The organism is Citrobacter sp. RHBSTW-00887 (assembly GCF_013728095.1).
In the GTDB taxonomy this organism is placed as follows: Bacteria; Pseudomonadota; Gammaproteobacteria; order Enterobacterales; family Enterobacteriaceae; genus Citrobacter; species Citrobacter braakii.
In genome coordinates, this window is record NZ_CP056267.1 from 4,427,944 (window position 1) to 4,485,614 (window position 57,671).

At 50.4% G+C, this 57,671-nt stretch carries 50 protein-coding genes, 2 pseudogenes and 1 other annotated feature (2 of these 53 only partly in view); of the genes and pseudogenes, 15 read left to right on the forward strand and 37 right to left on the reverse strand.

Annotated elements, in window-relative coordinates:
• On the forward strand, positions 1-39 hold the end of the coding sequence (gene caiD / locus HV314_RS21150) for a crotonobetainyl-CoA hydratase (protein ID WP_046276037.1). The gene continues 747 nt to the left of window position 1, outside the view; 39 of the gene's 786 nt are visible here — the last part of the coding sequence; its start codon lies beyond the left edge, outside the window; it ends in the stop codon at positions 37-39.
• 60 nt (positions 40-99) lie between these two features.
• Positions 100-696: a carnitine operon protein CaiE gene (caiE, locus tag HV314_RS21155; RefSeq protein ID WP_104651544.1), complete on the forward strand. Its 597-nt coding sequence runs from the start codon at positions 100-102 to the stop codon at positions 694-696.
• Positions 697-738: 42 nt separating this feature from the next.
• Here caiE and caiF read toward each other — a convergent pair whose 3' ends face one another.
• From caiF to HV314_RS21180, 5 genes are all read right to left on the reverse strand, one after another.
• Positions 739-1,134: a carnitine metabolism transcriptional regulator CaiF gene (gene caiF, locus HV314_RS21160; RefSeq protein WP_016151651.1), complete on the reverse strand. Its 396-nt coding sequence runs from the start codon at positions 1,132-1,134 to the stop codon at positions 739-741.
• A gap of 273 nt (positions 1,135-1,407) precedes the next feature.
• Positions 1,408-4,635, reverse strand: a complete 3,228-nt coding sequence (carB, locus tag HV314_RS21165) for a carbamoyl-phosphate synthase large subunit (protein WP_047498316.1) — start codon at positions 4,633-4,635, stop codon at positions 1,408-1,410.
• 17 nt (positions 4,636-4,652) lie between these two features.
• Entirely contained in the window at positions 4,653-5,801 is a 1,149-nt protein-coding gene (gene carA, locus HV314_RS21170; protein ID WP_003018918.1) for a glutamine-hydrolyzing carbamoyl-phosphate synthase small subunit, read from the reverse strand.
• Between the two features lie 455 nt (positions 5,802-6,256).
• A complete protein-coding gene (gene dapB / locus HV314_RS21175) occupies positions 6,257-7,078 on the reverse strand; it encodes a 4-hydroxy-tetrahydrodipicolinate reductase (protein WP_016151648.1) in 822 nt (273 codons plus the stop codon).
• 133 nt (positions 7,079-7,211) lie between these two features.
• Positions 7,212-8,219 (reverse strand): LacI family DNA-binding transcriptional regulator, encoded by a 1,008-nt coding sequence (locus HV314_RS21180; RefSeq protein ID WP_016151647.1) that lies wholly within the window; start codon positions 8,217-8,219, stop codon positions 7,212-7,214.
• 187 nt (positions 8,220-8,406) lie between these two features.
• Here HV314_RS21180 and HV314_RS21185 point away from each other — a divergent pair, with 187 nt between their 5' ends.
• From HV314_RS21185 to HV314_RS21205, 5 genes are read left to right on the forward strand one after another with little or no spacing between them, the layout of a single operon-like run.
• Positions 8,407-10,152 carry a class I mannose-6-phosphate isomerase gene (locus tag HV314_RS21185; RefSeq protein ID WP_181546635.1) on the forward strand — a complete coding sequence of 582 codons (1,746 nt, stop codon included), beginning with the start codon at positions 8,407-8,409 and terminating at the stop codon, positions 10,150-10,152.
• 4 nt (positions 10,153-10,156) lie between these two features.
• Complete coding sequence (locus HV314_RS21190; RefSeq protein ID WP_016155663.1) at positions 10,157-10,585, forward strand: PTS sugar transporter subunit IIA; 429 nt, start codon at positions 10,157-10,159, stop codon at positions 10,583-10,585.
• Between the two features lie 11 nt (positions 10,586-10,596).
• Complete coding sequence (locus HV314_RS21195) at positions 10,597-11,091, forward strand: PTS system mannose/fructose/N-acetylgalactosamine-transporter subunit IIB (protein ID WP_049268603.1); 495 nt, start codon at positions 10,597-10,599, stop codon at positions 11,089-11,091.
• Positions 11,092-11,101: 10 nt separating this feature from the next.
• Positions 11,102-11,902: a PTS mannose/fructose/sorbose/N-acetylgalactosamine transporter subunit IIC gene (locus HV314_RS21200; protein ID WP_016151644.1), complete on the forward strand. Its 801-nt coding sequence runs from the start codon at positions 11,102-11,104 to the stop codon at positions 11,900-11,902.
• The gene (locus tag HV314_RS21205; protein WP_016151643.1) at positions 11,902-12,720 is read left to right on the forward strand and encodes a PTS system mannose/fructose/sorbose family transporter subunit IID; all 819 of its coding nucleotides are present in this window, start codon (positions 11,902-11,904) and stop codon (positions 12,718-12,720) included. Before HV314_RS21200 ends, HV314_RS21205 begins: the two co-directional genes overlap by 1 nt.
• Positions 12,721-12,761: 41 nt before the next feature.
• Here the strand turns inward: HV314_RS21205 and HV314_RS21210 are convergent, their stop codons facing one another.
• The 9 genes and pseudogenes from HV314_RS21210 to HV314_RS27440 form a co-directional block, all read right to left on the reverse strand.
• On the reverse strand, positions 12,762-13,544 hold the full coding sequence (locus tag HV314_RS21210; protein WP_047414458.1) for a glucose-6-phosphate isomerase family protein: 783 nt from the start codon (positions 13,542-13,544) through the stop codon (positions 12,762-12,764).
• A complete protein-coding gene (locus HV314_RS21215; protein WP_181546637.1) occupies positions 13,537-14,100 on the reverse strand; it encodes a glucose-6-phosphate isomerase family protein in 564 nt (187 codons plus the stop codon). Before HV314_RS21215 ends, HV314_RS21210 begins: the two co-directional genes overlap by 8 nt.
• 97 nt (positions 14,101-14,197) lie before the next feature.
• Positions 14,198-15,112 carry a ribonucleoside hydrolase RihC gene (gene rihC, locus HV314_RS21220; protein WP_181546639.1) on the reverse strand — a complete coding sequence of 305 codons (915 nt, stop codon included), beginning with the start codon at positions 15,110-15,112 and terminating at the stop codon, positions 14,198-14,200.
• A gap of 66 nt (positions 15,113-15,178) precedes the next feature.
• Complete coding sequence (gene ispH / locus HV314_RS21225; RefSeq protein WP_016155658.1) at positions 15,179-16,129, reverse strand: 4-hydroxy-3-methylbut-2-enyl diphosphate reductase; 951 nt, start codon at positions 16,127-16,129, stop codon at positions 15,179-15,181.
• 1 nt (position 16,130) lies between these two features.
• Positions 16,131-16,580 (reverse strand): FKBP-type peptidyl-prolyl cis-trans isomerase, encoded by a 450-nt coding sequence (gene fkpB, locus HV314_RS21230; protein ID WP_003018929.1) that lies wholly within the window; start codon positions 16,578-16,580, stop codon positions 16,131-16,133.
• Between the two features lie 117 nt (positions 16,581-16,697).
• Complete coding sequence (gene lspA, locus HV314_RS21235) at positions 16,698-17,195, reverse strand: signal peptidase II (RefSeq protein WP_003018932.1); 498 nt, start codon at positions 17,193-17,195, stop codon at positions 16,698-16,700.
• Positions 17,195-20,011 carry an isoleucine--tRNA ligase gene (gene ileS, locus HV314_RS21240; protein ID WP_181546641.1) on the reverse strand — a complete coding sequence of 939 codons (2,817 nt, stop codon included), beginning with the start codon at positions 20,009-20,011 and terminating at the stop codon, positions 17,195-17,197. Before ileS ends, lspA begins: the two co-directional genes overlap by 1 nt.
• A gap of 37 nt (positions 20,012-20,048) precedes the next feature.
• The gene (gene ribF, locus HV314_RS21245; protein WP_016155656.1) at positions 20,049-20,987 is read right to left on the reverse strand and encodes a bifunctional riboflavin kinase/FAD synthetase; all 939 of its coding nucleotides are present in this window, start codon (positions 20,985-20,987) and stop codon (positions 20,049-20,051) included.
• 7 nt (positions 20,988-20,994) lie between these two features.
• A pseudogene (locus tag HV314_RS27440) lies at positions 20,995-21,210 on the reverse strand (DUF2575 domain-containing protein).
• 105 nt (positions 21,211-21,315) lie between these two features.
• Here HV314_RS27440 and rpsT point away from each other — a divergent pair.
• Positions 21,316-21,579 carry a 30S ribosomal protein S20 gene (gene rpsT, locus HV314_RS21250; RefSeq protein ID WP_003018940.1) on the forward strand — a complete coding sequence of 88 codons (264 nt, stop codon included), beginning with the start codon at positions 21,316-21,318 and terminating at the stop codon, positions 21,577-21,579.
• A 91-nt stretch (positions 21,580-21,670) separates the two neighbouring features.
• Positions 21,671-21,757 (forward strand): annotated as a pseudogene (locus tag HV314_RS27675) (hypothetical protein); the annotation flags it as partial.
• Between the two features lie 114 nt (positions 21,758-21,871).
• On the opposite strand, the gene nhaR reads toward HV314_RS27675, so the two are convergent.
• From nhaR to HV314_RS21280, 6 genes are all read right to left on the reverse strand, one after another.
• Entirely contained in the window at positions 21,872-22,771 is a 900-nt protein-coding gene (nhaR, locus tag HV314_RS21255; RefSeq protein ID WP_016151636.1) for a transcriptional activator NhaR, read from the reverse strand.
• A 38-nt stretch (positions 22,772-22,809) separates the two neighbouring features.
• Entirely contained in the window at positions 22,810-23,976 is a 1,167-nt protein-coding gene (gene nhaA / locus HV314_RS21260; protein WP_181546644.1) for a Na+/H+ antiporter NhaA, read from the reverse strand.
• Between the two features lie 156 nt (positions 23,977-24,132).
• Positions 24,133-25,848, reverse strand: a complete 1,716-nt coding sequence (locus tag HV314_RS21265) for an aryl-sulfate sulfotransferase (protein ID WP_046274470.1) — start codon at positions 25,846-25,848, stop codon at positions 24,133-24,135.
• A 118-nt stretch (positions 25,849-25,966) separates the two neighbouring features.
• Complete coding sequence (locus HV314_RS21270; RefSeq protein WP_181546646.1) at positions 25,967-27,217, reverse strand: IS1 family transposase; 1,251 nt, start codon at positions 27,215-27,217, stop codon at positions 25,967-25,969.
• A 24-nt stretch (positions 27,218-27,241) separates the two neighbouring features.
• Entirely contained in the window at positions 27,242-28,441 is a 1,200-nt protein-coding gene (locus HV314_RS21275) for an anaerobic sulfatase maturase (RefSeq protein WP_100250040.1), read from the reverse strand.
• A 98-nt stretch (positions 28,442-28,539) separates the two neighbouring features.
• Positions 28,540-30,033 carry a sulfatase family protein gene (locus HV314_RS21280; protein WP_080859392.1) on the reverse strand — a complete coding sequence of 498 codons (1,494 nt, stop codon included), beginning with the start codon at positions 30,031-30,033 and terminating at the stop codon, positions 28,540-28,542.
• A gap of 573 nt (positions 30,034-30,606) precedes the next feature.
• Between HV314_RS21280 and HV314_RS21285 the strand changes: the two genes are divergently transcribed.
• Positions 30,607-31,365: an outer membrane protein OmpK gene (locus HV314_RS21285; RefSeq protein WP_181546648.1), complete on the forward strand. Its 759-nt coding sequence runs from the start codon at positions 30,607-30,609 to the stop codon at positions 31,363-31,365.
• Between the two features lie 115 nt (positions 31,366-31,480).
• A complete protein-coding gene (locus HV314_RS21290) occupies positions 31,481-33,052 on the forward strand; it encodes a bifunctional metallophosphatase/5'-nucleotidase (protein ID WP_181548118.1) in 1,572 nt (523 codons plus the stop codon).
• 64 nt (positions 33,053-33,116) lie between these two features.
• On the opposite strand, the gene HV314_RS21295 is transcribed toward HV314_RS21290, so the two are convergent.
• The 5 genes from HV314_RS21295 to dnaK all read right to left on the reverse strand — a co-directional run bounded on the left by HV314_RS21295 (position 33,117) and on the right by dnaK (position 40,332).
• The gene (locus tag HV314_RS21295; RefSeq protein ID WP_181546650.1) at positions 33,117-34,829 is read right to left on the reverse strand and encodes an aryl-sulfate sulfotransferase; all 1,713 of its coding nucleotides are present in this window, start codon (positions 34,827-34,829) and stop codon (positions 33,117-33,119) included.
• A 901-nt stretch (positions 34,830-35,730) separates the two neighbouring features.
• Positions 35,731-36,054, reverse strand: coding sequence for a phage holin family protein (locus HV314_RS21300; RefSeq protein ID WP_046275510.1), 324 nt, complete (start codon positions 36,052-36,054; stop codon positions 35,731-35,733).
• On the reverse strand, positions 36,045-36,998 hold the full coding sequence (locus HV314_RS21305) for a LysR family transcriptional regulator (RefSeq protein WP_181546652.1): 954 nt from the start codon (positions 36,996-36,998) through the stop codon (positions 36,045-36,047). The genes HV314_RS21300 and HV314_RS21305 overlap by 10 nt, the downstream gene beginning before the upstream one ends.
• Positions 36,999-37,190: 192 nt before the next feature.
• Positions 37,191-38,324: a molecular chaperone DnaJ gene (gene dnaJ / locus HV314_RS21310; protein ID WP_008786151.1), complete on the reverse strand. Its 1,134-nt coding sequence runs from the start codon at positions 38,322-38,324 to the stop codon at positions 37,191-37,193.
• Between the two features lie 85 nt (positions 38,325-38,409).
• Positions 38,410-40,332, reverse strand: coding sequence for a molecular chaperone DnaK (gene dnaK, locus HV314_RS21315; RefSeq protein WP_016151634.1), 1,923 nt, complete (start codon positions 40,330-40,332; stop codon positions 38,410-38,412).
• Positions 40,333-40,943: 611 nt separating this feature from the next.
• Between dnaK and satP the strand changes: the two genes are divergently transcribed.
• Positions 40,944-41,510, forward strand: coding sequence for an acetate uptake transporter (gene satP, locus HV314_RS21320; RefSeq protein ID WP_047358362.1), 567 nt, complete (start codon positions 40,944-40,946; stop codon positions 41,508-41,510).
• 34 nt (positions 41,511-41,544) lie between these two features.
• Here the strand turns inward: satP and HV314_RS21325 are convergent, their stop codons facing one another.
• From HV314_RS21325 to tal, 3 genes are all read right to left on the reverse strand, one after another.
• A complete protein-coding gene (locus HV314_RS21325) occupies positions 41,545-42,852 on the reverse strand; it encodes an MFS transporter (RefSeq protein WP_047500141.1) in 1,308 nt (435 codons plus the stop codon).
• A 124-nt stretch (positions 42,853-42,976) separates the two neighbouring features.
• Positions 42,977-43,564, reverse strand: coding sequence for a molybdopterin adenylyltransferase (gene mog, locus HV314_RS21330; protein ID WP_095715615.1), 588 nt, complete (start codon positions 43,562-43,564; stop codon positions 42,977-42,979).
• Positions 43,565-43,674: 110 nt separating this feature from the next.
• Positions 43,675-44,628: a transaldolase gene (tal, locus tag HV314_RS21335; RefSeq protein ID WP_016151631.1), complete on the reverse strand. Its 954-nt coding sequence runs from the start codon at positions 44,626-44,628 to the stop codon at positions 43,675-43,677.
• A 274-nt stretch (positions 44,629-44,902) separates the two neighbouring features.
• Here tal and HV314_RS21340 point away from each other — a divergent pair, with 274 nt between their 5' ends.
• Both HV314_RS21340 and yaaA read left to right on the forward strand, forming a co-directional pair.
• Positions 44,903-46,333 (forward strand): alanine/glycine:cation symporter family protein, encoded by a 1,431-nt coding sequence (locus HV314_RS21340; RefSeq protein ID WP_047358364.1) that lies wholly within the window; start codon positions 44,903-44,905, stop codon positions 46,331-46,333.
• Positions 46,334-46,410: 77 nt separating this feature from the next.
• On the forward strand, positions 46,411-47,184 hold the full coding sequence (gene yaaA, locus HV314_RS21345) for a peroxide stress protein YaaA (protein WP_016155647.1): 774 nt from the start codon (positions 46,411-46,413) through the stop codon (positions 47,182-47,184).
• An 84-nt stretch (positions 47,185-47,268) separates the two neighbouring features.
• Here the strand turns inward: yaaA and thrC are convergent, their stop codons facing one another.
• The 6 genes from thrC to yjjY all read right to left on the reverse strand — a co-directional run bounded on the left by thrC (position 47,269) and on the right by yjjY (position 53,535).
• A complete protein-coding gene (gene thrC / locus HV314_RS21350; protein ID WP_075847928.1) occupies positions 47,269-48,555 on the reverse strand; it encodes a threonine synthase in 1,287 nt (428 codons plus the stop codon).
• A 3-nt stretch (positions 48,556-48,558) separates the two neighbouring features.
• On the reverse strand, positions 48,559-49,488 hold the full coding sequence (gene thrB, locus HV314_RS21355; protein ID WP_181546654.1) for a homoserine kinase: 930 nt from the start codon (positions 49,486-49,488) through the stop codon (positions 48,559-48,561).
• A 1-nt stretch (position 49,489) separates the two neighbouring features.
• Complete coding sequence (thrA, locus tag HV314_RS21360) at positions 49,490-51,952, reverse strand: bifunctional aspartate kinase/homoserine dehydrogenase I (RefSeq protein ID WP_016155644.1); 2,463 nt, start codon at positions 51,950-51,952, stop codon at positions 49,490-49,492.
• A gap of 23 nt (positions 51,953-51,975) precedes the next feature.
• Positions 51,976-52,102, reverse strand: a sequence feature (Thr leader region).
• A complete protein-coding gene (thrL, locus tag HV314_RS21365) occupies positions 52,032-52,097 on the reverse strand; it encodes a thr operon leader peptide (RefSeq protein ID WP_032337689.1) in 66 nt (21 codons plus the stop codon). Its footprint overlaps the feature before it by 66 nt.
• Before the next feature lie 206 nt (positions 52,103-52,308).
• A complete protein-coding gene (locus tag HV314_RS21370) occupies positions 52,309-52,995 on the reverse strand; it encodes a tRNA/rRNA methyltransferase (protein WP_049268610.1) in 687 nt (228 codons plus the stop codon).
• Positions 52,996-53,394: 399 nt separating this feature from the next.
• Positions 53,395-53,535, reverse strand: a complete 141-nt coding sequence (gene yjjY, locus HV314_RS21375) for a protein YjjY (RefSeq protein WP_042998021.1) — start codon at positions 53,533-53,535, stop codon at positions 53,395-53,397.
• 95 nt (positions 53,536-53,630) lie between these two features.
• Here yjjY and arcA point away from each other — a divergent pair, with 95 nt between their 5' ends.
• Positions 53,631-54,347, forward strand: a complete 717-nt coding sequence (arcA, locus tag HV314_RS21380; protein ID WP_001194359.1) for a two-component system response regulator ArcA — start codon at positions 53,631-53,633, stop codon at positions 54,345-54,347.
• Positions 54,348-54,408: 61 nt separating this feature from the next.
• On the opposite strand, the gene creD is transcribed toward arcA, so the two are convergent.
• The 3 genes in view from creD to creB are tightly spaced (at most 57 nt apart) and all read right to left on the reverse strand, a layout consistent with a single transcriptional unit that may run on beyond the window.
• The gene (creD, locus tag HV314_RS21385) at positions 54,409-55,776 is read right to left on the reverse strand and encodes a cell envelope integrity protein CreD (protein WP_181546656.1); all 1,368 of its coding nucleotides are present in this window, start codon (positions 55,774-55,776) and stop codon (positions 54,409-54,411) included.
• A 57-nt stretch (positions 55,777-55,833) separates the two neighbouring features.
• Complete coding sequence (gene creC, locus HV314_RS21390) at positions 55,834-57,258, reverse strand: two-component system sensor histidine kinase CreC (protein ID WP_181546658.1); 1,425 nt, start codon at positions 57,256-57,258, stop codon at positions 55,834-55,836.
• On the reverse strand, positions 57,258-57,671 hold the 3' portion of the coding sequence (gene creB, locus HV314_RS21395; protein ID WP_016151622.1) for a two-component system response regulator CreB. 276 nt of this gene lie beyond the right edge of the window; the window shows 414 of its 690 coding nt (coding positions 277-690); the start codon falls outside the window, past its right edge; the stop codon is at positions 57,258-57,260. The genes creC and creB overlap by 1 nt, the downstream gene beginning before the upstream one ends.

Consider the following 57,671-nt stretch of genomic DNA (forward strand, 5'->3'; position numbering starts at 1 on the left):
TTTGCGGAAAAACGCGATCCGGTATGGAAAGGTCGTTAATGTGCCTATGCCGGATAAGGTATTTACGCCGCAATCCGGCAATAAAACCGAGATAAGACAATGAGCTATTACGCCTTTGAGGGCCTGATTCCGGTGGTACATCCGGATGCCTATGTCCATCCCAGCGCTGTGCTGATTGGCGATGTCATTGTGGGGGCCGGGGTTTATATTGGTCCACACGCCTCATTGCGCGGTGACTATGGTCGCCTGATTCTGGAAGCCGGTTCTAACCTGCAGGATAGCTGCATCATGCACGGCTACTGCGACACCGACACTATCGTGCATGAGAATGGACACATCGGCCATGGCGCAATCCTGCACGGCTGCGTGGTGGGCAGAGATGCGCTGATTGGCATGAACAGCGTGATTATGGACGGTGCGGTGATTGGCGAAGAGAGCATTGTCGCCGCCATGAGCTTTGTCAAAGCCGGATTTCAGGGTGAGGCAAGGCAGATGCTGGTTGGTTCACCGGTTCGCGTACTGCGTGAAGTCACGGACCAGGAGCTGTACTGGAAACGGCTGAACACCAAAGAATATCAGGACCTTGCAATCCGCTGCCAAACAGGACTACACGAAACCTTGCCATTAACGCAGGTCGAAAAAAACCGACCGCGCCTGAAAGGCACGACGGACGTAAAGCCAAAATCAGCACGGTAATTTATGCCGGAGAAGCGCTCACGCCGATCCGGCAAATCACCATTATCGACGCATGCTCTTGGAGAGCATCATCTGCCATTTCTGCTCACGGTTAAGCTCTGTTGGGGGAACCGCTGGCAGTCGCGGCGTTTTCGCCACACTCACCTTTTTTTCCTGCAAATTGTGATTCAAGCGTCTGTAGAGATGAGAATCAATACTGATGACTTTCACCAAACGCTGGCACTGGCAGCCGCGGCCTGCAATTTGATTAGGGATCATCTTAACTTCACAAACAATTTCTCCCACTTCCGACAGAATATAAGAGAGCGTATTAATTGCTTTGCAGTGTTCAATATCAAAATGGCGGGAAATTTCCTTTGCTGTGATCCAACGATCTTCAGCCATCATCCAGTCAGCAATTAACAAATAAAGCGGTCTTTCAACATATTTTTCACACATAAGCACACCATTTCACAAATTAAAAATCTGGCTACGGCCTGTCCAAATTAATAAAAACTAAGCCATATTAAAATTGTGGATATAATGGATAGTATGCGACTTGAATGTTGATTAGTGTGAGCAACATCGTGCTTATTACATTGAAAATGTGGTTATGAAAGCACGGTTGGCCAGGAATGACCTTATGAGAGATAAAAAAAGGGTTTCTTTACAGAAACCCTTTCCCAATTATATTGCAGACCCGGTTAGCGCAATTATCACCGGACCCTTTTTTTATGACTTTTTGATCTGCGCGTGCATTTCCTGAACCGAGGTCACCTTCTCGGTAGCATCGGCATTCAGCGCCATCGCCGTTGCGAAACCGCCGTTCAGGGTGGTGTCATAATGCACTTTGTACTGTAGTGCGCTGCGGCGAATCAGCTTGGAGTCTTCAATCGCCTGACGGCCTTCGGTAGTGTTGATGATGTAAGTGTACTCGCCATTCTTGATACGGTCCTGAATGTGCGGACGGCCTTCATGCACCTTGTTCACCAGACGTGGATTGATACCGGCTTCGCCCAGCACAATCGCGGTGCCGTGCGTCGCATCCAACTCGAAACCAAACTTCAGCAGCTTCGCCGCCAGGTCAACCACGCGCTCTTTATCGCCTTCGCGAACGGAGAGCAGCGCACGACCCTGTTTTTTCATGGTGGAGCTGCTGCCGAGCTGTGCCTTGGCGAACGCTTCCGCGAAGGTACGGCCCACGCCCATCACCTCACCAGTAGAGCGCATTTCTGGCCCTAACAGCGGATCAACGCCCGGGAACTTGTTGAACGGCAGCACCACTTCTTTTACCGAGTAGTACGGCGGGATAACTTCTTTGGTGACGCCCTGCTGTGCCAGCGTTTTCCCGGCCATCACGCGCGCCGCGACTTTCGCCAGCGGTACGCCCGTTGCCTTGGAGACGAACGGAACGGTACGCGCCGCACGCGGGTTCACTTCAATCAGGTAAACTTCGTTATTCTTCACCGCAAACTGGACGTTCATCAGACCGCGAACCTGCAGTTCGAAGGCCAGTTTCTGCACCTGCTGGCGCATCACATCCTGAATTTCCTGGCTCAGGGTATACGCAGGCAGAGAACATGCGGAGTCACCGGAGTGCACGCCCGCCTGTTCGATGTGCTCCATAATACCGCCAATCAGCACCATCTCGCCGTCGCAGATGGCGTCCACGTCCACTTCCACCGCGTCATCAAGGAAACGGTCCAGCAGTACCGGCGCATCGTTAGAAACGCTGACCGCGGTCTGGAAGTAGCGACGCAGGTCGGCTTCGTCGTAGACGATTTCCATCGCGCGGCCGCCGAGAACGTAGGACGGACGCACCACCAGCGGGTAACCAATCTCTTTCGCCTTCTCAACCGCCATTTCAATGGCGGTCACGGTGGCGTTAGCCGGTTGTTTCAGCTTCAGACGGTCAACCGCCTGCTGGAAGCGTTCACGATCTTCCGCACGGTCGATAGCATCCGGGCTGGTGCCGATAACCGGCACGCCTGCCGCTTCCAGCGCGCGCGCCAGCTTCAGCGGAGTCTGGCCGCCGTACTGCACGATAACGCCTTTCGGCTTCTCGATGCGCACGATTTCCAGCACGTCTTCCAGCGTTACCGGCTCGAAGTACAGACGGTCGGAGGTATCGTAGTCGGTAGAAACGGTTTCTGGGTTACAGTTGACCATGATGGTCTCGTAACCGTCTTCGCGCAGCGCCAGCGAGGCGTGTACGCAGCAGTAGTCGAATTCAATGCCCTGACCGATACGGTTTGGACCACCGCCCAGCACCATAATCTTGTCGCGATCCTGAGTTGGATTCGCTTCGCACTCGTCTTCATAAGTGGAGTACATGTAAGCGGTGTCGGTGGCAAATTCTGCCGCGCAGGTATCCACGCGCTTGTAGACCGGGTGCAGGTTATATTGGTCACGCAGCTTGCGGATTTCCGCTTCGCGTACGCCGGCCAGTTTCGCCAGACGCGCATCGGCGAAACCTTTGCGCTTCAGTACGCGCAAGAAGTCAGCGTCGAGGCCGTTGATGCCAAGGTCTGTGACTTTTTCTTCCAGGCGCACCAGTTCTTCAATCTGCACCAGGAACCAGCGGTCGATGTTGGTCAGGTTGAACACGCCATCGACGGACAGGCCAGCACGGAAAGCATCGGCGATGTACCAGATACGCTCGGCGCCCGCGTCTTTCAGCTCGCGGCGGATTTTGGTCAGCGCTTCCGGGTCATCCAGACTTACTTTCGGGTCGAAGCCGGTCGCGCCCACTTCCAGACCGCGCAGCGCTTTTTGCAGAGACTCCTGCTGGGTGCGGCCAATCGCCATCACTTCACCGACAGATTTCATCTGGGTGGTCAGACGGTCGTTAGCGCCAACAAATTTCTCGAAGTTGAAGCGTGGAATTTTCGTCACAACGTAGTCGATGGACGGCTCAAACGAAGCCGGAGTCCGCCCGCCGGTGATGTCGTTCATCAGTTCGTCGAGGGTGTAACCTACCGCCAGCTTGGCTGCGACTTTAGCAATCGGGAAGCCGGTTGCTTTGGACGCCAGCGCCGAGGAGCGGGAGACGCGCGGGTTCATCTCGATAACAATCAGACGGCCGTTTTTCGGGTTTACCGCAAACTGGACGTTAGAACCACCGGTTTCAACGCCGATTTCACGCAGTACCGCCATCGAGGCGTTTCGCATGATTTGATATTCTTTGTCGGTCAGCGTCTGGGCTGGCGCAACGGTGATGGAGTCACCGGTATGGATGCCCATCGCGTCGAAGTTTTCGATGGAGCAGACGATGATGCAGTTGTCGTTTTTATCACGTACCACTTCCATCTCGTACTCTTTCCAGCCAATCAGCGATTCATCAATCAGCAGTTCGTTAGTTGGGGAAAGATCCAGACCGCGTTCGCAAATTTCTTCAAACTCTTCGCGGTTGTAGGCGATACCGCCGCCGGTGCCACCCATGGTGAAGGACGGACGGATAATGCACGGGAAGCCGACGTCAGCGGCAACCGCCAGCGCTTCCTCCATGGTGTGAGCGATGCCTGAACGTGCGGTATCGAGACCGATTTTTTTCATCGCGATGTCGAAGCGACGACGGTCTTCCGCTTTATCAATGGCATCCGCCGTCGCGCCAATCATGGTCACGCCGAACTCAGCCAGTACGCCCTGACGTTCCAGCTCCAGCGCACAGTTCAGCGCCGTCTGACCGCCCATGGTTGGCAGCACCGCATCCGGGCGCTCTTTCTCAATGATTTTGCGTACCACTTCCCAGTGAATCGGCTCGATGTAGGTGGCATCGGCCATTTCCGGGTCGGTCATGATGGTCGCCGGGTTGGAGTTCACCAGAATAACGCGGTAACCCTCTTCACGCAGGGCTTTACACGCCTGCGCGCCGGAATAGTCAAACTCACACGCCTGACCGATAACGATCGGACCCGCGCCCAGAATCAGGATACTTTTTATGTCTGTACGTTTTGGCATGGCTCTTTTACTCCTGATTATTTCGCGGACTGACGGTATTGCTCAATTAACTCGATAAAGTGGTCGAACAGCGGCGCAGCGTCGTGTGGACCCGGGCTTGCTTCAGGGTGCCCCTGGAAGCTGAACGCCGGTTTGTCGGTACGATGAATCCCCTGCAGGGTGCCGTCGAACAGCGACTTGTGGGTCACGCGCAGGTTGGCAGGCATGGAGGCCTCATCGACCGCAAAACCGTGGTTCTGAGCGGTGATCATCACGGTGTTGTTATCAATATCTTTTACCGGATGGTTGCCGCCGTGGTGGCCAAACTTCATCTTAATAGTCTTCGCACCGCTTGCCAGCGCCAGTAGTTGATGGCCGAGGCAGATGCCAAATACCGGAATATCGGTTTCGAGGAATTTCTGAATCGCGGTAATCGCGTAGTCGCACGGCGCCGGGTCGCCAGGGCCGTTGGACAGGAAGATACCGTCCGGATTCATCTTCAGCACATCTTCAGCAGAGGTTTTCGCCGGCACAACCGTCAGGCGGCAGCCGCGATCCGCTAACATACGCAGAATGTTACGTTTAGCGCCGAAATCGTAGGCCACTACGTGGAACGGCAGTTCATCGGCGGATTTAGCTTCCGGCAGGTCACCGGCCAGAGTCCAGCTACCTTGCGTCCAGCTATAAGGCTCCGCGGTGGTCACTTCTTTCGCCAGATCCATGCCGTTCAGACCCGGGAAGGCTTTGGCTTTTTCCAGCGCCAGCGCCGCATCCGGGTTATCACCCGCGATAATGCAGCCGTTCTGTGCGCCCTTTTCACGCAGCAAACGCGTCAGCTTACGGGTATCGATATCGGCAATTGCCACAATATTATGGCGTTTGAGGTAAGAAGAGAGGTCTTCGGTATCGCGGAAGTTGCTGGCAATCAGCGGCAGGTCGCGGATGACCAGGCCTTGCGCATGTACTTGAGAAGATTCTGCATCGGCTTCATTGGTGCCGACATTACCGATATGAGGATAAGTAAGAGTGACGATTTGGCGGGAATAGGAAGGATCAGTGAGGATTTCTTGATAACCGGTCATTGAAGTATTGAAAACGACTTCCCCAACCGCCGAACCTGTTGCCCCTATGGCCCGACCGTGAAACTGGGTTCCGTCTTCCAGAACCAATAGCGCTGACTTAATCAAAACACCCTCCAGAGAATATTCACTCACTTTATTTGCATATTAATTCATTAACACCTCATGAATCAATGCAAATTTGCTTACCTATGGATTTCTGGCAAACGGCGGCATTCTAGAGATAGCCCACGTAAAAGTCTACCCAAAAGGGCATTTTTTATTATTATTTTACGCCACTGGGATAAAACACACGATTTAACAGGCAAAAAGATCAGCTAACTTGGGGTGGAAAACGCTTGCGGAAGATAAAGAGTGTAAAAACAGGAAGCGCGATAGATAAAAGTGGACCATTTGGTCAAAATTTACATTGAAATAACAAAATAACCCTGCAAAACATCAACAAATAGGTCATTAAATAAAAAATCAAATTAAAAAGCGAAAAATAAAAGGGCAATAAAATATTGCCCTATGTAATCAAATAGTTATGATTACAATAACCACATCACGAAGGGTAATAAAAGTTATAAACTGCGTAAATCAAGCACATCTTTCATATCAAAAAGACCGTTTGACTTTGATTTCAGCCAAATTGCCGATCGTACTGCGCCATTGGCAAAGGTCATCCGGCTGGAGGCTTTATGCGTGATCTCAATGCGCTCGCCAATATCGGCAAACATCGCGGTATGCTCACCAACGATATCTCCCGCCCGCACCGTGGCAAAACCGATCGTACCGGGTACGCGCTCACCGGTGTAACCTTCACGCGAATAGACGGCACACTCTTTTAAATCTTTATCCAGCGCCCCGGCAATCGCCTCCCCCATCGCCAGCGCAGTGCCTGACGGCGCATCCACTTTATGACGGTGATGGGCTTCAATAATCTCAATATCGGTGTAATCACCCATCACTTTCGCCGCCTTCTCCAGCAGCTTAAGCATGACGTTAACGCCAACGCTAAAGTTCGCGGCGAAAACGATAGCAATGTCCTGCGCAGCATCACGAATAGCCTGTTTGCCCGCGTCATCAAAGCCAGTGGTGCCAATCACCATCCCTTTACCGTGCTGGCGGCAAAACGCCAGATGCGCCAGCGTGCCTTCCGGGCGAGTAAAATCGATGAAAACATCAAAATCATCTTTCACCGCCTCAAGACTACTTTGCACGGTAACGCCCGTTTTACCGGCTCCCGCTAATTCTCCGGCATCGCTTCCCAGCAAAGAAGAACCTTCGCGCTCCAGCGCCGCGCCGAGCTGTACGCCATCCATGCCAAGAGTGGCCTGAATCAACTGACGCCCCATGCGCCCTCCGGCTCCCGCGATGGCAACGCGGATTTGTGCATCATGCATAGCTATTCTCTTTTGTTAATTTTACGTAAATCGTTTTCAGATTAACCAGCACATCGCTGCGCCGCCAGCCGAAAACGTCGATAATTAGAATTTAATGATAAACAGGCAGAGATATCAGTAAAAGGCATGACGATCAGCGAAAACCACATGATTCTCTGACCACCAGCGCAGGTGGCAGAATAATGCGTTTCGGAGGTTCGTCATTTCCCTGAATGCGACTATAAAGTAGCTCCCCAGCCTTGCGACCTATCTCTTTTGCGGCCACCGACACGGTGGTGAGCGCAGGTTGTACCAGCGCCGCTTCGGTGATGTCATCGAACCCCACCAGCGCAAAATCGCGCCCTGGTTCACGCCCCATTTTGCGTAATGCCTGCATAACCCCAAGCGCCACAATATCCTGATAACAAACGGCGGCGGTAATTTCCGGGAATCGCATAAGAAGCGACTCTGCCACTTTTGCGCCGTCAATCTGGCTGGCCTGCGTCGCCACTATCCATTGCGGATTCGGCGATATTCCCTGCTCCAGCAACGTGCTGGTGAATCCACCGATACGCTGTGCCCGGCTCCCGGAACTTGGGCTACCACCGATAAACGCAATATTCTTATGCCCCATTTTGACTAAATGGGTGGTGGCCATTTGCGTACCGAGAAAGTTATCGGTTCCCACAAAATCAAAATCAGGGTCGCTAAGAGGGCGAACCACCATGATGGCGGGAATATTGCGCCTTTTCAGCGCCTCGAAGAAGGAGGTCGGTGTTTCGCGCGCCGCGCAGAGCACCATGCCGCAGGCATTATTGCGCATCAACGAGTCGACAAATTTTTGCTGCCGCTCCCCTGACTCTTCACTGTTTGCCAGAAACAGAAGCAGGTCATGCCGCTCCATCTCATGGCTTAGCCCTGCAGTCATCTCACCGTAAAAAGGGTTAGTGATATCGTGTAACAACAATCCGACCTGATTACTGCTCCGGTTACGCAGGTTGGCGGCGGTTTGATTATAAACATAGCCGGCATCGTCCAGCGCTTTGAGCACCCTGTCACGTGTGGCCTGAGAAATGCGCCCCCGGTTACGCAACACCATTGAAACGGTTGCCGTGGAGACTCCCGCGCGTTCAGCAACCTGCGCCAGCGTGACTGTAGTCATGACCTCTCCTGTTTATTTCGAAGGTTAATCGAATAACCGAAATATTGCCTTTTTACGTGTGATTCACATCACGCTAACGTGCATTTCACCGCACTGGATTCTGATTATGGCGGGTTAATCGCGTTAACCACACTATGAAAATAAGGTTAATCGATTAATCTTAAATAAGCCAACACGGAGACAGAATATGCGTACAACCTATAATAAATTCCCTGAGGTTAACGTTCAGGGCTATGACAACCACGCCTGGCAGGGTTGGTCGTCAATTCATTCAGTGCTTAACACCAGGGTTTCTACCGCCGCCAAAACCGTATTGATCGTGGATTGCTATCCGGGCGTGCGGCTTGACGAGCTGGAGCAACAGCTTGTTACGACATTAGATACCGCACTGGTGCTGAATATTGAATCCGCCCGCCGCGATGAGCAGGCCCTGCATGATTTACTGGCGCGTAACCTTACCGACGATCGCGTATTCGGCGTTCTCTCCTGTCATCACCTGGATGAATTTTTTGATAGCGACAAACTCAGCCAACTCCGCCAACAGATTGATGCCGTTACCTCAGGGCTGGTTGTCGTGTACGGCTCAGGCGCTGCGCTGGCACACCCTGGTGACGTACTGGTTTATGCCGATCTTCCGCGCTGGGAAATTCAACAGCGTATGCGTCATAACGGGCTGGGTAACTGGGGTGCAGAAAACCAGGATGAAGATATTCTTCGTCGTTACAAACGTGCTTTTTTCATTGAATGGCGGGTATTCGACAAACATAAAACGCCGTTACTCAAACGCGCCGATTATTTGCTCGATACCACGGTAGAAAATAGTCCCGCGATGGTCAGCGGCGACGCGTTACGCGCCGGTCTGCAACAAACCACCGAACAACCGTTTCGCGTTGCCCCTTTCTTTGACCCAGGCGTCTGGGGCGGGCAATGGATGAAACAACGCTTCGATCTCGATCCCTCAGCCCCCAATTACGCGTGGTGTTTTGATTGCGTGCCCGAGGAAAACAGCCTGTTACTGCGTTTTGGCAACGTGCGGATCGAGATCCCCTCTCAGGATCTGGTGCTGACCTGTCCCCGCCCCCTGCTGGGTGAAAAAGTTCACGCGCGCTTTGGCGCGGAATTCCCGATCCGTTTTGACTTCCTCGACACTATTGGCGGCCAGAATTTGAGTTTTCAGGTTCATCCGCTCACAGAGTACATTCAACAGCAGTTTGGTATGCACTATACCCAGGATGAGAGCTATTACATTCTCGAAGCCGAGCCGGACGCCGTGGTGTATCTCGGGACCAAAACCGGGATCGCACCGCAGGATATGCTCGACGACCTCCGGGCTGCGGGTCGTGGCGAAAAAACCTTTGATGATGAACGATTCGTTAACCAGATCCCCGCACATAAACACGATCACTTCCTGATCCCCGCCGGAACCGTACACTGCTCGGGTGCAGGAACCATGGTGCTGGAGATCAGTGCAACGCCCTATATCTTCACCTTCAAGCTGTGGGATTGGGGCCGCTTAGGGTTAGACGGCTTACCGCGTCCGGTGCATCTGGATCACGGTCAGCAGGTTATTGACTGGCAGCGCGACACGCAATGGGTGCACGACAACCTCGTCAACCGTATTGACCCCCTGGCTGAAGGAGAGGGTTGGCGGGAAGAAAGAACCGGAATGCACGAACGCGAATTTATCGAAACGCGTCGCCATTGGTTTACGGCACCGGTCACTCACCATACCCATGGCGGCGTCAACGTCCTGAACCTGGTCGAAGGTGCGCAGGCCGTTGTTGAAAGCCCGAGCGGCGCGTTTCCCCCGTTTGTCGTCAACTATGCAGAGACCTTTATCATCCCTGCCGCCGTCGGAGAATATCGTATTTCGCCGTTTGGCAAAGGCGTCGGTCAACAGCTCGCCACGATTAAAGCCTGGGTTAGAGGATAAGCGCATGATTAACGTAATTGTTGCCACCCATGGTCCCCTGGCGGACGCGCTTCTCGCCAGCGGTCGTATGGTTTATGGAGAATTACCGCATGTTTACCCCGTCACGCTGAGTGAACAGGCAGGTATCGAAGGGTTTAAAGCGACGTTCTCACAGGTTCTCACCAGTGCCGGAAAAGACGCTGACGGCGTACTGGTGCTGTGTGACATGCAAAGCGGTACGCCGTGGAATGTCGCCTGCCATCATGCTTTTTCTTCACAAACGGTTCCTCCCGTTGCCGTCGTAGCGGGGGTCAATTTCCCGATGCTGTTACAAAGCGAGGAGATTTGCCATTTAACGGATGTTCACGCCGCAGCCGTCGAGCTGTTGGCGCTGACGATACCCACGCTGATTAAAGCCGCCCCGGTTTTATCCGTTCAGTCCGACGATTTTTAAAGGAAACCACTATGAGTATTTCTTTTGTACGTATCGATGACCGCGTAATCCATGGGCAGCTCGTGACACGTTGGGCCAAAGAGCTGCCCTGTGATGGGATCGTCGCTATAGACGACGCCGTCGCGGCCGACCCTTTGCTCTCTTCGGTGATGAAAGGCGCCGTACAGGACACCAAAGTTTGGTTGTTTGATACGGCCACCGCGATTGAAAAATTGCCAAAAGTCATTGCCAGCGAGAAACGTTATTTCGTCATTGGCAAATCCCCCGTCACGCTCAAACGCATTGAAGAAGCAGGTATCAGCCTGAAAAATGACAACGGCAAGATTAATGTGGGTCCGATGAGCGCGCGTGCTGATACCACCACCATCGGCCCGAATCAGTCGGTCAACGGGGATGAAATTGCCGCCTTTGACTGGCTGACGCAACATGGGCACCTGGTTGAGTTTCGCCTGGTTCCTGATGCCAGTTGCTACAGCTGGCAGGACGCACGTCAGAAGCTGAAATAAGGAGCGCACGATGATTATCGAAGCTACGTTGATTGGCATACTTTGCTATCTCGGCGCCCTCAGCAGTCCCTGGCTTCTGGGGCTGACCGGCGGCTGGTATCTGATCACCCGCCCGCTGATTTCCGGAATGCTGGTCGGGATAATTCTTGGCGACATTAAAACCGGGATCATGATTGGCGTCGCGGTTCAGGCGGTGTATATCGCGATGGTAACGCCTGGCGGTTCGATGCCGGCCGATCTCAACTTTGTTGCTTACCCCGCAATCGCCCTAGGGATCCTTTCAGGAAAAGGCCCCGAGGTCGCGGTCGCGCTGGCTGCGACCATCGGTATCGCCGGAACCATTTTGTTTAACGCGATGATGGTACTGAACTCTTTCTGGAATCACCGGGCAGATGTGGCGCTGGAACGGGGCGACGAACGCGGTATTTACCTGAATAGCGCCATCTGGCCACAGGTGACAAACTTTGTCCTGCGTTTTGTACCGACTTTTATTGCGGTTTACTTCGGCGCGCAATACATCAGCGGTTTTATGGACAGCTTGCCGAAAATAGTTCTGTCAACGATGAACGTACTGGGCGGCATTTTACCCGCCGTCGGGATCGCGATTTTGCTAAAGCAGATCATCAAAAACTACACCATGCTGATCTACTTCCTCGTCGGTTTTGTCTGCATCGTATTTTTAAAACTCAACATGGTCGCGCTGGTGATCGTCGGTTCGCTGTTGGCGTTGATCCATTACAACTACAAACCGGAACCGCCGCAGGCCGCGAATGCAAAGTCAGTAGCCGATGATGATGAGGATGAATTCTGATGGAAGAACGTACACTTACGCGTAAAGATCTTCGCCGCTGCTGGCGCGCATGGATGATGCACAACTTGTCATCGATGAGTTTTGAACGTCTGGAATCTTTTGGCTTTTGTCTGAGTATGCTTCCGGTGGCGAAAAAGCTCTATCCCGACGCAGCCCAACGTACTGAAATGCTGCGCCGTCATGCCTCGTTCTATAATACGGAACCCCAGATAGGCGCGATCGTAAACGGCATGGTGCTGGGGCTGGAGGAGAAAAAAGCGAACGGTGAACCGATCGATGGGGAGACCATCAATACCCTGAAGGTTGGCCTGATGGGCCCTATTGCCGGGATCGGCGATTCAATGATCCCTGGCATGCTGATCCCTATCCTGCTCAGCATCGGCATGGCCCTGGCGGCCGGCGGTAACATTCTCGGGCCGCTGTTTTATACCGTTGCCTGGCTGGCCATCATCATTCCCGGCTCGTGGTTCTTGTTCCTGAAAGGCTACAAAATGGGTTCTGGCTCGGTGGAAATGCTGGTGAGCAGCAAGTCTGCCCGTCTGCGTGAAGCGTTATCGCTGCTGGGTGTGTTTGTCATGGGGGGCGTGGCGGCCAGCTACGTTAAACTTGGCACCGGACTGGAGTTTATTACCAAAGATGGGGTGAATATCCATGTTCAACAGATGCTGGACGGTATCTTCCCGCAGTTACTGCCGCTGATTGTGGTGCTTGGTACCTGGTATCTGATGGCCAAGCGCGGTGTATCACCAGTGAAAGCGATGATTTTACTGTTGATACTGGCCGCCCTCGGCGTCGCCACGGGCCTGTTTGCGGGATAACACACAGAAAACGGTACAACCGGGGCTATGCCCCGGTTTTTTTATGGATGAAAGTTTTGCCATAGCTCGGGGTGCTTGTCCGGGCGTGAGATAAATTGGAAACGCGCCGGGTCCTCGATGAATTGTTGATAAACAGGTGCGGAGGTAATCGAGAATTCCGTATATTGTCTGGGCGTAACGGCCTGCAGTCGTCCAGGGATGTAACGCGGATTATGCTGCCAGATAACGTTGTTGCCCTGCAGCAGCGGATACCATGCCAGTCCTTTATGCGCACGCACAGCGTCGTACTCAAAACCATATTCACGATCGCACCACGCGCCAAAGGTTAACGGTACATCCGGGTCTGCGGATATAGTCGCATGCCCCCAACCGGGTGGTACCAACACTTTCTCACCGGGTCCGGCAATTACAGCAAAACAGCGGCCTGGGTCGTCCTCAACATATTCCTGCATATAAATGATCGCTTTTCCCTGCCAGATTTCATAAAGCTCCGGCGGAGACCAGCCGCTGTGCTGACTAATACGATGAATATGTCCCTGACTACGCACCGGCTCTTCCCCCAGCCGTCCCGCCGCATAGGTCACCACACCAAACAACAGCATCCGCTTTTTCAACTCTTCGCGATCCTGCATTCGCGCCACATCCATCGCTATGGCATACACCTCTTGCGGCCCTTCACAGTGCGGATCGCGCAGCGAGGCGCGAATCTGGTCAAGTTGACGAATCTCCGGCATCGGCCCGGTAACCTCATCCCCATAGCTAAAACCAAGCGGATGATGATGGACCGTCATATCCAGGCCGTAAGAATGCGCTAAGTCACCCATTCTGTACCTCCTTCGCCTGAACCGTCTTATTTTCCTCAAAGACCCTTATTCTGAAGCCGCTGGCGAGCGCTGCATAATCATGACCCGCAATCCCTGGCCATACGGCGAGCGCCGACAGAACCTCTTCCCCGGTGTTGATTAACCGATGCGCGGTAAAGCCGGGGATAATGTGGACAGATCCCGCGAACACTTTTTCCAGCCTCGCGTCGCCCTGCTCAGTTTGCAACAGCAGCAAACCGGTGCCACGCAGACCAAAATAGACTTCCCCCTGTTCGCGGCGCGCATGGAAATGCCCGCGGGTCATAAAATACTCACAGCCGACCCGGCCAGGGTAAAGATGGGTAACACCGGTGTAGAGTTCACCTTCAGCGGGAGAGGTATCCAGCATCTCGACGTCATACACGACCTGCTCGCCAGCCAGCTGTTGACGGGTGTGTTCATCGGCAAAAACGTCTGGAAGATCCTCAATACGGGTGGATTTACGCAATAACAGGCCATCAGCTAAAGCGCCGCTTGCCCACGCCACCTGCGGTGGCTGGATAAAAGAAAGGTTCATATGTGTCTCCGGCCCGAGGAGAACAACAGGATCAGATTAGCAGATTAATCGATTAACCTGCTATCGCTATCTGCATATTGCGGGCCGGATCACAGCCTCAAGGTGCCAGCGTCAGTACCTCTGCCACCCACTGCTGGAACCCCTCAACGTCCAGCCCCAGCGCGACCAGGGCATTTGCCGGATGCCCTAAACGCCCTTCAATGTCCACTACCGTCGTACCCGAGGTATATTCACCCTGGGTTTCAACCGCCACGAAGCACGGCTGCAGGGTAAACAGTTCCGGGCGCACCAGCCAGGCAATAGCGCACAGGTCGTGCATTCGTAGCCCCGTATTCATACTGCCGCTACGGTAATGGCTAAACAGCGCGTGCAGCATTTTTCCCGTCTGGTTAAGCTGCGGCAACGTCGCCAGATAGTCAGGGGTGAGCATGGCCTGATTAGTGACATCCAGCCCACACATCACAATCTCCAGCCCGCTCTGGAAGACTTTTGCGGCGGCCTCGGGATCAATAGCAATATTAAACTCCGCGTTTGGCGTGAAGTTCCCGCGCCCGGCAGAACCGCCCATAATCACCAGACGGTGAATGTTGAATATGCATTCAGGATAATGAGTCAGCAGCAGCGCAATGTTGGTCAGGGGGCCAATTGCCACCAGCGTCACAGGCTGCGGGGCATGCATCAACGCATCGCGAATGGCCTGGAAGGCGGGTTTTGCCATCACCTGGCGGTCGTGTTCGACAAATTCATACCCTTCCATACCTGATTCACCGTGTACGGAAGCGGCATCTCGCAGCGGTCTCACCAGCGGCATCGATGCCCCCTGCGCCAGTGGAATATCCGCATTCCAGAAGTGCAGCAGTTGCAAGGCATTACGGGTGGTTTTTTCCACCGACACATTACCTGCTACCGTGGTCATCAGTTGCAGCTCCAGCTCAGGGGCAAACAGCGCGGCGGCAATAGCGGCAGCATCATCAATGCCGGGATCGGTATCAAGAATGATCGGTAAGCGCATGGTTTCTCCATAAAAAAATGCCAGACGTTAAGTCTGGCATCTTCTCATAATCGTAGCCGGAAAGACTTACTCTACTTCACGAACATCCACACGCAGCTCTTTCGGTACTTCGAAAACGATGTTTTCTTCACGCCCTGCCAGCGGAATAGCTTCCCCACCACCAAGCTCCTGCAGGCGAGCAATCACGTTTTGCACCAGGATATCAGGCGCCGAGGCACCGGCCGTCACGCCCACGCACCTGGCTTCTTTCACCCACGCTTCCTGGATATCGGTCGCATCGTCAATCAGATACGCCGCTTTCCCCATTCGTTGGGCCAGTTCAGCAAGACGGTTGGAGTTAGAAGAGTTTTTCGAGCCGACCACCAGCACAACATCCGCCTGCTCTGCCAGCGCACGGACCGCTTCCTGACGGTTGGTCGTGGCATAACAGATATCGTCTTTGCGCGGCCCGACAATTTTCGGGAAACGGCTTCGCAGCGCGTCAATAACGTCAGAGGTGTCATCAACGGAGAGAGTAGTCTGCGTCATGAAGGACAATTTGCCTTCATTTTTTACATTCAGTTTCAGCACATCTTCAGGTGATTCGACCAGATACATTCCCCCCTGCGGGTTACTGTACTGGCCCATCGTGCCTTCAACTTCCGGATGCCCGGCGTGACCAATTAAAATTGACTCTTCACCGCGACGGCTGGCGCGGGCAACTTCCATATGCACTTTAGTTACCAGCGGGCAGGTCGCATCAAAAACCGTGAGGTCGCGGCCTTTGGCTTCGTTACGCACCGCCTGAGACACGCCATGAGCGGAGAAAATCAGGATCGCGCCATCCGGTACTTCGCTGATTTGCTCAATAAAAATAGCGCCGCGCTCGCGCAGGCTATCCACCACATAGCGGTTATGCACCACTTCATGACGGACATAAATCGGTGCGCCGTAAATAGCCAGCGCGTTTTCCACAATGCTGATAGCGCGGTCTACGCCAGCGCAAAAACCGCGCGGGTTGGCCAACAGGATCTGCATTTTACGCCTCCAGTGCCGGTTCGACTTCCAGCACTTCAATATCAAAATGAACGGTATGCCCGGCCAGCGGATGGTTGAAATCAACCGTGATCGAGTCACCGTTGATTTCGCGGATCACACCAGGCATCTCACTGCCGTCCATTGCGGTAAAGAGCATGATAGCGCCAATTTCTGGCTCGCCCGCGTCCATAAATTCCCGACGCGAGAAATACTGAATCAAGTCCGGGCTTGACACGCCGAAGGCGGCATCCGGCTCCAGAGCAAAAGTGGTTTTATCACCTTCTTTTAACCCCAGCAGGTGTTGTTCCAGTCCTTCAGACAGAGAACCGTCGCCCAGGCGAAACAGCGCAGGCTTGCCGTTATTGCGAGTTGACTCTGCGGTGGAGCCATCGTCGAGCTTAAGGGTGAAGTGCACCAGCACCGCACTGTTACTCTGTACTGATTTAGACATGCAGGTTGCTCTTTAAAATTGCTGCCGCCTGTTTGCCCGATAGCGCTACGCTTACCGGGCCCACAAGAATCGCAGTATATTGTAGGCCGGATTAGCATAGCGCCATCCGGCATTTTTTTATGCGGCTTTTTTCTCTTTCGACGGTAAGAAGCCTTCGAGGACAATCAATGCCGCACCGATACAGATCGCCGTATCAGCAAGGTTGAATGTCGCGAAATGCCAGTCACCGACGTAAAAGTCAATCATATCAACCACGAAGCCGTGCCACAGGCGGTCGAACAGGTTGCCCAGCGCACCGCCAATGATTAACGCATACGCGATGTTGTTCAGCTTTTGCGTCGCCTTCGAGCGATACATCATCACCATCAGGATAACGCAGATACCAATGGCGATACCGGCAAAGAACCAACGTTGCCAGCCACCGCTGTCGGCTAAGAAGCTAAACGCCGCACCATAGTTACGCGCATAGTGCAGATTAAGCGACGGGAACAGCGACACCGTATCCCCCAGAGCAAAGTTCTGGAGGATCAGGTATTTGCTGCCTAAATCGATAATCAGCACGACTACCACCAGCCACAGCCAGCGTAGTCCTGTTGAACAAAGAGGCTTACTCATCAGGCAAACTTACGTTGTTCGCCATTACCGGCGATGTTGCTGACACAGCGTCCGCAGATATCTGCATGTTCCGCCACCTGGCCGACATCGGTAGTGTAATGCCAGCAGCGCGGACATTTCTCACCTTCGGCTTTGCTTAGTACGATTTTCAGACCTTTGAGCAGTTCGCTCTGCTGAGCATCAGCAGGAGCCGCTGCATAATCCGCAACCGTCGCACCGGAGGTCAGCAAAACAAAGCGCAACTCTTCGCCCAGCGCGGTCAGTTTCGCCGCCAGCTCTGGTTCAGCGTACAGAGTAACCGCCGCTTCCAGCGAACCACCGACTTTCTTATCCGCACGCGCCTGCTCGATGACCTTGTTCACTTCGCCGCGCACTTTCAGCAACTCGTCCCAGTAGGCATCGTTCATCGCTTCGGTTTCGCCTAAGCCAAACAGACCTTCGTACCATTCACCGGTAAAGACGTACTTCTCACGATCGCCCGGCAGGTAACCCCAGATTTCATCGGCGGTGAAGGACATGATCGGTGCCATCCAGCGTACCAGCGCTTCTGCAATATGGAACAGCGCAGTCTGGCAACTACGACGCGCCACGCTGTCCGCTTTCGCGGTGTACTGACGGTCTTTGATGATGTCGAGGTAGAACGAACCCATTTCTACGGAGCAGAAGCGCATCAGGCGCTGTACTACTTCGTGGAAGTCATAGGCTTCATAAGCTTTCAGGATCTCTTCCTGCGCCGCTTGTGCACAACCTACCGCCCAGCGATCCAGCACCACCATCTCTTCCGGTTTCACCATATCTTTTACTGGATCGAACCCATTCAGGTTCGCCAGCAGGAAGCGCGCGGTGTTACGGATACGACGATAGCTGTCGGCAGCACGTTTCAGGATTTCGTCAGAAACGGCCATTTCGCCGGTATAGTCGGTAGAAGCGACCCACAGACGCAGAATATCCGCGCCCAGTTTGTTCATTACGTCCTGCGGGCTTACGGTGTTACCGATAGACTTGGACATTTTACGACCCTGACCATCAACGGTGAAACCGTGGGTCAGTACCTGACGGTATGGCGCTTTGCCCTTCATTGCAGTGGAGATCATCAGAGAAGACATGAACCAGCCGCGGTGCTGGTCAGAACCTTCCAGATACATATCTGCCGCATGGCCTGCAAACTCAGGACGCACGTCCACAACGGATGAGTGGGTTGAACCGGAGTCGAACCACACGTCCAGCGTATCCGGGACTTTGACATACTGGTCAGCTTCATCGCCAAGGATATCTTTCGGGTCGAGATCCCACCACGCCTGGATGCCGTCAACTTCAACGCGTTTGGCCACTTCTTCCATCAGTTCGATAGCACGCGGATGCAGCTCTTCGGTGTCTTTGTGAACAAACAGAGACATCGGCACACCCCACGTACGCTGACGGGAGATACACCAGTCAGGACGGTTGGCAACCATCGATTCAATACGTGCCTGACCCCAATCCGGGATCCATTGCACGCCTTTGATCTCTTTTAGCGACTGCGCGCGCAGACCTTTCTGATCCATGCTGACGAACCACTGCGGAGTCGCACGGAAGATGATCGGCGATTTGTGGCGCCAGCAGCACGGGTAGCTGTGCTGCATCTTCTCAACGTGCAGTAGAGCGCCTTTATCGCTCAGCAGCGCAACGATTTTGTCGTTGGCTTTAAAGACGTTCACACCGTCCAGATCCGGATAGGTACCCGCCAGATATGCGCCGTCCGGGCCAACCGGGTTAGCGATTTCCAGACCGTATTTCTGGCTAATGACGTAGTCATCCGGACCGTGGCCGCCGGCGGTATGGACCGCACCGGTACCCGCATCCAGCGTAACGTGATCGCCAAGAATAGCCGGCACGTCAAAGCCCATAAACGGATGGGTAAAGCGCAGCAGTTCCAGCTCGGCGCCTTTTACGGTGCCCAGAATAGTGTATTCAGCCGCACCAATACGCTGCATGACGCTTTCAACCAGATCCTTCGCCAGAATCACAGCCTGCCCGTCAATCTGCACCAGCGCATAGTCAAAATCAGGCGCCAGAGAGATTGCGCGGTTCGCAGGTAACGTCCACGGGGTGGTAGTCCAGATAACCAGTGAGATCGGGCCATTGACGTCAGAAACGCCAAATTTCGCTTTTACCGCGTCCTGATCGGCGGCGTGGAACGCAACGTCGATGGACGGGGAGGTTTTGTCATAATACTCAACTTCCGCTTCCGCCAGCGCGGAACGGCAATCAACGCACCAGTGCACCGGCTTCGCACCTTTGTGCAGGTGACCGTTACCGATGATTTTACCCAGCGCACGAATAATGTTGGCTTCAGTTTTGAAGTCCATGGTCAGGTACGGATGCAACCAGTCGCCCAGCACGCCAAGACGGATAAAGTCTTTACGCTGACCGTCAACCTGCGTCGCTGCGTATTCACGGCATTTGGCGCGGAACTCAGCGGCAGTGAACTTCTCGCCCGGCTTGCCGTATTCCTGCTCTACTTTCAGCTCGATAGGCAGGCCGTGGCAGTCCCAGCCCGGAACGTAAGGCGAGTCGAATCCCGTGAGTCCTTTGGACTTCACGATAATGTCTTTCAGAATCTTGTTAACCGAGTGACCAATATGAATGCTGCCATTCGCATAAGGAGGGCCATCATGCAGAATGAAGGTTTTTTTGCCTTTTTTGGCCGCACGAATGATGCCGTACAGGTCATCATCAGTCCAACGCGCCAGCATTCCCGGTTCACGCTTGGCGAGATCGCCGCGCATCGGGAACCCTGTTTCCGGCAAATTCAGGGTTGATTTATAGTCACTCATCAGATTCTCGGTTCCGTATTTAAAACTCGTATAGGCATTAAGCCGGTTTTGTTAGCCCAAAAAATTCACGGGCAGTCAACTCATCACGCGCAATCTGCGCTTTTAGTTCATCCAGCGAGGCAAATCGCTGTTCGCTGCGTATTTTTTTACGCAGTACTACATCTATATGGCGACCATACAGGTCCATTACAACGTCCAATAGATGCACTTCCAACTGTTGGCGTACGCCTGCTACCGTCGGGCGTGTGCCGATGTTGGCGACGCCGGGGAAAGGTTTGTCACCCAGCCCCATTACTTCAACCGCATAAACCCCTTTCACCGGAGAAACCTGGCGACGAAGCGGTAAGTTTGCCGTCGGAAAACCGATAGTGCGCCCTAACTCGTCACCGTGAACTACGCGTCCTGAGATAGTAAAAGGATGCCCAAGCAGGCTTTCGGCCAGTTGCAGGTTATCTTCCGCCAGCGCCTGACGTACCGCGGTGCTGCTGATGCGCACACCGCCTTCACAGAAGGTTTGGGTGCTGGTGATATCAAAACCATACTCAGCGCCCGCTTCCTGTAATAACAAGAAATCGCCCGCACGGCTAGCGCCAAAGCGGAAATCATCACCAACGGCAAGAAATTGTACACCAAGGCGCTTCACCAGCAGATCGCTGATGAAGGTCTGCGCCGTTAATGCCGCGAAGCGCCTGTCAAAACGCACACACAGCACGTAATCAACACCGCACTCCGCCAGATAACGCAGTTTTTCCCGCAGACGGGTGAGGCGCGCAGGTGACTTGTCCGTCGCAAACAGCTCCAGCGGCTGCGGCTCGAAAATCATCACCATCACCGGTAAATTGCGTTTGCGCCCTTCTTCCCGTAAGCCCTGCAGCAACGCACGATGGCCACGGTGCACGCCGTCGAAATTACCAATAGTCAGCACACACCCATGCGGGGCCTGACTGAGATTATGTATGCCTCGTATCAGCTTCATGTCTGGCTCAAAACAGTGAAAATCGTGAAAGTATACCCTGTACCGCGTTCAACGTTAACCGGCGATTGTTTCTACGAAACAGAAAGAGGATGGTTTTCATCGTTATGAAACAAATTGACGCCCTTCACGGGCACACCAATGCAATTTTTCTCGTGGAAAGGCTGTATTCACGCCCCGCAAGCTGGTAGAATCCTGCGCCATCACTACGCAACGAGTGCTGCAATTTAAACGGCGCTTATTTGCACAAATCCATTGACAAAAGAAGGCTAAAAGGGCATATTCCTCGGCCTTTGAATTGTCCATATAGAACACATTTGGGAGTTGGACCTTGGCTAATATCAAATCAGCTAAGAAGCGCGCCGTTCAGTCTGAAAAGGCCCGCAAGCACAACGCTAGCCGTCGCTCTATGATGCGTACTTTCATCAAGAAAGTATACGCAGCTATCGAAGCTGGCGACAAAGCTACTGCACTGAAAGCATTTAACGAAATGCAACCGATCGTGGACCGTCAGGCTGCTAAAGGTCTGATCCACAAAAACAAAGCTGCACGTCATAAAGCAAACCTGACTGCACAGATCAACAAACTGGCTTAATCGCCTGCTTGTTGTCGCTTTGTGAAAAAACCCGCGCAAGCGGGTTTTTTTATGCCCGTCGTTTGCAGTCGGATTCGACAGCAACCGTCATTCACTAGGCATTGAGCTGATAATCTCTGTCTGGCCGAAGGTGGATAACCGCACCAAGAGGTATCGGGAGATGCGTGAAAACGGCTGGCCACGGAACAGAATTCCGGTATTTATCCGCGAAGGTGGTCAGTACCGGAATTTATTAAAGCAGTAGAATCCTTCCGGCTGTAGGCAACCACCGCAGCCGGAAGCATTACGACGATCAGGCTGATTGCAGCTTAAATAATGCCGAGTAGTCCGCATTGCAAATACGCTGCACCGCTGGATGCTGGATCATTCTTTCTGCAAATATGGCGTGATACTCCTCCATCACATTCTCTACGCGTCCAATTTCAACAATTGAATCATCGGCATAGAAATTGTGGGAGTAAAGCGTAGGCGCAACAAAAATAGCGTTATGCGTTGCGCCGAACGCTTTCATCAGCGCGGCGTCATCAAACTCGCCAAGGATCTCAACGTTCAGCCCTTGTGAGTTAATCCAGTTCAGCAGCTTACGCCCGAGCATCGAACGGCGCCCTGGGATCAGCAATCGACGCTCTTCGAGGCAGGCCGGAAATGGTTTCTCAGGCAATGGCTGGGTGCACCAAAAGCTCACGCTGCATTCGCCAATCCGCACTGAGAACAACCCTTCCTGCTGCGTAGAATCGATCGGGCAGTCGGAGATAATCATATCCAGTTTATGCTGGCTGAGCTGATCCAGCAGCATCTCGTGCGTTGATTCAAAACAACGCAGATGGATTTGTTCATCTTCAACGACTGCGGCATTCAGCACGCTGCTGACCAGCTGTTTGGACAACGCATCCGCCACGCCGACATCGAACAGTAAATTCGACTCTTTGCGATAGTTCACGATATCCAGCATTTCCTGGCTTAACGTGAACATCTTATCCGCATAACGAAAAACCAATTCGCCTAATTCGCTGGGCTCCAGTCCACGCCCCTTCCGCTTGAACAACTTTCCCTGTAAGCGTTCCTCAAGCGCTTTAATCTGCCCGGTAATGGTCTGCGGTGTCAGATAAAGCGCCTCTGCTGCACCAACCACCGATCCTTCTTTATATACATGCCAAAAGTAGTACAGGTGGTTGTAGTTTATATGAGACATACTCTCTCCCTGAAAATTGTCACGAAAGGGTTATCCCGTCAGGCTGCTGCGTTCAACCGGGTGCGTAACCAGCAGTAACCTATTATCGCCGACAGCAAAGAACCGATCAGGATCCCCAGTTTCGCCCAGTTAATCAGCTCAGGATCGACGGTCCCAAACGCCAGGCTGGCGATGAAAATCGACATCGTAAAGCCAATGCCGCACAGAATGCCGACCGCCATAATTTGCTGGAAATTCGTTCCCTCCGGCAATTGCGCCATCCTGAAGCGTAACGCCAGCCAGCAAAAGAGGCTGATACCCAGTGGTTTCCCGATTAACAGGCCAGCAATGATCCCCAGCGGTAACACCGAGGTCAGTCCATCAATGGTGACGCCCTGCAGTGAGACACCCGCGTTAGCGAAGGCAAACAACGGTAGGATCAGGTATGCCACCCACGGGTGCAGAACATGCTCCAGACGCTTCGCCGGTGAACGCCCGTGTTTTTCCTTCAACGGAATGAAGAAACCGACGATCACACCCGCCAGAGTTGCATGCACGCCAGACTTCAGTACGGCCGTCCACAGCACTACGCCAACCAGAATATAAATACCGGTACGTCTTACACCGCACAGATTCAATGCTGCCAGGACAAGGATCGCGCACGCGGCAACGCCCAGCGACAACAGCGAGAGATCGCTGGTGTAGAACAACGCGATGATCACAATAGCGCCGAGGTCATCGATTATCGCCAGCGCCATCAGGAAGATTTTCAACGCCAGCGGGACACGGCTGCCCAACAGCGCCAGCACGCCTAATGCAAAAGCGATATCCGTTGCCGCCGGGATCGCCCAACCCTCACGGGTGATAGGGTCAGCATAGTTGAATGCCAGATACAGCAGCGCCGGGACAATCATGCCCCCGATAGCGGCAATGATCGGAAACGCCGCCTGGCGCAGACTGGCCAGCGAACCTTGCATTAACTCACGCTTCACTTCCAAACCGATCAACAGGAAGAACACCGCCATCAACGCGTCATTGATCCACAGCAGCATATTTTTGTTGATCTCAAGCGCGCCAACCCGCAGTTGAACGGGCGTTTCCAGGAAGGCGTGGTACCATCCACTGGTAACCCCGATATTTGCCATCAGCATAGCAACCACGGCAGCGATGATCAGAATGATGCCCCCCGAGGCGTCACTACTAAAAAAACGATGCAGATGTTTCACTTTTATTCTCTCTATTGGGTGAATACTTCGTAAATACTATCTTACACCTTCAGAAAGCTCGTTAAAATTAGATTATTCATGATGAATAGATCGGTTTTTACGAATAAAAAAGCCCGAACAGATGTCGGGCATAGAGCGCAAAACACTGAGACCTAATCAGGCATACAGTCCCATTTTATAAACGCGGAAACTGGTGATGTCATAGCGATAGCCTACGCCATTCACTTCCTCGTTTTTATAGTAACCAGAGGTCATTGTCGCCTCAAAAAGCACCGACTTGGTTACCGGTTCAATTTCTTGCAGAAGCAAATTCCCCAATGCTTCATTTCCTTCCTGCGGGTCAATAATGTCGCTATCCCCCGGCTGGCAAGAGATAGCTCGGCCATTTTCGTCAAATGTGCAATCGCCGAAATGCACAACGATGTTGCCATTCTGCAACACCTCTTTGGCGCTTACACAACTACTATAACCGCGAGCTCCCAACTCCTTACCGTATTCAAAAGGGCGCATTACCGTCATTGCGTTCAAATCAACGATAAAGTGTACAACCCGGCTGTAATTATCTGGTGGAAGCAGGCTTTTACTATCAACACGAGAGCGATAGTTACCATTGTCGAATACCATAAATTCGACCATTCCTGGTTCGTCATTAGCCACTTCAGTCACATTGTGTTGTCCCCACGACCAAAAATCACGGTTTGCCGCATCCACATCATCCTGATTGCTGAAGTCATAAAGAGGGACACCATCACTGTCGACCGGAGTCAGAAGGTAAGGCTTATACTCCTCGCTCCAATCTTCATGCGTGGACATAATAAACTGCAGCGATTCAGTCTCGAGGCTGATGCCAAAAACAGCGCTCTGATGACGCCCTGAAGCGATCAGCAAACTATTCGTTTCATTAACATAGCTTTGGTTGATATGCAGCCAGTCCTGAGCGGTCGGATCTTCACCAGGTGCCGTCCCCGTTGGTCTCGCTGTACGTGAGGTATCAAGAATAGCGGCCATGTCGTAATAGGCAATTTCCAGCCCGGTAGATAAATCCACAACTGAGACGCCATCTTCATTAGTCTTCAGTGAATCTGGTCTGCCCGAGGTATATTCGGAAGGCGCGACGATGGTATTACTGTCCCATTGCCAAATTGAGTGGTGGAATTGGTTATCCAGAATATAAAAAGTATACAGCCGTCCCATCATGTCGAACTCATACATCTCAAGGTAGGTGTTTTTAGCTTCTGATGTAGCCAAGAAATGACCGTTATCAATGCGCACCAAATTGAATGACGGGAAGTCCTGTGTCACGTACCAACGCACCACACCATCCTGATCCAGAGCATAGTTATAGCGGTCGAAATGCGTAATGAAATAGCAGCCCGGCGCAATCAGGTCGGCGTCAGTCACTGGTTGAGTCACATTGATAACAGGAAACCCTAACTGCACATCTGCAGAATCCGTTGCAGGTAAAGGTTGGGTTGCTATCGTATAAGTGGCGATAACGACTTCATCAACCAAAATAGCCAGTTGGTTATCGACATCTGCCACTAGGCCAAGTACAGGCAGCAGATTCGCCCCCACATTCAACGTAAAATCTTGCACGACTTGTATCGCGCTTTGCGCCAGATCCTGAATTTTCAGCGTTACAGTACGTTCTTCAGCACTCCAAACACCGGCATATGCACTTAAAGGGGCTGTACCATAAGGGTTTAGAACAATGACCGCATTTTCCAACGTATTCTCATCAGTGATCCGAGCCAGACAATCTTGATAAACAGCTGTATGACTGAGAACCATCTCATTATTGCTGTCAATCTCCTGATTAACAGCGGGACGAGGTGTAGGCAACTTAATATCGGGGGAAATAATCTTTTTCATTATGCGTGTCCAATTTATTCATTTCATCGTTCCACAGCGGAACAACAAAATAAATACACTGGGGATGTATCAATCAGGCAATCAAAAAGTATCAATTAATATCAATAAAAATATTCCGTTATCGCATTATATTTTTATTATATTCAAATTTTAAATAATTCAGTACGACCGTAACATTGGCAGGAGACAGGCGGCTAAGCTGAAAGAAAAACGGATGCGTATGCAAAAACTGAATAAATTTAGTGCTGCCCGTTAAGGTAGCGTAGCGTAGCATACTCGTTTTTTTATTTCCTGTGAGGTTACATACGGCTTTAGAGTAACCGCGTGTTGAGAAGGCTCGCCAGACATTATTACGTATTCCGCCACTAAGGAACACTCGATAAGGAAAGTCTTTATCCGGAGGTGAAACCCCCATTTCTCTTACAAATGATATATGACAACGACCTTGCCGCACAGATTGCAGATTAGCCATCATACATCCTCCTAATATAAAACACTCATGATCGATGTCGTGCTGAACATTGAGGGAGTGCTCATCCGTAAGCTCTTTGACCAGCTCAAAATGCCGGTACGCGGGAAGAACCGGTTTTACCAACATCCCGGGATCGTTTTTGTAAAGCGTGGCGGGACCATAGTCGATATCAAATAGGGTATTTCGCCGCATCGTCATGAGTTCTTTGCGTTGGACAAGATGCGCTAACGTCCCAGGCGGCAGACGTTCCTCGTATTCAGAAATGTACTGATATTCGTTTTCGACAGGCTGCGTGGAATAATTAGTTGTCACAGCGATAACCCTGCCACTGCTCTCTTCTGCCGTAACCAGAGCATACAAACTGTTGTCGCCGCCATTAAATTTAACCCGAAAAGCGCACGTACTCATCGCCAGATCAAACGCAGGAAAAACGAACTCTCGTTCAGCCTCATTTACCTTGCGGGATAATTTTTGTAGCGCACGGTTTAGACCCGTGCTGTCTAATGAAAGTGTCGCTCTAATATCAGACAACGAAGCGCCTTCCTGGATAAGTCTGGCAAGGTTTTCCTGACGGATATCTGCCTTATGTTCTCCTGGGGAAACGAACGTTTTGTGGCACTCAAGGCAGTATAGTCGCGCCTCTCTTTGAGCGGAAAATCCATATTTTTTCAGTGATGAACTACCGCAGCTAGGACAAGCTTTAATCAATCCCTTCCAGGCCTGGTTTGCCGACTGACGGAAGAGATTGAGCGAGTACTCAGAAATGATGGGGAACAAAAATCCACATTCTCTACACAGAATCTCCTTCCCTTGGGTTAAATAATCCGGACTATTTAATATACCCATATTTTTACAAGTAGGTGTTTTACAGGCATCAACATTGATTCGAGAAAACATATTCACTCCCTGCGAATATTACTATCACACAAATATTGTTTTTATCTCTGCTGGCGAAATATTATTTTCATAGAGCGTTTTCATCGCCCCCATCGCTAGTGCAGTATGGGAAAAAAACAACTGATAACCAGCACATAAAAAGTTCTGATTCGATACTCCTGAGACTGAGGGGAGAAATCGGTGTTTAGGACATCCCCCATTGCAAGCAAACCGCCACTGACAGGAGTAACATTCTTGCGCCATGGTACGGCTTTTATCATTGCCGAATTGCCGATTTTGCTCACTATTGTTCATCGCACGCACCGTTGTATGCTGAATATTCCCTAGTTTGTACTGCGGATAGACAAAGTGATCGCAGTTATAAACATCACCATTCATTTCCATTGCGAATGCACTGCCGCACGTTGGAGAAAACACGCACACATGCGGAGGTAATCCGCACCAGGCAGCCAGCGTCTGCTCAAATATCTGTATGCCAATATTACCAATATCCTCACGGATCCAGATATCAAAAATAGCATTGAGAAAATGGCCGAATTCAAGTGAGTCAACGGACCACGGCATCATTTTCGTTTGTTTATCACAGGGTGCAGCCAACTCGGCATCGCTGTTGTCACTACGCCTCTCTACTAATGGAATAAACTGCATATACTGGCTACCAATGCTTTTCAGATATTGGTAAACCTGCAGTGGATGAGACATATTAGTGTGGTTAACCACCGTCAGCGTATTAAACTCAACCCCGTGACGTACCAGGCGTTTAATGGCCTGCTCCACTTTCTCATGTGTTGGTTTACCCGAACGAGTAACACGCCATTCATCATGTAGCGCGGCGTCACCGTCAACAGAAATCCCCACCAGAAAATCATTCTTCTTGAAAAACTCAGCCCATTCTTCGTCGATCAAAACACCATTAGTCTGAAAGGTATTTACTATGGTTCTCCCCTCAGCGTAACGCTGCTGAAGTTCAATCGCCCGCTGGTAAAACGCGCGCCCCATCAGAGTCGGTTCTCCACCTTGCCATGCAAAAATGACGTCATCCACATCCTGTGCGGCAATGTGTTGCTTGATGAATAATTCAAGCATTTCATCTGACATTTTGAAATTTGCTTTTCTGTCTGGATAGAGCTTCTCTTTTTCCAGGTAAAAACAGTATTTGCAGTCCAGATTGCATACTGATCCTGTCGGCTTAACCATTACCTGACAACTTTTCCTTTGCATCACGGAGGTCCATAAATAAAAGAACCCGGCTCAGCATAAAAATACTGAGCCAGGCGGGCATAGCCCTAAGTGGCATACTCTATTTTTTTGTTGTTATCCGATTAACCCCAGGTTACCGGCGTCGGTTTTTCACCTCGGGCTTTCATTAAGGAATCGTTATCAATATCCTTTTTGTACTTCAGGAACTTACCGTACAGCTGTTTTTCGATATCAGGCTGCTTGCCAATCTGATTAAGGGTTTCAAAACGATCTTTTTTCAGGTTGTAGAGGTATTTAGGTTTATTTTCGCGATTGATGATCATTTTCCAGTCACCATCGCGAATAGCCCACTCATCCGTTGGATCATCCTGGAATGGCATATCAATACCAAAAATGAGTGGCTTCTGACGCGCTAACGTTTTCTGTTCCAGTAATGGCACCAGAGACTGCCCATCGTAGGTACGATCTGTTGGCAGTTTAAAATCCATCATATTTGCCAGCGTCGGCATCCAGTCGAGACCATAAACCGGCGTATCCGTTACCATCCCCTGCGGAATATGTTTACCATACTTGATGATTGCAGGAACACGGATGCCGCCTTCCCACAAATTGTCTTTACGACCGCGAAGCCCATCCGTTTCGCCCGCCAGGTTCAGTTCATACACTTTGCGAGCCTCGCGTGTGACCGGTCCGTTATCGCTGGTAAAAATGACAATGGTGTTATCTTCTTCACCCATTGCCTTAATCTTATCCATTACTTTACCGACCTGCGCATCCATATAGCTGATATTGGCGTAATATTCTCCCGTGCCGCGCCACGGTTTATCAGCCCAATCTCCGTAGAACAGATCCGGATGCTGTTTCTGGTAGTCGCTCATGTTTTGTGAATACATATCGAGATACTTTTTCGGCGATGCCAGTGGGCTATGAACTTCTGTGAAGGCGACGTATAAGAAAAACGGCTTATCATCTTTCTTATTGTCCAACCAGTTCACGACTTCAGAGCTTACTAATTCTCCACTGAAGGTCTCCGCTCTGCCAATCGGCTTGCCATTACGCACAAAACCGGTTGGATGTACCATGCCATGACGCGGGCGCTCTGTTGCGGTATCTAAAGTTGAGTCCGTTACGAACCCGGCAGCATTCACCAGAGTGTAATCGAATCCCATATCGTTCGCTTGCGGCTGATCGGTGCGATCTCCTCCGGCATTCAGGTGTAATTTGCCCATTATCGCCGTGTCGTAGCCCTGCTCTTTCAGCAGATTAGCAATCGTCAATTCATTGCGCCCTAATGCGACGTCTTTCCCTTCAGGGATCCATGAGCGTATCCCGGTACGAAACGGCATACGCCCCGTTAATAAACCAGCACGAGAAGGAGAACACAGCGGCGCAGGTGCATAGTAGTCGGTAAATTTCACCCCTTCCTGCGCCAGCTTGTCGATATTAGGGGTTTTGACGATTTGATGGCCATAAGTCGCGAGATCGCCATAGCCTAAATCGTCAGCAAGAATGATGACTAAGTTAGGACGTTTATCCGTAGCAGCCTGCGCGGTTGACGATACGCTTCCGGCACATAAGGCCAGTCCGATCATACTGGCAACAACAGTTCTTTTCATTTCAACTCCTTTGAATTATCACATCACCAATTACGCAATAAACTTGCCAAAAGGCTTAATATTTTCGGTTGATTTCTGGCACTCACTATTACATCAGCATGCAATAAAGAGTGATTGAAAAAAATAAAGAAACAAATACATTCACAGGCGCTATATTAATAATTAAAATATCACTTTTATTTATATAAACTTACCAGAAAATTCTATTAAAAAACTGCACAATAACAAGTGACGAAGATCCCAAACACCTCCCTGACCCTCTCTATGTCTCGTTAATGTCAGCATATGTTGTTTTCTCGGCACTAAGTTGCTAATAGCGAATAAGTCATACAAAAAGAATATCAAAAGCATCGATAAAAAAAGATTCGCGTCACTCCGGTAACACACCTTATATTCAAAAAAACATAAAGTTAGCATAAAAAAAACAACACCTCCCGACACTTTCTCAAATTAATATTCGAACACTGGTATTTTTGCGACACCTATCACTCACAAACAAAACATCAACCAATAGACTTCCTTTTTTTCAAAAGCATTACACTTTATTATTTTCTTTACCTCACGGAGCTGAGCATGAACAAAAAATACATTAATAGTCTACTTGGTGCATGCCTTATCTTAGCCTGTTTTAATGGTCATTCAGCTGAACTAAAACGCGTATATGGGAAAATTAGTCTCGGGTATGGTGACTGGAATAAAGGTTTCGTAAACGTCGATCGTGGTGAAGTGTGGAAAGCGGTGGCTGATTTTGGCGCCGTTTTCGACAGAGGTGAATTTGCTTCATTTTACGAAATGAACGTTCTCAACCATCCAGTCGAAGGACGGAACCACGTTACTCAGTTTCTCGGACATTATCGTCCGATAGAAGGTTCTGATTTTACGTTGATGACCAAACTCTATATGTCGATGGAGAACACGTTTGGTGATGAATTGAATATGATGTATGGGGTCGGCTACCTTGGTCTGGTAGAAAAATCATGGTTCATTAAACCCTATGTGGCTATACACAATTTATCCAACGACTATACGTCAAAAAAATACGGTCAGGCTACTGGCTTTAACGGATATGTACTTGGTTGGGTTGCGGCATATAATTTTGAAATGTTTAACGAAAAATTTGCTGTTTCCAACTGGAATGAAATTGAAATGGATCGTAATGATGCCTATGCAGAGCAACAAGGTGGACATACTGGCCTGAATGGCGCTGTGACTTTCACATGGAAATTTATACCTAGCTGGACTGCATCGGTATCCTATCGTTACTTTAATAATAAATTAGGTTATAAAGATTATGGTGACCGCATGAATTATATGATTGGCTTCGAGTTCTGATTACTATCAAAATAAATAAAAAGTAATAACCCAGTTTGAAACTCTGCATCCGATATATCAGATGGGGTGAAGTGTAATTGTCAATATATCGAATAAATGGAATATGAATATGAATATGAATATGAATAATAAATTCTCGTTGTCCCTCTTGTCTTTATGTATTGGTTTATCATCTGCTATAACCTTTACCGCAGATGCCAGAGACATTACCATTTACTACACAAATGATTTGCATGCTCACGTTACACCTGGGATTATTCCTTCTGTGTCGAAGACACGTGAGGTAGGAGGATTTGCTCCTATCTCTAAAATAGTTAAGGATGCCAAAGAAAAATATAAAGATGTTTTTTTCTTTGATGCAGGTGACTATTTTACTGGCCCTTATATCAGCACCTTGACAAAAGGTGAAGCCATTATCGATATTTTGAATACCATGCCCTATGATGCCGTTTCAGTAGGAAATCATGAGTTTGATCATGGACATGAAAATCTAGTCACACAACTGAGTAAACTTAAATTTCCGGTACTGCTCAACAACGTGTTTTACAGCAATAGTGATAAACCATTAATTAAAACACCTTATACCATCGTCGAAAAAAATGGTTTGAAAATTGGTGTTATTGGGATGCACGGCGTTTCGGCATTTTATGAAGCAATTGCCGCTGGCGTCCGTGAAGGTGTTGACTGCCAGGATCCCGTACCGTATGTGAAGAAACAACTGGAAGAATTGAAAGGGAAAGTTGACCTGACAGTACTGCTCGCGCATGAAGGTGTACCGGGTCGTCAATCCAGCGGTGGTGATGAAGACGTTGCCCGTGCGCTGAAAGCTGACGTTGAAATGGCTAAAACGCTTGAAGGCTACGGGTTGAACGTACTGATCACCGGCCATGCCCATAAAGGTACTCCAGAACCCATTAAAGTCGGCGATACGTTGGTGGTTTCAACTAATGCCTACACGATTGAGTTAGGCAAGTTAGTCCTCGACTGGAACCCTGAAACCAAAAAAGTGGATAGCTACAATGGTAAGCTAATCACGATGTACGCAGATACCTATAAGCCTGATCCGCAAACACAGGCAAAAATCGATGAGTGGAACAATAAAGTTAAGAAAATTACCGACAGAGTCGTCGCCTACTCACCTGAGATTTTGACCCGTTCTTATGGTGAATCTGCTACTACAGGTAATTTAATTACTGATGCTTTGATGTATAAGGTACCTTACGCCGATGCCTCATTCTATAATGCTGGCGGTATTCGTTCCGAATTACCCAAAGGCAACATTACATATGGTGATGTATTGAGCATGTATCCATTCACTAATGATGTAATGAGTGTGGAGATCAGCGGTAAAGATCTCAGGTCAATTATGTCTCATGCCGCAGATTTGAAAAATGGGACGCTACACGCGTCAAAAACAGTACAGTTTAAATACGACAGCACAAAACCGTTGGGGCAGCGTATTGTTTCGTTTAATATTAAAGGAAAACCGGTAGAAGACAGTCAATTTTATACTATTGCTCTGGATTCTTTTATCGGGAAAGGCGGTGGTGGATTTAGTTTCACCAATAGTAAAAATTTTAAATACATTAAGGGATTACAAACCGCTCAGGCAATAATCGATTACATGGAGCATGTGAAGAACATTGTTCCTGATCACACAATGCGTGTTGACGATATTAGCAAATGATTTTTTAGTAAGATCATTTAATACATAATGCGGCCACAATCATGGCCGCATTCATTTTTACTTATCAAAATAATGGCAGTTTATAAACTCTGAAAGCAGAAATATCATAACGATAATCATCACCATTTACTTCAGCATTTTTATAATAACCTGACGTTACCGTCGCCTCAAAAAGAAGCTGTTTCGTCTGCTTATTGACCTCTTGTAATACCAACATCCCCAGCGCCTGACTTCCATCTTGCGGATCCACAATATCACTGTATCCCGGTTGGGCAGATAGAGGACGACCATTTTCATCCATGGTGCTTGCACCAAAATGGATGACCAGATTACCATTGCTCAATAAATGCTTGGCACTTACGAAGCTGCTGTAGCCCCTGCTACCAACCTCATCTTTACCATATTCATACGAGCGTGTTACCGTCATCGTGTTTAGATCAATTCTAAACTGAACTACCCGGCTAAAGTTATCCTTTGGCAACAAGCTCCTGGCATCGTCTCGAGAACGATAATTTCCATTGTCAAAAACTATAAACTCCAGAATACCGATCTCAGCATTTGGAATCTCTACGATATTATGCTGCCCCCATGTCCAGAAATTACTGTTCGCTAAATCAATTCCATCTTGAGTAGAAAAATCAAACAGCGGATTACCTGACTCATCGACTGGTGTCAGCAAGTATTCCTCAAAGTCGGAGGCCCAGTCTTCATGATCGGCCATAATAAAACGCAGTTGGCCCGAGTCGACATCAACACCGAAGATGGCACTTTGGTGACGCCCTGATGAAACCAGCACATTATTGGTTGTATTAATATAGCTCTGGTTGATATGCAGCCAGTCATCCATCGTAGCCGATTGACCCGGTGCACTTCCTGATGGACGTGGCGAACGAGAATAGTCCATCACTTTTAACATGTCATAATAAGCAACCTCAAGCCCTGAAGTGAGATCGATAATGGAAACACCATCTTTACCTGTTGAGTAATCATCTGGACGTCCATTAGTATATTCCGAGGGGGCAATAGCCAGATTGTTCTCTAATGGCAGAATAGAGTGATGAAACTCATTATCAAGGAGATAGACTGCATATACTCTGCCCATTACGTCAAATTCGTACATATCCAGGCAGTGATTAATTCCTTGTGACGTAGCCAGGAAATGCCCGCTGTCTGTTCGGACAAAATTATAGGAAGGAATTGCCTGAGAGACATACCAACGAACGATGCCATTTTGATCAAAAGCAAGATTATAGCGATCAAAATATGTTGAAAAATAAAGGCCATCTGCAACTAATGAGGAATCGTCAACTGACTTTGTCACAGTGATGACAGGGAAGCCAAGACTGATATCAGCAGAATCCGATGGCGGCAATGCTGATGGGGTAACCGTGTATTGCCCAACAATCTGCGCACCTGAGATTAAGGTAACGACGTTATCCTCCCCGGCAACCAGACCCGAAACTGGAATCAGGTTTGCACCGGTCTGCATGCTGTAGGTCCAGGATACAGCTACCGTTATCCCCTTGCTATCCTGCACATTAATTTTGATATCTTCATTCAATTTCCCCCAAATACCCAGATACAGGCTTAAAGGTGCCGTACTATAAGGATCTAACGTAACTATGGCATTATCATAATCATTAGTTTCCATCACTGTAGAGAGGAGTGTTTGATAGATTGCATTATGCGAAAGCACCGTTGCGTTATCAACATCAATTTTCTGGTTAACTGGCGTACGAGGTTCTGGTTGACTAATTTGTAATTTATTAATTTGCATATCTCTATCCTTTAACTAAAAGTTTTCGTTTTCAATCGGCTATATAATCCCGATAGCTGGTAAGATAAACAGAACCGTAGTATTCGTACAAATAACTAGTAATAAAATAATCTAAAAAAACATCTTTATGAAGAAACAAAAAATTATGTGACTATAAAATCATCTATTAATATGCTATGCCATATATCCCCAAATAAAAGTCTATAAATTGCCATTCAGCCTATGTCAAAAAACTCAATAATGCCTCCCTACCCCCCTAATGGCCAATTAAATAAATAACTCCTATTTAATTTAAAATTAATACAAACTAAAAATATCATAACTTATGTGACACGTATCGTTTTTACATGCAACAGGTATGCATATGTATTGAATAACAGAAAATTTGTATTTAATATTTCTGAACACATTAAACTAACCATGGTATATAAATGACCATTTACATTATTAAAAATAGTTGTATGTATGATAACGCCAGCCATGAATTAAAAAGTAAAGATGGGAAGCGAACAATAAAACTTACTCATATGCGTTCTAAATGTTTAAATTTCATCCTAACTCATGCGCAAGAACTGGTGATAAGGAAAAATCATATTGCGGAAGCATTATGGGAGGACAGGAGTACATTTATAAGCGATGCTAATCTGACTCAACTACTCTATCTGGTCAGAAAAGACCTGAGAATTTTTGGCATTGACAATTTGTTCATTACAATTCCACGTCAAGGAGTACAGATTAATGAAAACATAGAAATAAAATGCTTAAATAGCAAACATCATTTCCTGCAGAAACCGTTTCTGTATTATTATGCAATGATTTTATTTATTACAATAATTCTATATATCACACTAAGATTTTACTTACTTTAAGTATGGTAATGCCCATGGACGGGCAATACAGTTCACTTAGCAAAAACCTGTGCCAGCTTATCTTTCAACATTTTCAGTACGGGCCCAGCAAAAACCCCTCCCAGCCCTGACAATATGAGTATCATATTTATACCAGCACCTTTATCAAGAGCAATGCCAGAGAGTAAAAAACCTGTAAAACATGAAATAATGACTTGTTTTAAACATCCTGCTATATTTTTTTTCTTTCGTCCCCGGGCTTCTCTCATGAGATAGCTAACGACTCCCCCCCAAGCACTCACGATAATAATCGCAAGAATAGTCTCTAGCTCTATAATATACTTTAAGGCAGGTTCTGAACTTATTATCACTGACATAAATTATCCCGATCATTTATAGATGAATATTTAGATTGCAGTATCACTATCCACTCTCTAAGCACAACATAATATTTGCTTTTTTTATATAAAGAAGCATAAACAGGGATTGTTTTAAAAAATAACTCATCAGGCAGTGATAATATTTTAATATTATACCCTCTGGTATATTTAAAAAATGAAGCCAACTCAAGAGGTACAATGCAGATCATATTTGTTGTTTCTACTATATTGACTACCCCTAACATAGAATCGCTGCGATAACCTATTTTACGTTCTGTTCTATGATCAACGCTATTGGTATAAACCATTACTTCCGGAGAGAACATATCAGATTGATATACCGCATGTGAAAAAGTATAAAAATGGTGTAGTGAGATTTGCTCTAAGATTGATAGTGGATTGTTGTTGCCACAAATACAAACATATTGCCTAAAAACGTCAATAAGATGGACTTCAATATCAAAGTTTTTTGGTGGTGAAAGATTAATTAAAATATCACCCACTCCAGAAAGTAACATTTCAGCCAAAGTATCTTCGCTATTTTTATTTACTGCATAATGATTTATTTCATACTTTTCAATTAATTCATCATTCCTAATAAAATGATGGAGATAATAATTCTCTACAATATCACTCCCTAATAAAGTTATTGCTGGAGGATCGTAGTTATTCTTTGAAAGTGAATATGTAGCGTTGATTACATTCACAACATGGCTATAGGCCTTATGGAGTTCCAATCCTTTTTTCGTAGGCGTCAACCCTTTTCGGGTTCGTTCAAAGAGCTTAAATGAATAAATATTCTGTAATCGACTTAACGCCTGAGAAACAGCAGCTGGTGTTATGGATAATCTCTCGGAAGCTCGAGAAGCATTGCCGGATTCCACAACGGCATTAAATATCTTAATTAAATTGAAGTCAAAATCATTTTCGCGCACAAGCATTTCATTCACCTTTTCTTCTATTAACTGAGCAAAAAAAATAGAAGAAAATCTTTATTTTAAAAAATCATTTCTCATCATCTTTCCTGAATATTTATTCTTTATATCTAACTCATTATTTTTGTATTCGATACAAAAATAAAAAGCCCAGGATTCTTCAATCCAAGGCCTTTTAATTAATAAGACAGCTGTAAATTAGCGCGTCAAATCGTCAAAAAATTTCTTCACACCGTCGAAGAAGCTTTTAGAGCGCGGACTGTTTTGCTCGCCGGTCGGGCCGCCAAAGCTGTCCTGCAGATCTTTCAGCAACTGCTTCTGCTTGTCGTTGAGGCCTACCGGGGTTTCAACCACCACACGGCACAGCAGATCGCCCTGTGCGCCACCGCGTACTGACTTAACGCCTTTACCACGCATGCGGAACAGTTTGCCGGTTTGCGTTTCGCCCGGGATTTTTAACTTCACGCGACCATCCAGCGTCGGCACTTCAATCTCGCCGCCCAGCGCTGCCATCGCAAAGTTAATCGGCACTTCGCAGTACAGGTTATTGCCTTCTCGTTCGAAAATTGGGTGCTGTTTTACCTGCACCTGAACGTACAAATCGCCTGCTGGCGCGCCATGTTCACCGGCTTCACCTTCACCCGCTAAACGAATACGGTCGCCAGTATCAACCCCAGCCGGGATCTTAACGGACAGCGTTTTGCTCTTCTCAACGCGACCATGACCATGGCATTTGTTGCACGGGTCTTTAATCAACGTACCGCGGCCCTGACAGTGTGGACAGGTCTGCTGTACGGCAAAAAAGCCCTGGCGCATCTGCACCTGACCAGAACCGTGACAGGTTGGACAGGTCTGGGGTTGCGTGCCCGCCTTCGCACCGCTGCCGTGGCAAACATCACACTCTTCCAGCGTCGGAATACGGATCTCTTTGGTGACGCCACGCACGGCTTCTTCCAGAGTGAGATCCATGTTGTAACGTAAATCAGCACCACGTGAGGCGCGCTGACGACCGCGACCGCCGCCAAAGATATCGCCAAACACGTCACCAAAGATATCGCTGAAGTCGGCCCCGCCGCCAAAGCCGCCGCCGCCGCCCATACCGCCTTGCTCAAACGCTGCATGGCCGTACTGATCATAAGCCGCACGTTTTTGCGCATCGGTGAGGATCTCGTACGCTTCTTTGATCTCTTTAAACTTGGCTTCGGCCTCTTTATCACCCTGGTTGCGGTCCGGGTGATATTTCATGGCCAGGCGCTTGTAGGCCTTTTTGATTTCACGCTCTTCCGCTGATTTGGAAACGCCTAAAATCTCGTAATAGTCTTGCTTAGCCATCTCTTTTTATCTGCCCCTAACATGCGTGCACGGGCGGAGAGGAAACCTCTTCGCCCGTGCCAGTAATTACCCGTTCAAAGGGCGATTATTTTTTGTCTTTCACTTCTTCAAACTCAGCGTCGACAACGTCGTCATCTTTCGCGTTGTTTGCAGAAGCATCAGCACCTGCTGCGCCAGCCTGCTGCTGTGCGTGCTGCTGCTGAGCGATTTCCATCAGTTTCTGGGAAACCTGTGCCAGCGCCTGCATTTTCGCTTCGATATCCGCTTTGTCTTCGCCTTTCAGAGAAGTTTCCAGCGCGGTCAGTGCAGACTCGATGGCAGTTTTGTCATCAGCCGGCAGTTTGTCGCCTGCTTCTTCAACCTGCTTGCGAGTGCTGTGCAGCAGATGGTCACCCTGGTTACGGGTCTGAACCAGCTCTTCAAACTTACGGTCAGATTCTGCGTTCGCTTCTGCTTCACGAACCATTTTCTGAATTTCTTCTTCGTTCAGACCAGAAGAAGCCTTGATGGTAATCTTCTGCTCTTTACCGCTATTTTTGTCTTTCGCGGAAACGTGCAGGATACCGTCGGCATCGATGTCAAAAGTAACTTCGATCTGCGGCATACCGCGCGGAGCCGGGCTGATGCCATCCAGGTTAAATTGACCCAGATCTTTGTTATCAGCGGCACGTTTACGTTCACCCTGCAGCACATGGATGGTTACCGCAGACTGGTTGTCTTCAGCAGTAGAGAACACCTGGCTGTGCTTGGTCGGGATAGTGGTGTTTTTCGCGATCAGTGCAGTCATCACGCCGCCCATGGTTTCGATACCCAGAGACAGCGGGGTAACGTCCAGCAGCAGCACGTCTTTCACATCACCGGTCAATACACCACCCTGAACGGCAGCACCGATTGCCACAGCTTCGTCCGGGTTAACGTCTTTACGCGGCTCTTTACCGAAGAACTCAGCAACTTTCTTCTGCACCATCGGCATACGAGTCTGGCCACCGACCAGGATAACGTCCTGAACGTCGGAAACAGACAGACCAGCATCCTGCAGAGCAACTTTCAGCGGCTCGATAGAACGGTTAACCAGGTCTTCAACCAGGCTTTCCAGTTTCGCACGGGTCACCTTGATGTTCATGTGTTTCGGACCAGTCGCGTCTGCAGTGATGTACGGCAGGTTCACGTCGGTCTGCTGAGCGGAAGACAGTTCGATCTTCGCTTTCTCAGCGGCTTCTTTCAGACGCTGCATCGCCAGCGGGTCGTTACGCAGGTCGATACCCTGATCTTTCTTAAATTCGTCAACCAGGTAGTTGATCATACGGCTATCGAAGTCTTCACCACCCAGGTGGGTATCACCGTTGGTTGCCAGAACTTCGAAGGTTTTTTCACCGTCAACTTCGTCGATTTCGATAATAGAGATATCGAAAGTACCACCACCCAGGTCATAAACCGCGATAGTACGGTTGCCGACTTCTTTATCCAGACCATAAGCCAGTGCAGCTGCGGTTGGTTCGTTGATGATACGTTTTACTTCCAGACCTGCGATACGGCCGGCGTCTTTGGTTGCCTGACGCTGAGCATCGTTAAAATATGCAGGTACGGTGATAACTGCTTCAGTTACCGGTTCACCCAAGTAATCTTCAGCCGTTTTCTTCATTTTTTTCAGCACTTCAGCAGAAATCTGCGGCGGTGCCATTTTCTGACCTTTTACGTCAATCCATGCATCACCGTTGTCAGCACCGATGATTTTGTACGGCATGATGGCTTCATCACGCTGCACTTCTTCGTCCTGGAAGCGGCGGCCAATCAGGCGTTTAATCGCAAACAGGGTGTTTTGCGGGTTTGTCACTGCCTGACGTTTAGCCGGCTGACCAACCAGAGTTTCACCATCCTGGGTATAAGCAATGATAGAAGGCGTGGTGCGATCGCCCTCGGCGTTCTCCAGCACACGTGCAGTAGTGCCATCCATAATCGCTACACAAGAGTTGGTAGTACCCAGGTCGATACCAATAATTTTACCCATCTAAACGTCTCCACTAAAAATTCGGTCATCATGTGGTTGTGAATCTGTAATAAGGGCGAAACGTGCGGTTTCAACTACCCTGAATCGTTTTTTTTCAGACTCACCACTGCGGTTGTCTACAAGATGGGGTCGTAACCCACGTCATCAAGGGGGGCATGAAAAATTTTTTTAGCCTTGTGGCAATAAATTCGCAGAAAAAAGGCAAAAAGAGATAAAAATGAATAGTCGCCAACCAGAATTAATTCATACAACCAATTAAATCAGGAAAGCCATTCACATAAAAATTGCAATAAAAAGAAAAGATTACGAGCATGAATCGTTTTTATGACGACGGTAATATGGTCTGAAGTCACACACTTTTGCAGCCGTCAAAGAGAAACTCCATGAAATCCGTGTTAACCCTTTCCGCCAGCCTGCTTATGGGCCTTCTGCTGAGCAGCACCGCCGTAACTGGCTAGCGTGATGCCCATCACAGGGAAAATAATTCATTTACCCTTCGTTAGATCATAGACAGTGCCCTCTCCCCTGATTATTATGCCGCGCCCCGAAGACAGCGATCGTTATTCGGGGAAACTATTTCACCATTCAATCAATGATGATTTTGAGGAATTATGGGCAACACTAAGTTGGCTAATCCGGCACCGCTGGGCCTGATGGGCTTTGGCATGACCACCATTCTGCTTAACCTGCACAACGCGGGTTTCTTCGCTCTGGACGTTATTATTCTGGCGATGGGCATTTTCTACGGCGGTATCGCGCAAATTTTTGCCGGACTGCTGGAATATAAAAAAGGCAACACCTTCGGTTTAACCGCCTTTACCTCCTACGGTTCGTTCTGGCTGACGCTGGTTGCGATCCTGCTGATGCCGAAAATGGGCCTGGCGGATGCAACCAATAGTCAGTTCCTGGGCGCTTACCTCGGTCTGTGGGGCGTGTTCACTCTGTTCATGTTCTTCGGTACGCTGAAAGCGGCGCGCATGCTGCAGTTCGTGTTCCTGAGCCTGACAGTGCTGTTCGCCCTGCTGGCCGTGGGCAACATTGCGGGTAACGAAGCGATCATTCACGTTGCTGGCTGGGTAGGCTTAGTGTGTGGCGCAAGCGCCATTTACCTGGCGATGGGTGAAGTGCTGAACGAACAGTTTGGCCGTACCATCCTGCCAATTGGTGAAGCGCACTAATCTGACGCTATCCCCCCTGACGGGGGGATATTCCTTACAAGCGCTGTAACTCTGCCTGTACGCTCGAATCGCGATGATAAAGATCCTGTCGCAGCCAAATCCCCAAACCTAGCCCTACCAGCGATAACGCCAGCACATACCAGGCCGGAGCCATCGGCGACACGCTCATTAACATCGTGACGGCGATTGGCGTCAGACCACCAAAAATGGCGTACGACACGTTGTAAGAAAAGGATATTCCGGTAAAGCGGACTTCCGCCGGAAACGCGCGCACCATCACATAAGGCACAGCCCCCACCACGCCAACGCATAACCCCACCAGCCCGTATAACAGGAACAAATGCTGGGGATGGCTGCCGGTCAGGTGATAGAAAAACCAGCTTGAACAGGCCAGCATCAGGCTGCCGACAATAAAGGTTTTGCTGGCGCCGACCCGATCGACAATAAACCCGGCCAGCAGACAACCGACGCACAGCATAATGGTAGCGACACTGTTGGCTTGCAACGTTAGCGCCGGCGCAAAGCCATACTGCTTCTGCAACCAGACTGGTGACATCAGGATCACCACCACAATCCCAGCCGATAGCAGCCAGGTCAGCAGCATTGAAATAACCACCGCTTTTTTATGTTTGCTCACCACTGACTTCACCGGTAGCTCTTGCGCCAACGCTTTACGCTGCTGCATTTCGAGAAATATGGGCGTCTCCTGCAGCCAGCGACGCAGGTACATCGCCACCAGCCCAAACACGCCCCCCAGCAGGAAAGGAATACGCCAGCCGTAATCATGCACCGCCTGCTGCGTCAGGCTGGTGTTCACCAGCGTCGCAACCACCGACCCCAGCAGAATTCCCACCGTCAGGCCGGCAGTCAGCGTTCCGCAGGCAATGCCGATGCGACGCTCCGGTACATGCTCCGCCACGAACACCCACGCGCCCGGAACTTCTCCGCCGATGGCAGCGCCTTGCAAAATACGCATCAGAAGTAACAGCAGCGGCGCGAGGATCCCCATTGAGGCGTAGGTAGGCAACAGACCAATCGCCAGCGTCGGTATCGCCATCAGTAAAATGCTCAGGGTGAACATTTTCTTGCGTCCGACCAGATCGCCAAAGTGCGCCATGATGATGCCCCCCAGCGGACGCGCCAGATAGCCGGCGGCAAAAATGCCGAAGGTTTGCACCTGACGTAGCCATTCAGGGATGTCTGCGGGGAAGAAGAGCTCGCCAACAACAGCGGCAAAGAAGACAAAGATAATGAAATCATAAAACTCAAGCGCACCACCAAGGGCAGCAAGCGTAAGGGTTTTATAATCCTGGCGATTCAGCGGTCGAGTGTGTTGTGACATAGCAAACCATGAGTCAGTGAAGTAATTGAATCTGTTCGTTGATATATGTAAAGCAAAAATTACTATATCGTAAACAATTCAATACTCCACTGTCATTGGTACTTATGCCACGATCGGGCTACTTTCAGGTATTTGTTTCGCGTATTGCGCTTTTAGGACGAAAAGATGCTACAACAGTCGGTGCGGTTTCCACATACGGCCCATCCAATAGCTGTATACAATACGGTACACTTGCAAAAATACCCGGCACGATAACCTTACCGTCGGCATCTTTCACGCCTTCCAGCGTCTCTTTGATCGATTTTGGCTGCCCAGGCAGATTCAGGATCAACGCCTGCTTGCGAATCACGCCAACCTGACGGGAAAGAATCGCCGTTGGCACAAAGTGCAGGCTTATCTGGCGCATCTGTTCACCAAAGCCCGGCATCTGACGGTCGGCTACGGCAAGTGTCGCATCAGGCGTTACGTCACGACGGGCCGGACCCGTTCCGCCGGTAGTCAGCACCAGATGACAACTCATTTCGTCTACCAGCTCGCATAAGGTCTGTTCGATGATCGCCTGTTCATCCGGGATCAATCGCGTTTGCAGCTCAAAAGGGGTGGTAAGGGCTGACGCCAGCCACTCTTCAAGGGCCGGGATACCTTTATCCTGGTAAACGCCGCTGGAAGCACGGTCAGAAATGGAAACCAGGCCAATGCGTAAATTATTCATGATTATTCCGTTTAAACAGTCTCGTTAAACAGAATGATACACTGCGAAGGGAAGGACAGACAGGTTTCAGAAGAGGTAGCGTGACCCATATCAGGGCCACGCACTAATGATTACAGCAGATCGCCGATCATTTTTTCCAGTTTACCCTGGTCTACAGCAAACTTACGGATACCGTCCGCCAGTTTGTCTACAGCCATCGGATCCTGGTTATGCTGCCACAGGAACTCAGCTTCGGTGATGCGTGCAGGGCGCGCTTTCACTTCGCCGGAGAAAGACAGTTTACGTTCGATAGCACCTTCGCTTTCCGCCAGTTCTTTCAGCAGTGCCGGAGCAATCGTCAGACGATCGCAGCCTGCCAGCTCAATGATTTCGCCGATGTTACGGAAGCTCGCACCCATAACTACGGTTTCGTAACCGTGCTGTTTGTAGTACTCGTAGATTTCCGTTACGGAAACCACACCCGGATCTTCTGCCGGTGCATACTCTTTCTTGTCGGTATTGGCTTTGTACCAGTCAAGAATACGGCCAACGAACGGAGAAATCAGATATACGCCAGCTTCTGCACATGCACGCGCCTGCGCGAAGGAGAACAGCAGAGTCAGGTTACAGTTGATGCCTTCTTTTTCCAGCTGCTCAGCGGCACGGATGCCCTGCCAGGTTGAAGCCAGTTTAATCAGGATGCGATCGTTGCTGATGCCAGCATCGTTGTACATTTTGATCAGGCGTTTTGCTTTAGCGATGGACGCGTCGGTGTCGTAGGACAGACGAGCGTCAACTTCAGTGGAGATACGACCTGGGACCAGTTTCAGGATCTCCAGACCGATATTTACTGCCAGCTTGTCGGTCGCGTCGACGACCTGCTGCGCACGGTCGTTGCTCTGCTGCTTAGCCCAGGCTACAGCGTCATCAATCAGCTTGCGGTATTCCGGGATCTGCGCTGCGTTAAGAATGAGAGAAGGGTTAGTTGTGGCATCCTGAGGCTGATACAGCTTCATTGCCGCGATGTCTCCGGTGTCGGCCACTACTGTGGTGAACTGACGAAGGGAGGTCAATTTGTCCGTCATGATAGCGATTCTCTTTAAACAGCTTGTTAGGGGGATGTAACCGATCTTCCCTGATGATAGCACGACGCACTCTCAGCGCAACCGCCTGGATTGTCCGACCAGCCGCTCAGCCCTGATTACGCATCGCCAAGCCTGTGATGCGCAATTAAGGGATATAACGATTGTTATGATAAACTCCCGCAATCAATCACCCTATAAGGTATATACTGGTCGATTATTGGTAGCGCTTACATGGGAATATTCGCGCTTACCGGCATCAACAAGAGGGATGTTAATGCCTGATTTTTTCTCATTTATTAATGAAATACTCTGGGGATCGGTGATGATCTACCTCCTGCTTGGCGCAGGATGTTGGTTCACCTGGCGTACAGGGTTTATTCAGTTTCGCTATATTCGCCAGTTTGGCAAAAGTCTTAAAAACAGCATCAGCCCGCAGCCGGGCGGTTTAACTTCCTTTCAGGCTTTATGCACCAGTCTTGCCGCACGTATCGGTAGCGGAAATCTGGCGGGCGTGGCGTTGGCGATTGCCGCTGGCGGCGCGGGAGCCGTGTTCTGGATGTGGGTCTCGGCGATCATTGGTATGGCGACGTCATTTGCCGAGAGCTCTCTTGCCCAACTGTATAAAGAGCGCGACAGCAAGGGACAGTTTCGCGGCGGTCCTGCGTGGTATATGGAGCGTGGGCTGGGCATGCGCTGGATGGGCGTTCTTTTTGCCATCTTTTTACTCATTGCTTATGGTCTGATTTTTAACAGCGTTCAGGCTAATTCGGTCTCTCATGCGCTGACCTTTGCTTTTGATATCCCTCCCCTCTTCACCGGTATCGCACTGGCAATAGTGTCATTATTGGCAATCGTTGGCGGCATTAAAGGCGTTGCCCGCCTGATGCAATGGTTCGTTCCGATGATGGCGCTGTTGTGGGTCGGTTGCAGCATCGTCATCTGTCTGTGGCATTTCGGACAGCTCCCCGGCATTATCATGACCATTATAAAAAGTGCCTTTGGCTGGCAGGAAGCCGCAGCCGGTGCCGCCGGGTATACACTAAGCCAGGCCATTGCCAGCGGCTTTCAACGCGGTATGTTTTCTAATGAGGCCGGAATGGGATCAACTCCGAACGCGGCCGCGTCAGCAGCATCCTGGCCTCCGCATCCTGCGGCACAAGGCATTGTGCAAATGATCGGAGTATTAGTTGATACGCTGATTCTCTGTACGGCCAGCGCGATGATTGTTCTGTTGGCTGGTAATGACGCCAGCTATGTACCGATGGAAGGCATCCAGTTACTCCAGAAAGCGATGGTTTCAGTGACGGGAGAATGGGGTGCCGGATTCGTGGCGTTAATTGTGATTCTGTTTGCCTTTAGCTCTATCGTGGCCAACTATATCTATGCGGAAAACAACCTCGTTTTCCTGAAGCTGGACAATATCCGCGTCATCTGGCTATTACGGATCGCCACCGTTAGCACCGTTATCGGCGGAACGTTAGTCAGCGTTCCGCTGATCTGGCAGTTGGCGGACATCATTATGGCGTGTATGGCCATCACTAACCTGACGGCGATTCTGCTGCTTTCACCGGTTGTGCAGACTATCGCCTGCGACTATCTACGCCAACGCAAACTCGGGGTGCGCCCAGAATTCGATCCGCGCCGTTATCCTGATATCAGACAACAACTTGCGCCCGAAAGCTGGGATGAGACGCCGCGCGGATAGCGCGGCAATCGCAACCATCGATCAATTCTGTCGTTTTTTTTGCTAAAGTCGCAGTAAATTTCCTGCAAGGACTGGATATGCTGATTCTGATTTCACCTGCAAAAACGCTCGACTACCAAAGTCCGCTGGCAACGACACGTCATACATTGCCCGAACTGCTGGATCACTCTCAGCAGCTTATTCACGTGGCGCGCCAACTCTCTGCTCCGCAAATTGGCAAGCTGATGGGAATTAGCGACAAGCTGGCGGATCTGAACGCCACGCGTTTCCATGACTGGCAGCCTGATTTCACGCCGGAAAACGCGCGCCAGGCCATTCTGGCGTTTAAAGGCGACGTGTATACCGGACTGCAGGCTGAAACCTTCAGCGAAGCGGATTTCGACTTCGCTCAGCAACACTTACGGATGTTGTCCGGGCTGTACGGCGTTTTGCGTCCGCTGGATTTGATGCAGCCTTACCGTCTGGAGATGGGTATTCGTCTGGCCAATGCGAAAGGTAAAGATCTCTACCAGTTCTGGGGAGATACCATCACCGATAAACTTAACGAAGCGCTGGAAGCGCAAGGCGACAGCGTAGTGATTAACCTCGCCTCGGATGAGTATTTTAAATCCGTGAAGCCGAAAAAGCTCAATGCGGAGCTTATCAAACCGGTCTTCCTCGACGAGAAGAACGGTAAGTTCAAAGTCATCAGCTTCTATGCCAAAAAAGCGCGCGGCCTGATGAGTCGCTACATTATTGAGAACCGCTTAACGCAGCCAGAACAGCTGACCGCCTTTAACAGCGAAGGCTATTTCTTTGATGAAGAAGCGTCAGGAAATGGCGAACTGGTGTTTAAGCGCCAGGAGCAGTAGTAAAAAGGCCGGATGGCGGCGAACGCCCGATCCGGCCGACAGGTTTTGTAGGCCCGCTAAGCAAAGCGCCAGCGGGCACAACCGTTAACCGCGGGCCATCATCAGCTTGCGCAGTTCAGCAAAATCAGCAGGCAGGTGATGAGAAAGCAGCGGCAGGTCCGCGCGTTCCGCCAGCGCTTTTGGCAGCGCCAGCGTCAGGTCAAGAATCTCTTCAACGCTTTCTTTAAACTTGGCCGGATGCGCAGTGCCGAGGAACAGGCCGTACTCGCCAGGGTTCAGTTGGTCACGCAGCGCACGGTAAGCCACCGCCGCATGCGGTTCTGAGGTGTACCCCATCTCATGCAGCTCACGCATCGTGTCCTGAGTAGTGGCATCGTCAACAGCGGCATAACCCAGCTCATTCAGACGCCAGATTTTACGGCGGAACAGTTCTTCCACCCGCGGCCAGTTATTTGGCTGGCTGACATCCATCGCATTCGACAACGTCGCCTGTGTCGCTTTCGGCGCCCACTCACCTTGTGCAAGAAAGCGTGGAACCGTATCGTTGACGTTGGTCGCCGCGATAAAACGCTTCACCGGCAAGCCCAGTGATTTTGCCAGCAGCCCGGCAGTCAGATCGCCAAAGTTGCCGCTGGGAACGGAAATAACCAGTTGATTACGCGCCTCTTGCGGCAGTTGAGCCACGGCCTCAAAGTAGTAACAGATTTGCGCCAGCAGACGGCTAATGTTGATTGAGTTAGCCGAATTCAGCCCCAAAGCCACCTTCAACTCTTCGTCATCAAACGCCTGTTTCACCAGCGCCTGACAGGCATCAAAATCGCCATCAATCGCCACGGTTTCAATATTGCCACCCAGTGTACAGAACAGTTTTTCCTGTAATGGGCTAATCTTGCCGTTCGGATAAAGGATCACCACGCGCACATTTTTCAGACCATAAAAGGCATGTGCGACTGCCGCACCAGTGTCTCCAGAGGTCGCCGTCAGAATGGTGACCGGTTTGTCGCCGCTGATATGCGTCAGCATCTGCGCCATAAAGCGCCCGCCAAAGTCTTTAAATGCAAGCGTTGGGCCGTGGAACAGCTCCAGACAGCCGATATCCGCGGCAACCTGAGCAACCGGTGCCGGGAAGGCAAACGCCGCACGCACGCGCTGTTCCAGAATCTCCTGTGGGATTTCATCACCGATAAATGCGGAAAGGATCTTCGCACTGCGGCTAACGAAATCCTGGTTCAACATCTCATCGACTTCTGACAGATTGAATTCCGGCAAATCGTGCGGAAAAAACAATCCCTGATTCTTGCCAAGCCCTTGCGTGACGGCCTGTGCAAAGCTGACCTGTTCGTTATGATCTTTCAGATTATACAGTTTCATTGATTATCCCAGTACCCGTGCGCCCGCCGTGTCCAACCGGCAAATATGAACAAAGCCTTCCTGATTTTGCAGATAATTTTTACCCAGCCAGTCTGCTACACGCTGCGCCGTATCCGGCTTGTCGCACAAAGCGAACAGCGTCGGCCCCGAACCGGAGATACCGCTGGCCAGCGCCCCGATTTCCGCTACCGCCTGACGCGCCAGGCTAAAGCCTGGCAGCAGGCGGGTACGATATGGCTCAGCAATGACATCTTTCATCAGCTTCGCGGCAAGCCCTGGCTGCCGGGAATAGCAGGCATGGATAAACCCAGCCAGATGCCGCCCGTGGGCGATACAGTCCTGACGGCGATACTGCGCAGGTAAAATCGCCCGCGCTTCTGCCGTCGACACTTTAATCCCCGGATACGCGAGGACCCACAGCCACTCATCAAAGCCTGGCACCTGCTGGCTGATAATGCCGTTTTCTTCGATCATTAACTGCATGCCGCCCAAAAAGCACGGGGCGACGTTATCGTAATGAATACTGCCGGAGATACGCCCTTCCAGCTCACCCATTATCGCCAACAGGCGCGTATCGTTGAGCGGTTTACCGCAATGCTCGTTCATGGCGACCAGCGCCGCTACAACGGAACAAGCGCTGGAGCCTAACCCGGAGCCAATCGGCATATTTTTTTCCAGCGTCATCGCCACCGGAACGCTTTTACCCAGCTCCTGACAGAATCGCTCCCAGCACTGGTAGACAATATTTTCTCGCGGCTCAGGCGGCAGCTTATTGGCAAAGCGACCGAGGTTGTTCAAGCTGAAATGGTCAGCCGCCTCAACGGATACCACATCGCCTAACAGCGAACCGTCCACCGGAGTTACCGCTGCTCCGAGCACATCAAACCCGACGCTCATATTGGCGCTGGAAGCCGGGGCATAAACTCTCACCATGTCAGACTCCTAACTTCCATGAAAGGGTACGTAGCAGGTCGGCAAATACGCCCGCCGCCGTCACATCGTTACCCGCGCCGTATCCGCGCAGAACCAACGGTAGCGGCTGATAATAATGGCTGTAAAACGCCAACGCGTTTTCACCGTTTTTCACTTTGAACAGCGGATCGTTGCCGTCTACTGCTTCTATTTTCACGCGACAGACGCCATCCTCTTCAATATTGCCAACATAGCGTAATACTTTCCCCTCATCACGGGCTTTCGCCACACGCGCGGCAAAGGCGTCATCCAGCTGCGACAATTTCGCCATAAACGCGGAAACATCACCGGAATCATCAAACTCTTTTGGCAGGACCGGCTCAATGACAATGTCAGAAAGCTCCAGCTCACGACCGGTTTCACGGGCCAGGATCAGCAGCTTACGCGCCACGTCCGTACCGGATAGATCGTCACGTGGATCGGGTTCGGTATAGCCCAGCTCACGCGCCATGGTGGTGGCCTCGGAGAAGCTCATTCCTTCATCCAGCTTGCCGAAAATAAACGACAGCGAACCAGAAAGAATACCGGAGAAACGTTGCAGTTCATCGCCCGCGCTGAGCAGATTTTGCAAGTTCTCAATTACCGGCAAGCCCGCGCCTACGTTGGTGTCGTACAGGAATTTACGACGAGACTTCGCCGCAGCAAAACGCAGCTGATGGTAGTAATCCATCGACGACGTGTTGGCCTTTTTGTTCGGCGTGACCACATGGAAGCCTTCGCGCAGGAAATCCGCATACTGATCCGCGACCGCCTGACTTGACGTACAGTCGACAATCACCGGATTGAGCAGATGATATTCTTTCACCAGACGAATTAAGCGCCCCAGGTTGAAAGGCTCTTTCGCGCTTTCCAGCTCCGACTGCCAGTTTTCCAGATTCAGACCATGGACGTTGGTCAGCAGGGCCTTCGAGTTCGCCACGCCGCACACGCGCAGATCGATATGCTTCTTTTTAAGCCAGGTTTGCTGACGTTTAAGCTGCTCCAGCAGCGCACCGCCCACGCCGCCAACGCCAATGACAAATACTTCAATCACCTGATCGGTGTTGAACAGCATCTGATGGGTCACACGCACGCCAGTGGTCGCGTCGTCGTTATTCACCACTACCGAAATGGAACGCTCAGACGAGCCCTGGGCGATTGCCACGATATTAATGTTCGCGCGAGCCAGCGCGGCAAAAAATTTCGCCGAGATGCCACGCAACGTGCGCATACCATCGCCAACGACCGAGATGATCGCCAAACGCTCAGTCACCGCCAGCGGCTCCAGCAAGCCTTCTTTCAGTTCGAGATAGAATTCATCCTGCATGGCGCGTTGCGCACGCGCGCAGTCGCCCTGCGGGACGCAGAAGCTGATGCTGTATTCAGAAGAGGATTGGGTGATCAGCACCACCGAGATGCCTGCGCGCGACATCACGGCAAAAACACGCGCCGCCATCCCCACCATGCCTTTCATCCCAGGGCCGGAGACGCTAAACATCGCCATGTTATTGAGGTTAGAAATCCCTTTTACCGGCAAATCGTCATCATCACTGCTGGCACCGATAAGCGTGCCGGGCGCTTGTGGATTGCCGGTATTTTTAATCAGGCACGGGATCTGGAACTGGGCAATAGGGGTAATGGTGCGCGGGTGCAGCACTTTAGCGCCGAAGTAAGAAAGCTCCATCGCTTCCTGATAAGACATCGACTTCAGCAGTCGGGCGTCGGGTACCTGGCGCGGATCGCAGGTATATACGCCATCGACATCGGTCCAGATCTCACAACAATCGGCGCGCAAACAGGCGGCCAGTACGGCGGCAGAGTAGTCAGAGCCATTACGCCCCAGCACCACTAACTCTCCTTTCTCATTCCCGGCGGTAAATCCTGCCATCAGAACCATATGGTCCGCAGGAATACGGCTGGCGGCAATGCGGCGCGTAGATTCGGCAATATCAACGGTAGATTCGAGGTAATTGCCTACCGCCAGCAATTTCTCTACCGGGTCGATGACCGTCACGTTGTGCCCGCGCGCTTCCAGCAGGCCAGCCATGATGGCGATCGACATTTTTTCACCACGGCAAATAAGCGCGGCATTGATGCTGTCCGGGCACTGACCCAGCAGGCTGATACCGTGCAGGACGTGCTTAATCTGTGCAAACTCTTGTTCAACAAAGGCTTTGAGCGGAGCCTGCGGGAAACCCGGTTGCGCGGCGGCAAGACCCACCAACAGCTCAGAGAAAATGCGTTCGGCGTCGCTGATATTGGCTAAAGCATCCTGACCACCGATGGTCTTCTCAATCATCGCCACCAGATGGTTGGTAATTTTTGCGGGGGCAGAGAGAACGGTCGCGACCTGCCCCTGTCTGGCATTGCTTTCCAGAATATCGGCAACCCGCAGAAAGCGCTCTGCATTTGCCACTGATGTACCGCCGAACTTCAACACTCGCATGGTTTACCTCATTGCCTTTGGTCGAAAAAAAAGCCCGCACTGTTTAGGTGCGGGCTTTTTCTTGTGTTTCCTGTACGCGTCAGCCCGCACCGTTACCTGTGGTAATGGTGATGGTTGTGGTAATAGTGATGCTGATGCGTTTCATGATGTTGTGTGCTCTGTAATTATTTATTATCTGTCCTGTATTCTTTTAGGGTTAAAGTATCTGCTGACCTAAGTCAATAAATTTTTAAATTGGTCACATTCCGAAACTTGTTCACGAGCGACTGCTTGCCCTTTTAGTTTCGACCAATACAGTATGTCCCCCCTACTTGAATCCAGAACAAAACACCACACAACAAATGTATGTCGATATTTTATTTCGTGATGCTTTTTTCTATATCATGTAAAAAACGGTGCAACATTGCCGTATCTCGCTGCCCTAACAGACCCATTCGCTGTTGCAGCCAGTCCGTCAACTTGATGTCGTCAGAAACGTTCAGCGTGGCTAATAAACGCAAAACGCGCGCGCGCAATGCCTGTAGCTGAAGCTCATCCGTCACCTCAATGTTTTTGACGGGTTGTTGTATTAAACCTGCTAATTGATAGCAATACACCATCACCGCCTGCCCCAAATTGAGTGAAGGATAGTCAGCCACCATAGGTACACCGGTGAGTACATCCGCCAGGGCCAATTCTTCGTTGGTCAGCCCTGAATCTTCACGACCAAAAACCAGCGCGGCATGATCCATCCACGTTGATTTTTCCTGCAGCAGAGGAACCAGTTCGACCGGCATAGCGTAGTAATGGAACTTCGCCCGACTACGCGCAGTGGTCGCGACGGTAAAATCTACGTCGTGCAGCGCCTCCGCCAACGTTGAAAAAACACTAATATTATCAATAATATCGCCAGAACCATGCGCGACCCATCGCGTGGCGGGTTCCAGGTGGGCTTCGCTGTCAACGATGCGTAATTGGGTGAACCCCATGGTCTTCATCGCGCGGGCAGCCGCACCTATATTTTCCGCTCTGGCGGGGGCAACCAGAATAATTGTTAAACGCATTTCGATACTCTTTTTGGCCAGTCTGCAAGGAAAAATGTGACGTGCTTCAACATATTATGCAGAGCGAATTTACATATTTTTAACAGAAATCACTGAAAAAGCATTTCGCATCCATTAAAAAATGCTAAACTATTTCCCGGGTGTACTATTGCTTTTTATGTTAACAAAAGTTGCATATCCCTCTGTTTATCCATGATAATTTAATTTAAAATGGATCGCACTGGTTGGATTCATTACATTTATTAATTTGCTCGTGCAACTAGTTGTAATATTGCAATTTTGTGATGAAAGCAAACATTTGGATACGTTGATTTCATCAAACTGTTAACGTGCTACAATTGAACTTGATATATGTCAACGAAGCGTAGTTTTATTGGGTGTCCGGCATGTCTTAGCCTGTTATGTTGCTGTTAAAATGGTTAGGATGACAGCCGTTTTTGACACTGTCGGGTCCAGAGGGAAACTACCCACGACCAAGCTAATGATGTTGTTGACGTTGATGGAAAGTGCATCAAGAACGCAATTACGTACTTTAGTCATGTTACGCCGATCATGTTAATTTACGGCATGCATCAGGCAGGTCAGGGACTTTTGTACTTCCTGTTTCGATTTAGTTGGCAATTTAGGTAGCAAACATGCAGACCCCGCACATTCTTATCGTTGAAGACGAGTTAGTAACACGCAACACGTTGAAAAGCATTTTCGAAGCAGAAGGCTATGATGTATTCGAAGCGACAGATGGCGCGGAAATGCATCAGATTCTCTCTGAATATGATATCAACCTTGTGATTATGGATATCAATCTGCCTGGGAAAAATGGCCTGCTGTTAGCGCGCGAACTTCGCGAACAAGCTAACGTTGCGCTGATGTTCCTGACGGGCCGTGATAACGAAGTCGATAAAATTCTCGGCCTCGAAATCGGCGCAGACGATTACATCACCAAGCCGTTTAACCCGCGCGAACTGACTATCCGTGCTCGTAACCTGCTGTCCCGTACCATGAACCTGGGTACTGTCAGCGAAGAACGCCGTAGCGTCGAAAGCTACAAGTTCAATGGCTGGGAGCTGGACATCAACAGCCGCTCTCTGATTGGTCCTGACGGTGAGCAGTATAAACTGCCACGCAGCGAATTCCGCGCCATGCTTCACTTCTGTGAGAATCCGGGCAAAATCCAGTCTCGCGCAGAACTGTTGAAAAAAATGACCGGTCGCGAACTGAAGCCGCATGACCGTACCGTTGACGTGACGATCCGCCGCATTCGTAAGCATTTCGAATCAACGCCGGATACGCCAGAAATCATCGCCACCATTCACGGTGAAGGCTACCGTTTCTGCGGCGACCTGCAGGATTAATTCAATCCTCACTGGTATAAAAACGGCGCTTTATGCGCCGTTTTTCATTTCCCCAACTGCCCTATTTCCACAAGCGAAATTCGTCGCTCTGCGCAGGCTGAAGCTCTGGAAGTTCTGTAGATTTTGGCTTTGTTTTTGGCTGTGCCAGCGAGTGCCAGTCAAGATGACGCGTCAGGAACATTACCCCACAAAGCGCGAACAACAGCACGCCGGTTCCCAGCAGTAAAGAGCTATCCTGTGAACGTAGCAGCACCCACATCACACCATCCAGCCCCAGCAGCGCCACGGTGAACAAAATACTGCTCCGCCAGCCCTGCAATATCGCCTGCAGATACACACCGTTCATCAACGCCCCCACCAGACTTGCCGTTATCCACGCCGCCGTAAAACCGATGTGTTCTGACAGTGCCAGCAGCAGCAGATAAAACATTACCAGCGATAGCCCCACCAGCAGATACTGCATCGGGTGCAGGCGCAGATTGGTCATACTTTCAAGGACGAAGAAAGACATAAAGGTCAGCACAATCAGCAGGATGGCATACTTTGTCGCCCTATCCGTTAACTGATACTGATCTGCAGGCGTGGCGACGGCGACGCTAAACGCTGGCATGCCCTGCCAACCAATCTTTTCGTCGTTAAAGCGCTCGCCGAGGTTGTTCGCAAACCAGCTGCTTTGCCACTTAGCCTTGAATCCTGATTCGCTAATTTCGCGCTTAGCCGGGAGGAAGTCCCCAAGAAAGTTGGGATGCGGCCAGTTGCTGGTTAAGGTCATTTCACTGTTACGTCCAACCGGAACGACGGAGAAATCGCCGGTTCCGCTCAAATTAAGCGACAACGCCATGCTCAGATTTTGCTCAGCCCAGCTCGCATCGGGTAGTGGAATGTGGATCCCCTGTGCACGTCCATCCAGCCCCGTCCCAGGCTCAACGGCCAGCGACGCTCCATTGACCTGCGGCGCTTTTACCACGCCAATCCCACGCGCGTCCCCCACGCCAACCACAATAAACGGTTTACCGATGCTGATATTTGGATGATTTAAATCACTCAACCGTTCGGCGTTAAACTCAGCCTTCACCGAAACATCATTGTGCCAGACCTGGCCCTCATAAATACCGATTTTACGCGCTTCAACGTTCTGATTCCCCTCAACTACCAACGACTCCGGCAGCCAGAAATGGATATAGCTACGCTTACGCTGGATTTCTTTGCCATCCTCCAGTGAGGTGTAAAGTTCCGTTAGCGGAATGGCTATCAACGGTCCTACCATCTTTTGCGGCCCGCTGGTGCTCTGTCGGATAGCATCTTCGACTTCATCACGGTAATCCGATCGCTCCACGATGATCTGCCTGACCATCGTCAGCGGGATTAACAGCAGCAGTATTGCGCCACCTAAGGTGACTATTTTCCAAAACAGGGGTGATTTAAACATAGCGTTCTCCTTTGCAATATCAGCAAGGTAGAACAGCTTTGTGCGGAGAATTTGAAGTTATGTGAAGTGAGCGTGAAGCGTAAACGAGGCCTGTGCGCCGCCTTGTGGTCGGTTGCACAATGTCACCGTCCCCTCGTGCAGTCGCGCAACCTCACTGACAAACGCCAGCCCTAAACCGCTGCTCTTATGCCCATTTTCACGGGGCAGCGAATAGAAACGCTCAAAAATACGCGGCAACGCGAAGTCGGGGATCCCGCTGCCGCTGTCGATTATCTGCAACGTGACCAGTTCATCCTGCTGATGCGCGCTCAGCGTAATCGTCCCGTCCTGTGGCGTGAAGTCGATAGCGTTGTCGAGCAAATTCCCCAATGCCTGCTCCAGTAACGCAGGCTCGGCGGCGACGCTAAGCGATGAAAGCATAATGGTAAGCGTGATGTTTTTTGCCGCCAGTTGCACGCTACGCGCCTCTTTGAGCTGAGCAAACAGCGCATCTACCGCCACTGGCGTCAACGTAATGTCCTGTCGATTCTCCAGTCGCGCCTGGCGTAACAGGGTTTCAACCAGCGCCTGCATGCGCGCATTTTGCGTCAGGATATTATCGGTAAAGCGCGCAACCACGTTCGGCGGCGGACCTTCGCGCAAAATCTCAGCCGCGCCGCGAATGGCCGCCAGCGGACTTTTCAGTTCATGCGTTAACGCATAAACATACTGCTCAATGTAGTTTTTGCCCTCCAGCTTCAGTCGCATACTTTCCAGCGCCTGCGCCAGTTTACGTAGCTCGCTGCTACCTAAATCAGGCAATGGGACGGGGCGATTCTCGGTAACGGAGTCGGCATAGCGCGCCAGCCGGGCGATGGAGCGGTTTATCCACCATACCATCCCGATGCCAATCACTAAGGCAATGCCCAGCAATACGGCGCTGGCCCACAGCATCCGCCGTTCACTGCGTTTAATCACCGGCGCCATCGCCGCATTCGGTTTACCGACGCTAAGCACTCCGATAATACGTCCGCCGTCTACGATCGGCGCGGCCACGTACATCACTGAACTTTCCGGATCGTTCGGGTTTTGCGGCGTGCTGCGGGCGCCATATTGCCCACGCAGGGTTAACCACACGTCGTTCCAGCGAGAATAGTCCTGACCGACAGCCTGGTTTGCGGAATCAAACAACACTTTACCCTGCGCGTCCGTCATGTAGACATGGTATTCATTACGGACTTTGTTAATGCCGCTGATATTGGCGCTGAATGGGCGGTTATGCAGTTGCGAAAATGCCTGCGCCAGCTTGCCGTTGGCGGGAGAGTCAGAGAGCAAGTCATCGCGCGCCAGCGCGGCCAGCAGCGTGGCGGTATCAATCAAAGTGCCTTCGGTCGCCCGGCGGACGCCTGGTTTAATTTCCTGCACAAAGATCGACAAAACGAACCAGGCGGCGACGGCAACAATCAGAAAATAGCCGAGCAACAAACGCATGCCAATGCGCATCAGACGCTCCTCAGGCTATATCCCATACCGCGATGCGTATTGATGGGGGAAAGCTCAGGGTTGATAGCCCTCAACTTGGCGCGCAGCGTTTTGATGTGAGTATCGACCGTTCTGTCAAAGGTGTCCTGTGCATCGGCCCAGACTAAATCCATCAACTGCTGACGTGAGTAAATGCGCCCCGGCGACAACAGCAACGTTTTCAGCAACAGAAATTCATAGCGCGTCAGGTTTAACGGCTTGCCGAACCAGGTAATCTGCGCGGCCAGCTCATTAAGTTCAAAATCGCCGCAACGCGTCGTCGATGAAGGAGCAGAGAATTTCTGCACCCGCCGCAGCAGCGTACGCACGCGGGCGCACACCTCGCGCGGTGAGAAAGGCTTGGCAACATAGTCATCCGCGCCAATTTCCAGCCC

What these genes read in the sequence shown, in the direction of transcription:
- HV314_RS21215 (WP_181546637.1), bottom strand. Translation starts at nt 14,100, where the DNA reads ATGAACCTTTCTTTTATCCAGCCACCGCAGGTGGCGTGGGCAAGCGGC.
- thrC (WP_075847928.1), bottom strand. Translation starts at nt 48,555, where the DNA reads ATGAAACTGTATAATCTGAAAGATCATAACGAACAGGTCAGCTTTGCA.
- caiE (WP_104651544.1), top strand. Translation starts at nt 100, where the DNA reads ATGAGCTATTACGCCTTTGAGGGCCTGATTCCGGTGGTACATCCGGAT.
- HV314_RS21185 (WP_181546635.1), top strand. Translation starts at nt 8,407, where the DNA reads ATGCGTACAACCTATAATAAATTCCCTGAGGTTAACGTTCAGGGCTAT.
- yjjY (WP_042998021.1), bottom strand. Translation starts at nt 53,535, where the DNA reads ATGACTAAAGTACGTAATTGCGTTCTTGATGCACTTTCCATCAACGTC.
- thrB (WP_181546654.1), bottom strand. Translation starts at nt 49,488, where the DNA reads ATGGTGAGAGTTTATGCCCCGGCTTCCAGCGCCAATATGAGCGTCGGG.
- HV314_RS21370 (WP_049268610.1), bottom strand. Translation starts at nt 52,995, where the DNA reads ATGCGTTTAACAATTATTCTGGTTGCCCCCGCCAGAGCGGAAAATATA.
- HV314_RS21200 (WP_016151644.1), top strand. Translation starts at nt 11,102, where the DNA reads ATGATTATCGAAGCTACGTTGATTGGCATACTTTGCTATCTCGGCGCC.
- ribF (WP_016155656.1), bottom strand. Translation starts at nt 20,987, where the DNA reads ATGAAGCTGATACGAGGCATACATAATCTCAGTCAGGCCCCGCATGGG.
- ispH (WP_016155658.1), bottom strand. Translation starts at nt 16,129, where the DNA reads ATGCAGATCCTGTTGGCCAACCCGCGCGGTTTTTGCGCTGGCGTAGAC.
- creC (WP_181546658.1), bottom strand. Translation starts at nt 57,258, where the DNA reads ATGCGCATTGGCATGCGTTTGTTGCTCGGCTATTTTCTGATTGTTGCC.
- rihC (WP_181546639.1), bottom strand. Translation starts at nt 15,112, where the DNA reads ATGCGCTTACCGATCATTCTTGATACCGATCCCGGCATTGATGATGCT.
- HV314_RS21205 (WP_016151643.1), top strand. Translation starts at nt 11,902, where the DNA reads ATGGAAGAACGTACACTTACGCGTAAAGATCTTCGCCGCTGCTGGCGC.
- dnaK (WP_016151634.1), bottom strand. Translation starts at nt 40,332, where the DNA reads ATGGGTAAAATTATTGGTATCGACCTGGGTACTACCAACTCTTGTGTA.
- arcA (WP_001194359.1), top strand. Translation starts at nt 53,631, where the DNA reads ATGCAGACCCCGCACATTCTTATCGTTGAAGACGAGTTAGTAACACGC.
- creD (WP_181546656.1), bottom strand. Translation starts at nt 55,776, where the DNA reads ATGTTTAAATCACCCCTGTTTTGGAAAATAGTCACCTTAGGTGGCGCA.
- mog (WP_095715615.1), bottom strand. Translation starts at nt 43,564, where the DNA reads ATGAATAATTTACGCATTGGCCTGGTTTCCATTTCTGACCGTGCTTCC.
- caiF (WP_016151651.1), bottom strand. Translation starts at nt 1,134, where the DNA reads ATGTGTGAAAAATATGTTGAAAGACCGCTTTATTTGTTAATTGCTGAC.
- HV314_RS21300 (WP_046275510.1), bottom strand. Translation starts at nt 36,054, where the DNA reads ATGTCAGTGATAATAAGTTCAGAACCTGCCTTAAAGTATATTATAGAG.
- ileS (WP_181546641.1), bottom strand. Translation starts at nt 20,011, where the DNA reads ATGAGTGACTATAAATCAACCCTGAATTTGCCGGAAACAGGGTTCCCG.
- HV314_RS21265 (WP_046274470.1), bottom strand. Translation starts at nt 25,848, where the DNA reads ATGAAAAAGATTATTTCCCCCGATATTAAGTTGCCTACACCTCGTCCC.
- carB (WP_047498316.1), bottom strand. Translation starts at nt 4,635, where the DNA reads ATGCCAAAACGTACAGACATAAAAAGTATCCTGATTCTGGGCGCGGGT.
- dnaJ (WP_008786151.1), bottom strand. Translation starts at nt 38,324, where the DNA reads ATGGCTAAGCAAGACTATTACGAGATTTTAGGCGTTTCCAAATCAGCG.
- HV314_RS21290 (WP_181548118.1), top strand. Translation starts at nt 31,481, where the DNA reads ATGAATATGAATAATAAATTCTCGTTGTCCCTCTTGTCTTTATGTATT.
- HV314_RS21270 (WP_181546646.1), bottom strand. Translation starts at nt 27,217, where the DNA reads ATGTTTTCTCGAATCAATGTTGATGCCTGTAAAACACCTACTTGTAAA.
- HV314_RS21195 (WP_049268603.1), top strand. Translation starts at nt 10,597, where the DNA reads ATGAGTATTTCTTTTGTACGTATCGATGACCGCGTAATCCATGGGCAG.
- yaaA (WP_016155647.1), top strand. Translation starts at nt 46,411, where the DNA reads ATGCTGATTCTGATTTCACCTGCAAAAACGCTCGACTACCAAAGTCCG.
- HV314_RS21305 (WP_181546652.1), bottom strand. Translation starts at nt 36,998, where the DNA reads ATGCTTGTGCGCGAAAATGATTTTGACTTCAATTTAATTAAGATATTT.
- nhaR (WP_016151636.1), bottom strand. Translation starts at nt 22,771, where the DNA reads ATGTCTCATATAAACTACAACCACCTGTACTACTTTTGGCATGTATAT.
- fkpB (WP_003018929.1), bottom strand. Translation starts at nt 16,580, where the DNA reads ATGTCTAAATCAGTACAGAGTAACAGTGCGGTGCTGGTGCACTTCACC.
- HV314_RS21280 (WP_080859392.1), bottom strand. Translation starts at nt 30,033, where the DNA reads ATGAAAAGAACTGTTGTTGCCAGTATGATCGGACTGGCCTTATGTGCC.
- HV314_RS21180 (WP_016151647.1), bottom strand. Translation starts at nt 8,219, where the DNA reads ATGACTACAGTCACGCTGGCGCAGGTTGCTGAACGCGCGGGAGTCTCC.
- HV314_RS21190 (WP_016155663.1), top strand. Translation starts at nt 10,157, where the DNA reads ATGATTAACGTAATTGTTGCCACCCATGGTCCCCTGGCGGACGCGCTT.
- HV314_RS21340 (WP_047358364.1), top strand. Translation starts at nt 44,903, where the DNA reads ATGCCTGATTTTTTCTCATTTATTAATGAAATACTCTGGGGATCGGTG.
- HV314_RS21210 (WP_047414458.1), bottom strand. Translation starts at nt 13,544, where the DNA reads ATGGGTGACTTAGCGCATTCTTACGGCCTGGATATGACGGTCCATCAT.
- HV314_RS21325 (WP_047500141.1), bottom strand. Translation starts at nt 42,852, where the DNA reads ATGTCACAACACACTCGACCGCTGAATCGCCAGGATTATAAAACCCTT.
- tal (WP_016151631.1), bottom strand. Translation starts at nt 44,628, where the DNA reads ATGACGGACAAATTGACCTCCCTTCGTCAGTTCACCACAGTAGTGGCC.
- dapB (WP_016151648.1), bottom strand. Translation starts at nt 7,078, where the DNA reads ATGCATGATGCACAAATCCGCGTTGCCATCGCGGGAGCCGGAGGGCGC.
- lspA (WP_003018932.1), bottom strand. Translation starts at nt 17,195, where the DNA reads ATGAGTAAGCCTCTTTGTTCAACAGGACTACGCTGGCTGTGGCTGGTG.
- thrA (WP_016155644.1), bottom strand. Translation starts at nt 51,952, where the DNA reads ATGCGAGTGTTGAAGTTCGGCGGTACATCAGTGGCAAATGCAGAGCGC.
- HV314_RS21295 (WP_181546650.1), bottom strand. Translation starts at nt 34,829, where the DNA reads ATGCAAATTAATAAATTACAAATTAGTCAACCAGAACCTCGTACGCCA.
- satP (WP_047358362.1), top strand. Translation starts at nt 40,944, where the DNA reads ATGGGCAACACTAAGTTGGCTAATCCGGCACCGCTGGGCCTGATGGGC.
- HV314_RS21285 (WP_181546648.1), top strand. Translation starts at nt 30,607, where the DNA reads ATGAACAAAAAATACATTAATAGTCTACTTGGTGCATGCCTTATCTTA.